The 57,199-nt window shown below is 62.0% G+C and carries 50 protein-coding genes and 1 tRNA gene (1 of these 51 cut by a window edge); 9 read left to right on the plus strand and 42 right to left on the minus strand.

All coding sequences use genetic code 11. The features are described from left to right. Nucleotides 1–305: 305 nt before the first annotated feature. Complete coding sequence (locus LNV09_RS11240; protein WP_263557189.1) at nt 306–896, plus strand: nucleotidyl cyclase domain-containing protein; 591 nt, start codon at nt 306–308, stop codon at nt 894–896. Nucleotides 897–1,048: 152 nt separating this feature from the next. On the opposite strand, the gene LNV09_RS11245 is transcribed toward LNV09_RS11240, so the two are convergent. The 3 genes from LNV09_RS11245 to LNV09_RS11255 all read right to left on the minus strand — a co-directional run bounded on the left by LNV09_RS11245 (nt 1,049) and on the right by LNV09_RS11255 (nt 3,165). Then, entirely contained in the window at nt 1,049–1,534 is a 486-nt protein-coding gene (locus LNV09_RS11245; protein ID WP_263557190.1) for a VOC family protein, read from the minus strand. Nucleotides 1,535–2,241: 707 nt separating this feature from the next. Continuing rightward, complete coding sequence (locus LNV09_RS11250; RefSeq protein ID WP_263557191.1) at nt 2,242–2,859, minus strand: hypothetical protein; 618 nt, start codon at nt 2,857–2,859, stop codon at nt 2,242–2,244. Between the two features lie 6 nt (nt 2,860–2,865). Continuing rightward, entirely contained in the window at nt 2,866–3,165 is a 300-nt protein-coding gene (locus LNV09_RS11255) for a flagellar basal body protein (RefSeq protein WP_263557192.1), read from the minus strand. A 746-nt stretch (nt 3,166–3,911) separates the two neighbouring features. Here LNV09_RS11255 and LNV09_RS11260 point away from each other — a divergent pair. Continuing rightward, nucleotides 3,912–5,162 (plus strand): D-alanyl-D-alanine carboxypeptidase family protein, encoded by a 1,251-nt coding sequence (locus LNV09_RS11260; RefSeq protein ID WP_263557193.1) that lies wholly within the window; start codon nt 3,912–3,914, stop codon nt 5,160–5,162. Between the two features lie 269 nt (nt 5,163–5,431). Continuing rightward, entirely contained in the window at nt 5,432–5,872 is a 441-nt protein-coding gene (locus tag LNV09_RS11265) for a hypothetical protein (RefSeq protein ID WP_263557194.1), read from the plus strand. A gap of 301 nt (nt 5,873–6,173) precedes the next feature. Here LNV09_RS11265 and LNV09_RS11270 read toward each other — a convergent pair whose 3' ends face one another. From LNV09_RS11270 to LNV09_RS11305, 8 genes are all read right to left on the minus strand, one after another. Next, complete coding sequence (locus LNV09_RS11270; protein WP_263557535.1) at nt 6,174–8,546, minus strand: DNA polymerase II; 2,373 nt, start codon at nt 8,544–8,546, stop codon at nt 6,174–6,176. A 475-nt stretch (nt 8,547–9,021) separates the two neighbouring features. Continuing rightward, nucleotides 9,022–10,302, minus strand: a complete 1,281-nt coding sequence (locus tag LNV09_RS11275; protein ID WP_263557195.1) for an RNA polymerase sigma factor — start codon at nt 10,300–10,302, stop codon at nt 9,022–9,024. A gap of 7 nt (nt 10,303–10,309) precedes the next feature. Then, a complete protein-coding gene (locus tag LNV09_RS11280) occupies nt 10,310–10,798 on the minus strand; it encodes a VOC family protein (RefSeq protein WP_263557196.1) in 489 nt (162 codons plus the stop codon). Between the two features lie 13 nt (nt 10,799–10,811). Continuing rightward, nucleotides 10,812–11,216, minus strand: a complete 405-nt coding sequence (locus LNV09_RS11285) for a VOC family protein (protein WP_263557197.1) — start codon at nt 11,214–11,216, stop codon at nt 10,812–10,814. An 89-nt stretch (nt 11,217–11,305) separates the two neighbouring features. Beyond that, nucleotides 11,306–11,848, minus strand: a complete 543-nt coding sequence (locus LNV09_RS11290) for an SRPBCC family protein (protein WP_411969267.1) — start codon at nt 11,846–11,848, stop codon at nt 11,306–11,308. Between the two features lie 12 nt (nt 11,849–11,860). After that, a complete protein-coding gene (locus LNV09_RS11295; RefSeq protein WP_263557199.1) occupies nt 11,861–12,262 on the minus strand; it encodes a YciI family protein in 402 nt (133 codons plus the stop codon). A gap of 103 nt (nt 12,263–12,365) precedes the next feature. Then, the gene (locus tag LNV09_RS11300) at nt 12,366–12,713 is read right to left on the minus strand and encodes a YciI family protein (RefSeq protein WP_263557200.1); all 348 of its coding nucleotides are present in this window, start codon (nt 12,711–12,713) and stop codon (nt 12,366–12,368) included. A 220-nt stretch (nt 12,714–12,933) separates the two neighbouring features. After that, on the minus strand, nt 12,934–13,302 hold the full coding sequence (locus LNV09_RS11305; RefSeq protein WP_263557201.1) for a DUF1428 domain-containing protein: 369 nt from the start codon (nt 13,300–13,302) through the stop codon (nt 12,934–12,936). A 563-nt stretch (nt 13,303–13,865) separates the two neighbouring features. Here LNV09_RS11305 and LNV09_RS11310 point away from each other — a divergent pair. After that, the gene (locus tag LNV09_RS11310; RefSeq protein WP_263557202.1) at nt 13,866–15,218 is read left to right on the plus strand and encodes a S41 family peptidase; all 1,353 of its coding nucleotides are present in this window, start codon (nt 13,866–13,868) and stop codon (nt 15,216–15,218) included. Nucleotides 15,219–15,256: 38 nt separating this feature from the next. On the opposite strand, the gene LNV09_RS11315 is transcribed toward LNV09_RS11310, so the two are convergent. The 16 genes from LNV09_RS11315 to LNV09_RS11390 form a co-directional block, all read right to left on the minus strand. Next, complete coding sequence (locus tag LNV09_RS11315) at nt 15,257–15,481, minus strand: hypothetical protein (RefSeq protein ID WP_263557203.1); 225 nt, start codon at nt 15,479–15,481, stop codon at nt 15,257–15,259. 235 nt (nt 15,482–15,716) lie between these two features. After that, nucleotides 15,717–16,112: a hypothetical protein gene (locus tag LNV09_RS11320; protein ID WP_263557204.1), complete on the minus strand. Its 396-nt coding sequence runs from the start codon at nt 16,110–16,112 to the stop codon at nt 15,717–15,719. A gap of 266 nt (nt 16,113–16,378) precedes the next feature. Further along, nucleotides 16,379–16,455 (minus strand) — tRNA-Pro (locus tag LNV09_RS11325). A gap of 13 nt (nt 16,456–16,468) precedes the next feature. After that, nucleotides 16,469–16,915, minus strand: a complete 447-nt coding sequence (locus tag LNV09_RS11330) for a MerR family transcriptional regulator (protein WP_263557205.1) — start codon at nt 16,913–16,915, stop codon at nt 16,469–16,471. Between the two features lie 34 nt (nt 16,916–16,949). Continuing rightward, nucleotides 16,950–17,282 (minus strand): integration host factor subunit alpha, encoded by a 333-nt coding sequence (locus LNV09_RS11335; RefSeq protein WP_263533543.1) that lies wholly within the window; start codon nt 17,280–17,282, stop codon nt 16,950–16,952. Between the two features lie 61 nt (nt 17,283–17,343). After that, the gene (pheT, locus tag LNV09_RS11340; protein ID WP_263557206.1) at nt 17,344–19,788 is read right to left on the minus strand and encodes a phenylalanine--tRNA ligase subunit beta; all 2,445 of its coding nucleotides are present in this window, start codon (nt 19,786–19,788) and stop codon (nt 17,344–17,346) included. 26 nt (nt 19,789–19,814) lie between these two features. Beyond that, the gene (pheS, locus tag LNV09_RS11345) at nt 19,815–20,852 is read right to left on the minus strand and encodes a phenylalanine--tRNA ligase subunit alpha (RefSeq protein WP_263557207.1); all 1,038 of its coding nucleotides are present in this window, start codon (nt 20,850–20,852) and stop codon (nt 19,815–19,817) included. A gap of 225 nt (nt 20,853–21,077) precedes the next feature. Next, nucleotides 21,078–21,434 carry a 50S ribosomal protein L20 gene (rplT, locus tag LNV09_RS11350; RefSeq protein ID WP_263533139.1) on the minus strand — a complete coding sequence of 119 codons (357 nt, stop codon included), beginning with the start codon at nt 21,432–21,434 and terminating at the stop codon, nt 21,078–21,080. A 23-nt stretch (nt 21,435–21,457) separates the two neighbouring features. Further along, complete coding sequence (gene rpmI / locus LNV09_RS11355) at nt 21,458–21,661, minus strand: 50S ribosomal protein L35 (protein WP_263533140.1); 204 nt, start codon at nt 21,659–21,661, stop codon at nt 21,458–21,460. Between the two features lie 252 nt (nt 21,662–21,913). Continuing rightward, nucleotides 21,914–22,459 carry a translation initiation factor IF-3 gene (gene infC / locus LNV09_RS11360; protein WP_263533544.1) on the minus strand — a complete coding sequence of 182 codons (546 nt, stop codon included), beginning with the start codon at nt 22,457–22,459 and terminating at the stop codon, nt 21,914–21,916. A gap of 71 nt (nt 22,460–22,530) precedes the next feature. Further along, nucleotides 22,531–24,450, minus strand: coding sequence for a threonine--tRNA ligase (gene thrS, locus LNV09_RS11365; RefSeq protein ID WP_263557208.1), 1,920 nt, complete (start codon nt 24,448–24,450; stop codon nt 22,531–22,533). Nucleotides 24,451–24,695: 245 nt separating this feature from the next. Beyond that, a complete protein-coding gene (locus LNV09_RS11370; protein ID WP_263557209.1) occupies nt 24,696–25,778 on the minus strand; it encodes a patatin-like phospholipase family protein in 1,083 nt (360 codons plus the stop codon). Between the two features lie 13 nt (nt 25,779–25,791). Further along, entirely contained in the window at nt 25,792–28,002 is a 2,211-nt protein-coding gene (locus LNV09_RS11375) for a TonB-dependent receptor plug domain-containing protein (RefSeq protein ID WP_263557210.1), read from the minus strand. 98 nt (nt 28,003–28,100) lie between these two features. Continuing rightward, nucleotides 28,101–30,476, minus strand: a complete 2,376-nt coding sequence (locus tag LNV09_RS11380) for a Tex family protein (RefSeq protein ID WP_263557211.1) — start codon at nt 30,474–30,476, stop codon at nt 28,101–28,103. A 107-nt stretch (nt 30,477–30,583) separates the two neighbouring features. Then, entirely contained in the window at nt 30,584–31,789 is a 1,206-nt protein-coding gene (locus tag LNV09_RS11385; RefSeq protein ID WP_263557212.1) for a DUF5666 domain-containing protein, read from the minus strand. Continuing rightward, entirely contained in the window at nt 31,773–32,597 is an 825-nt protein-coding gene (locus tag LNV09_RS11390; RefSeq protein ID WP_263557213.1) for a DUF6502 family protein, read from the minus strand. Before LNV09_RS11390 ends, LNV09_RS11385 begins: the two co-directional genes overlap by 17 nt. Before the next feature lie 80 nt (nt 32,598–32,677). On the opposite strand from LNV09_RS11390, the gene LNV09_RS11395 reads away from it, so the two are divergent. From LNV09_RS11395 to LNV09_RS11405, 3 genes are all read left to right on the plus strand, one after another. Beyond that, nucleotides 32,678–33,118 carry a (2Fe-2S)-binding protein gene (locus tag LNV09_RS11395; protein ID WP_263557214.1) on the plus strand — a complete coding sequence of 147 codons (441 nt, stop codon included), beginning with the start codon at nt 32,678–32,680 and terminating at the stop codon, nt 33,116–33,118. A gap of 12 nt (nt 33,119–33,130) precedes the next feature. Then, the gene (locus LNV09_RS11400; RefSeq protein ID WP_263557215.1) at nt 33,131–35,377 is read left to right on the plus strand and encodes a xanthine dehydrogenase family protein molybdopterin-binding subunit; all 2,247 of its coding nucleotides are present in this window, start codon (nt 33,131–33,133) and stop codon (nt 35,375–35,377) included. Nucleotides 35,378–35,569: 192 nt separating this feature from the next. Then, nucleotides 35,570–36,376: a MipA/OmpV family protein gene (locus LNV09_RS11405; protein ID WP_263557216.1), complete on the plus strand. Its 807-nt coding sequence runs from the start codon at nt 35,570–35,572 to the stop codon at nt 36,374–36,376. Nucleotides 36,377–36,391: 15 nt separating this feature from the next. Here the strand turns inward: LNV09_RS11405 and LNV09_RS11410 are convergent, their stop codons facing one another. The 7 genes from LNV09_RS11410 to LNV09_RS11440 all read right to left on the minus strand — a co-directional run bounded on the left by LNV09_RS11410 (nt 36,392) and on the right by LNV09_RS11440 (nt 44,762). Next, entirely contained in the window at nt 36,392–37,690 is a 1,299-nt protein-coding gene (locus tag LNV09_RS11410) for a BaiN/RdsA family NAD(P)/FAD-dependent oxidoreductase (protein WP_263557217.1), read from the minus strand. Between the two features lie 42 nt (nt 37,691–37,732). Beyond that, nucleotides 37,733–40,786, minus strand: a complete 3,054-nt coding sequence (locus tag LNV09_RS11415) for an ATP-binding protein (RefSeq protein WP_263557218.1) — start codon at nt 40,784–40,786, stop codon at nt 37,733–37,735. After that, nucleotides 40,765–41,262 (minus strand): response regulator, encoded by a 498-nt coding sequence (locus LNV09_RS11420; protein ID WP_263557219.1) that lies wholly within the window; start codon nt 41,260–41,262, stop codon nt 40,765–40,767. Before LNV09_RS11420 ends, LNV09_RS11415 begins: the two co-directional genes overlap by 22 nt. 178 nt (nt 41,263–41,440) lie before the next feature. Beyond that, on the minus strand, nt 41,441–42,337 hold the full coding sequence (locus tag LNV09_RS11425; protein ID WP_263557220.1) for an SDR family oxidoreductase: 897 nt from the start codon (nt 42,335–42,337) through the stop codon (nt 41,441–41,443). Between the two features lie 15 nt (nt 42,338–42,352). Beyond that, on the minus strand, nt 42,353–43,276 hold the full coding sequence (locus LNV09_RS11430; RefSeq protein WP_263557221.1) for a glutathione S-transferase family protein: 924 nt from the start codon (nt 43,274–43,276) through the stop codon (nt 42,353–42,355). Further along, complete coding sequence (locus tag LNV09_RS11435) at nt 43,273–43,743, minus strand: GNAT family N-acetyltransferase (protein ID WP_263557222.1); 471 nt, start codon at nt 43,741–43,743, stop codon at nt 43,273–43,275. Before LNV09_RS11435 ends, LNV09_RS11430 begins: the two co-directional genes overlap by 4 nt. After that, entirely contained in the window at nt 43,743–44,762 is a 1,020-nt protein-coding gene (locus LNV09_RS11440) for an NADP-dependent oxidoreductase (protein WP_263557223.1), read from the minus strand. The genes LNV09_RS11435 and LNV09_RS11440 overlap by 1 nt, the downstream gene beginning before the upstream one ends. A 218-nt stretch (nt 44,763–44,980) precedes the next feature. Here LNV09_RS11440 and LNV09_RS24745 point away from each other — a divergent pair, with 218 nt between their 5' ends. Continuing rightward, the gene (locus LNV09_RS24745) at nt 44,981–46,543 is read left to right on the plus strand and encodes a methyl-accepting chemotaxis protein (RefSeq protein ID WP_318023289.1); all 1,563 of its coding nucleotides are present in this window, start codon (nt 44,981–44,983) and stop codon (nt 46,541–46,543) included. Between the two features lie 78 nt (nt 46,544–46,621). Continuing rightward, a complete protein-coding gene (locus LNV09_RS24750; RefSeq protein WP_318023290.1) occupies nt 46,622–48,175 on the plus strand; it encodes a methyl-accepting chemotaxis protein in 1,554 nt (517 codons plus the stop codon). Nucleotides 48,176–48,211: 36 nt separating this feature from the next. Here LNV09_RS24750 and LNV09_RS11465 read toward each other — a convergent pair whose 3' ends face one another. From LNV09_RS11465 to LNV09_RS11500, 8 genes are all read right to left on the minus strand, one after another. Continuing rightward, a complete protein-coding gene (locus LNV09_RS11465; RefSeq protein WP_263557224.1) occupies nt 48,212–48,676 on the minus strand; it encodes a PaaI family thioesterase in 465 nt (154 codons plus the stop codon). A 67-nt stretch (nt 48,677–48,743) separates the two neighbouring features. After that, the gene (locus LNV09_RS11470) at nt 48,744–49,004 is read right to left on the minus strand and encodes a hypothetical protein (protein WP_263557225.1); all 261 of its coding nucleotides are present in this window, start codon (nt 49,002–49,004) and stop codon (nt 48,744–48,746) included. A gap of 11 nt (nt 49,005–49,015) precedes the next feature. Then, nucleotides 49,016–50,809 carry an acyl-CoA dehydrogenase family protein gene (locus LNV09_RS11475; RefSeq protein WP_263557226.1) on the minus strand — a complete coding sequence of 598 codons (1,794 nt, stop codon included), beginning with the start codon at nt 50,807–50,809 and terminating at the stop codon, nt 49,016–49,018. A 26-nt stretch (nt 50,810–50,835) separates the two neighbouring features. Beyond that, nucleotides 50,836–52,011, minus strand: a complete 1,176-nt coding sequence (locus tag LNV09_RS11480) for an acetyl-CoA C-acyltransferase (protein WP_263557227.1) — start codon at nt 52,009–52,011, stop codon at nt 50,836–50,838. A gap of 19 nt (nt 52,012–52,030) precedes the next feature. Further along, the gene (locus tag LNV09_RS11485) at nt 52,031–54,136 is read right to left on the minus strand and encodes a 3-hydroxyacyl-CoA dehydrogenase NAD-binding domain-containing protein (RefSeq protein WP_263557228.1); all 2,106 of its coding nucleotides are present in this window, start codon (nt 54,134–54,136) and stop codon (nt 52,031–52,033) included. 152 nt (nt 54,137–54,288) lie between these two features. Beyond that, nucleotides 54,289–55,785, minus strand: a complete 1,497-nt coding sequence (gene ntrC / locus LNV09_RS11490; protein WP_263557229.1) for a nitrogen regulation protein NR(I) — start codon at nt 55,783–55,785, stop codon at nt 54,289–54,291. Between the two features lie 44 nt (nt 55,786–55,829). Then, nucleotides 55,830–56,936 (minus strand): nitrogen regulation protein NR(II), encoded by a 1,107-nt coding sequence (gene glnL, locus LNV09_RS11495; RefSeq protein ID WP_263557230.1) that lies wholly within the window; start codon nt 56,934–56,936, stop codon nt 55,830–55,832. Nucleotides 56,937–56,975: 39 nt separating this feature from the next. Continuing rightward, nucleotides 56,976–57,199, minus strand: partial view of a hypothetical protein gene (locus LNV09_RS11500; protein ID WP_263557231.1) — the end only. Its footprint extends 286 nt past the window's final position; 224 of the gene's 510 nt are visible here — the last part of the coding sequence; the start codon falls outside the window, past its right edge; the stop codon is at nt 56,976–56,978.

The following is a 57,199-nucleotide window of genomic DNA, read 5'->3' on the forward strand; positions in this document are numbered from 1 at the left end:
AGTGGTTAGTGTGTTGCACCGACCAGTTGAATCCGCCGCCCAAAGCTGACCTTCAGCGCAATCTTCGGCTGCCGACCCGCTGGCCTCCCGCAGACCACCGACTCAACCCTGTACGAAAGCGTGGGCCAGAGCATTTTGCAGCGTCCACTTCGCCGCAACGAGGCTATGCTTGACCGACGCGCGTGCGAACCACCTTGGAAAATGACTGGGCCAGATCAGCTGGACTTGAGTAGATTTAGGGCCGGTCCAAACGTTAAGCTTGGCGCCCCAGTTGCGCCATTACTGGGCGCAACTTTTAGGTAAATATGGAAATGAACGATCACGTACATTCTGCCCATGCCGAGAACAATTCAAGTATGAATTTGCTTGATCGAAAGAGTTTTGACCTTGTCGCCGAAATGGCCGAAACGAGGGCAAAACAATTGGCGGAACCCTTGTCATTTTTTGAAATCTACATCTACAGCGCGACTTCAATCGGCAATTCCTTTGGGTGGGATCGTTTTGAAGATTTGGTCATTGAATGCGCGACAGTAGTCTCGAAAAGTGTGCTCGTTCCAGGAGCCAAACATACCCGTTGCGGACCTGTAGCATTTATGACTTTGTTGCCTGGTGTCCATATTGACGAAGCAGTTCGCATCGCTTTGCTGGTTCGAGATGGGCTTGTGCGAACCTTTGATGCAACTCCAGATCGGGCTGGATTGACCGTCAACATCGGTGTCGCGTGCAGCCCATCTAGCTCAGACTGGACTATTTGGGAATTAATCAACCTAGCATCTGACAGAGTTCAGGGTGCGCACAACAATGGGGAGAACTCGGTACTTGCATGTGACAACGAACCTTTTGGCAGCGCGCGGTATGCCGACTGGCCTCATGTTCCTTACATTGGAGGGCGCTGAGATCATTGAGACGGCTAAGGTGGAGACAGAGGCACAGTTTCAGCAAGTGTTGACCCTGATCGGGAGGCCGGCATGCAGCGACTGCAACCCTTCTACCGGTGCGGCCAGACCCTCGCTGTCGCTTGCATCACGGTCGCTGATTTGCTCAGCGCCTAGTCCGGCGAGCCACCAGTCCGTGGGCGCCGGTGCGCGCCCCTCTCAAGTGCAAGGCGCGCCCGACGTTTCTCCTTCTCGACGAAATGCAGCGCTTCAAGTTTCAAACCGTCGGGATCCTGGAAATAGACGGCATAGTAGCCCTCCCCATAATCAGGATAGACCGCCGGGGAATCGACGATCTCCGCTTTCATCTCCAAGAGAAAGTCATAGAGCTCATCAACCTGCGCGCGGGCAGCTAACTCGAAGGCGTAATGGTGATAGCCGATATTGCCGGTCCGATGCTTGTGGTGCAGACCCGCTGCATCAGCTTGTGTGATCCAGAACATGGTGTCGCCATTATTCCAACCGACGACCTCGCCGAATTCCCATTCCCGCTCGAAGCCCATGAAGCCGAGCAGCTTGTCGTAGAAACATCTGGACCGGGCGAGGTCGCTGACCCGGATGGCGAGATGATCGATGGCGACGACACTGACCATACTCATCCCCACTGCCTGTTGAACTCTTCGCCCGTTTGGAGGGCAATGCGTTGATGAGCCATGCTGCGGTCCTTGATAGAGGTGGTCAGCAGCTGGTGATTTTGCTGGGGGAGTTGTGGGTGGTTTGCTGCCAGCCGCCACGACGCGACGGATTGGCGAACGTTGAACGGAAACTTCAAATCAAGGCCCCGACCCGTTCTGGCGATCGGGTAGCCCGGGATCAGCAGGGGTGTGCAGTGCTTGCAGCATTCGCCACGTAGCCGACCACGTCAACGCCAGAAACCCAGCGTCGGCGGTGACGAAGTCCATCGCAACAAAGAAGACTGTCTTGAATGAAACCATGGAACATGGTGGCTCTGGCGCAGAACGGCGTCTGTGCGTCACCGTACCGGTAGCGCGGGCAGCCTGTCCTTCGTCGGTTGGCACGGACACAGCATTGAGAATATTTGGCCGCCGCAGCCGAATTGCCGATGACCAGCAATGCCACCAGAGAGCCACGATGCCTACGGGACTCAACCCCGATGTGCATGCTTAAGCCGTCAATCGGCGCCCTCGTAATTTGGGACGCACGGCCCTACAGACGCACCACATCTCGGGTTAGCGGGCTAGCCAGTTGACCGGAAACCGTCATTGGCGACCGACGGCTCCTGGCCGATCTGCTACAGCCGCAAGTCGGCCAGTCCGCTCCATCGGCAACTCAGGTCCCCAGTAGCCTAGCCCTTGGACACCGCCGGCGCTGCGGCACGCAGCAGCTTCGGTATCTCGCCCTCACACATCGTTTGGCTCTTGGCGTATTCCTCCGGACTGTCGAAGAGCACTTGGCGGTACTCAAGCCGCTTCCATTCCAGCTTCGCGAACCGCATCACAAAGGCCGAACTCAGCGGCCCAAAGCCGTGATATTTGAGATGTCGGAACTCGTGCGCCATCTCGCGGTAGATCCTGACGTGGGTCCACTCGTGCCCGCGGACCAGCGCCTCGGCACACGAGCCGGGAGGCAAGTTGCTCGCAATACGCAGGACCGGCTTGACAAACTTCAAGATTACTTGAAGGCCTGAGCAAGTCGCCTGCGGCACGACGGAAATCTCCGTCTGAACGATCACGTGACCCAGATGGACGCCCCTTTCGGATGCCCCAACGGCATTGCCGAGCTGCGTGATCTCCGCCGTCGATTTCGAGGTGTCGACTTCCGGGTCAGCAAAGTATTCCGCCGAGAAGCGCACCGGGACGTCGCAAGGCCGAAGCGGTGGCTCGGGCGGCGATACCGTCGGATCAGCGGCGTGCGCAAGTCCGTAAAAACAGGTCAATGCGAGCAGCGCCGGCCGTAGCTGCATGGCGCGTCAACCGGAGATGTTCAGTAGCGAGCACATCATCTTGTCTTGCGTCCTGAAGACCGTCAGGATGGCAAGAAACGAATTCTTCGCTGGTACCTCTGCTACGACATCTGTCTCAGGTGCATCGCCCGGCACGGCCGCCCGCGATGGTGTGGTGGTCACACCGGCTGCGCCTGGCTCCGACGCCTGCTGCACCTGCTGGCGCCGAAAATTGGGCGCGTTGAGGTTCGCGATATTGTGAGCCGTCGCGCCGAGGCTGGTCTGGGCGGCGTTCATGCCTGAGAGGCTGATGGAGGAGGTCGACATGGCGGTGCGCGTGTGAGAGCCATGGTACCGGGGCGGCCCGCCTTGACGCATGCGGGCTGCATGACAAAGTCGAGAGGACTGCGGCGCAAGTCACGCCGTGCCCGACGGCGCCACCTGAATCACCCCGGTTTCGAGGAGGCCAATTGGGTAAGTCTCAAGCTACGGCGCCGTTGACCAAAATGGTCGGCAAACCGAACGTCAGCTATGCGGCGCTTGTTTCAACTGTCGTCCTAGCGCAGGCCGGGGCATTTCGGGGGCATTGACTCCGTGGCAACTCAGTGCACAAAGCGGAAGCTCGTCCACATTCAGCGTTAGGCTGATCGGGGTCGCTGCAGTCTAGTGCCTGAGCTGCATCAAGCGCCAACACCAGTCATTGAACCCCACCCGGTGCTGACTGCCAGCTTCTTCCTCGGAATCGGTCGCTCAATGCCGGAGCGGCCTGCGCACAGGCCCGAACGACAGCTTCTGAGCTGTCGCGACAGACTCACTTCGCTGCAAGGCAGCCGGCCCAATGCGGCCATAGGCGATGGCCACATCGTTTCCCTGAATCGGTGAACCCGTGTCAAGCGGCTCGGGCGCCATTCCGCTTTCATAACGAACAGCCTTGCCCCTGTAGCATGGAGGGCCCCACAATCGGCAGAGTTACTCAATTGGCACAATGCCCGATCTAGCTTCTTTGCGTCCCGGGCCTGTTGCCGGCCCTTTTCTTTCTCCCAGCTGTCGCCCTTTTGAAAAAGCACCTCTCGATGAATTCCCGCTTCCACCCTGCCTTCCAGCTTTCCGTCATGCTTGCCAGCGCTTTCTTGGTCGCAGCGCCCACGACGGCCCTCAGCGCCCAGCACGCCAAGCCGCGCGCCGCCGCGCACAAACAAAAGGCCGCTGCCCCCGCTGAACCGGCGATGACCACCGACGCCAACGGGCAGTCGGTGCCGGTCCTTGCCAACAAGGCCTGGGTCCTGATGGATTTCAATACCGGGCAGCTCCTGGCCTCGTCGAACCCGGACGAGCCGCTGCCGCCGGCGTCGTTGACCAAGATGATGACCAGCTACCTGGTCGAGCAGGCGCTCAAGAACGGCAAGGTCAAACCCAACGATCCGGTCACCATGAGCCTCAGCGCCTGGTGCCGCGGCGGCAAGGAGGGTGACAGCTGCATGTTCGTGCCACTCAACGCGCAGGCGTCCCTGATGGACATGCTGCGCGGCGTGGTCATCGCCAGCGGCAATGATGCGTCCAAGGCCTTGGCAGAGCACATTGGCGGTTCGGAGGCCGGCTTCGCGGCGATGATGAACACCGAGGCGCAGAAGCTGGGCATGACCAAGACCCATTTCGCGAACGCGGCCGGCCTGCCCGACCCCAACAACAAGGCATCGGCCCGCGACTTGGCGGTGCTGGCGGCCGCCATCATCCGCAACAGCGCCGAGTACTACCCCATCTACGCCGAGCGGGAGTTCACCTACAACGGCATCAAGCAAGGCAACCGCAATGCGCTGCTGTACACCGACCCCACGGTCGACGGACTCAAGACCGGGCACACCGACGAAGCGGGCTACTGCCTGACCGCATCGGCCAAGCGCAACGGCATGCGCCTGATCTCGGTCATCCTGAATGCCGACAGCAAGCAGGCCCGCGCCGACCAGACGCGCGTGCTGTTCAACTGGGGCTACGCGAACTTCGAGGAAGCCTCCCCCGCGCAGGTTGGCGCGACGCTGACCAGCGCGAAGGTCACCTACGGCGTGGCGCCCACGGTCAGTGCAGGCATTGCACAGCCATGGACGCTGGTCGTGCCCAAGGGCCAGGCGGCCGCTGTCCAGACGGCAGTCACGCTGAATCCTGCACTCGAGGCGCCGATCGCCAAGGGCGCCGTGATCGGCAAGGTCGTCGCCACGGCCAACGGAAAGCAACTCGGCGAGGCCCCCGTGGTTGCGCTCGCAGACGTGGAGCGCGCGGGCTTCTTCGCGCGCCTGCGCCAGCGCGTCTCCGGCTGGTTCTCGAAGTAAAGCACCTGGTGAGCGTGGACGTCGAGCTGTCGCTGTCAAGCTCGACGGCGCGAACAGGCTGATAGGAGCCGTTCGAATCGGAGAGGTCATCGGATGGCTGCAATCTCCAAGAATCAGCATTGAAGGATGTCCGCAGCCATTGCCGGCGACCACCCCGACCCTGGCCCTTCGCGACGATTCGCCGGGCCTCCAGGCAAAATCTAGATGATCGGGGCGAGCCCGGCAGCAGGCCTGCCGGGAAGCCCACCTTGAAGAATGGAGCAGCATCAATGGCACTGACGAAGAAAGGCGAGTTCTGGTACGGGACGACGTCCGGCGACACCCAAGCCGAGCTGCGCAGCTACAGCCTTGCGAATCGCCATGAGGCCGTCCGGTTTGCCGCGTCCAAATGCGATTGCGGGTGCCGGACCTTCGCGCTGCAGACCGATGAAGAAGCCGGCGTGGCAATCCGCACCTGCACCGACTGCGGGCAGGAACACCTGATGGGTGACAGCGCGGACCACGTTGAAGAAGCAGCGCCCGAGGCGCACGAATGCGTGTGCGAGAACGAGGTGTTCGAGCTGATGTCCGGCGTCTGCGTGTACGAGGGCACACATGACGTGCGCTGGTACTACATCGCTTGCCACTGCGTGGAATGCAATCTGGTCGGGGTCTTCGCAGACTGGAAGTGTGAAGCTGGGGATGCGGCGGCCTTCCTCGCCAAGGTATGAGCGGCCGTACTCTGCAGAGATCAGGCTCTCAGGCTCGGGGTCACGCAAGGCTTAAAGTCAGGGCTCAAGTCTCAGGCCCTAGCTTGAACAATACCTGACCCTCTCGCGCCGGAGAAAGAAGCCGCCAATCATGGGGCGGAACATTTGACCGTAGACCGCCAAGCTAAAGGGCATTGCATATATTGGCTGAATTCAACGAATCGTCCAGCAAGTTGCGCACCTAAATTAGTCGTTATGACTGCCAGTGCATTCCCGAGCTTCGTATCAGCAAATTGCTAGCACTTTTCATATCAGGGGGCAGTCAGAAGAGATTCTGCTGCCGGCTTGTGATGGCGGCAAAGTTCTCGCCAAGCGGCGTCAGCATTGCATCGGCAATCGGTTGTAGCTGTTTGCTGATGTAGTGCTCATAGTCGATGCGGGATTGGCGCACTTCCAGCGGTTCCGGACCGCTCTGGGTCATCACGTACTCGATCCAGCCGCCATGCTGGTATTGCTTTCGCCGGTTGACACGTTCGTTGTACTCATCAGCCATTCGCGCGGCGCGAACCTGAGGCGGCGTGTTTGCGTGGTACTCGTCGAGACGATGGCGCAAACGCTTTCGATACACCAGCAGCCCGTCCTTCTTGCCGGCAAGTGTTTCGTTGACGTAGTCCACGATGAATCCGGTGTGAGGCTCGCCGTGGAATATGCGGGACAGCAGTCCTTCCTGGAACTGACGGGCGAGCAATGTCCAGTCGCTTCTGACCGTCTCCAATCCGCGATAGACCATTTCCTCCCTGCCATTGACGTCGACGCTCAGACCTGCATAGCGCTTCTTGCTGCCGATTTCGGTGCCCCGAATCGTCGGCATGAAAAACTTCTTGTAGTGGGTGTCGAACTCGATCTCCAAAAAACTCTCAAGGCCTTGCTCTGCCAGCAGGCGCTCTTTCCACCAGGCATTGATCCCGGAACTCAGTTCGGCCGCGACGGAAAGCGCTTCTTGGGGGATGTGTTGGCGTCCGAGCCAAATGAAAATAGAGTCGGTGTCGCCGTAAATGACGCCGTAGCCCCGCTGCTCGACGAAGTCGCGGGTGAGGCGCATCAATTCATGGCCGCGCAAGGTGACCGCGGAGACGAGTGCGGGGTTGAAAAAGCGGCAATCGACGGCCCCGAGTACGCCGGCAAAGGAATTCATCACCAATTTCAGTGCCTGTGACAGAGGCTCATTGCCCGCCCGCTTGGCGTCGTCGCGGGCACTGGAAAGGGTGTTCACGATCTCGGGAAGGCAGTGCTTGTCCCGGGAGAATAATGTGCCTTGAGGTCCGCGGACCAGGCCCTGCCGCTCAGGGGTGTTTTGCCCTTCGATGAATCCGACCGGATCTACGAGGTAAGTTCTGATGATGCTTGGATAGAGACTCTTGTAGTCCAGCACGATCACGGAGTCATAGAAGCCCGGCTTGGAGTCCATCACATAGCCGCCGGGGTATGCCTTGCTGGTGATTTCGCCTACGTTGGGGGCGACATAGCCGAGTCGGTGCATGCGTGGCAGGTAGTGGTGGCTGAACGCGGCGATTGATCCGCCCCAGTGGTCGGCCGCCAGGCCGGTCGTATGCGCGCGCTCCATCACGAAGGCCAGCAGTTTCACCTTTTCGAAGATGCGCAGCACCAGTTCGCAGTCGCGGATGTTGTAGATCGCCAGCGCCGGTTTGTCTTCCTGAAACCTGCGCTCGATTTCAGCCATCTTGTCGTAGGCGTCGCCGATGGCTTTGCCTTCACCAAGCAACTGTTGCGACACGGACTCCAAGCTGAACGAGGCGAAGCTTCGCCCGGCTGCTCTCAGGGCTTCAATGCCGTCGATGACAAGCCGACCGACGATCGGTGCAAACAAATACCCCTGCTTGCCGGGGTGTTTGCGCCATTCGATCCCCTGCCGATCGCGACCTATCAGCAAAGGCACCCCGCAAGCATCGGCATTCTTTTGCAGGACGCGCAAGTCGAACTGGATGACGCTCCAGCCGATGATCACGTCTGGGTCGTACTTCTCGAACCAGTCGTTCAGCCGCTTGATCATGTCATGGCGGCTGGGGCAATAAACCAGCGAGAAGTCCGCAGGGATGACGGGTTGATCTGGCGCGTGGCCCAGCATGAAAACGACCCGGTCATCGGCGCAATCCAGAGCGATCGAATACAACTCCTCGTGCTCGCTGGTTTCGATGTCCAAGGAGACCATCTTCAGCACTGGCCGGTAGTCCGCCGAGGGCTTTAGCCTGCAGTCAAAAATGATCCCTCCTTCTTTTGCTCCCCCCTCGATCAGCACGCCCGCCGTGATGAATCGCTCCATAAGGTAGCGCTCGTGTGGTCGCACATCGGCCTCGAAGAGGGGAATTTTCTGCGGCGCGAGTGCCCGAGCCAACTTTGTCAGTTGTCGGTGCTGCTTTGCATACACGCCGACGACGGGATCTTGCTGAAAAGTTTTGAGTTCCAGCGCCCGGATCTCGATGCCTGGGAGTCGTAAAGCGTGGGTCTCCACCGCTTGCCGATCGGCCGCCCTGGCGAACGCAGTGGATACATGCCCGGTCAGCAGAATCTTTCGCGGGCCGGTTTCGGTGGCAACCCAGTACTCGAGCTCGGTGCCACAAGGAAGATCCCTAGACCGCCGCGTCAGAATGAATCCCTGGAGGTCGTCAGGGTGCACGACAGTCTGAGGAATCGAAGGTTTTGCTGAGGTCGGATTGGGCACTCCCAATTTTCGCAGATGATCCCATGCGTCACATTGGAGCTGCTCGCCGAAGTCAGCTTCGTGCCCTCATGTAAATCTACACATAAGGGCACCCTGCTGGCGCCCACTCTGCGCACTCGAATGGCAGGAACTGGCCGGGAGCGTGAGGCTGCATCATCGCCAGTAAGCCGCCGTTGACCAAAACGGTCGGCTAACCGACGTCAGCTATGCGGCGCTTGTTCGAACTGTCGGCCTGCCGCAGGCAGGGACATTGCGAGGGCACTGACCTCATGGCAACCCAGTGCCCAAAGCCGACGTCGCCGAAATGACCACGACCTGCTGCTTTGCTCTTCAGCTGACTTTCATTCCTCACTCACGGTAGGACCCTTGCGGTCCAACAGCCGCAACCAAGGCGGACGGCGGCTCTTTCGCGGGCAGGTGTTGACATGGGTCAGCTCGCCAGGCGCGCCGCACGCTCCTGCAGCAGGCCGCGCTGGGCCTCGTTCTCGGTCATCGCGGCCGCTCGTAAATAGGCCTGACGTGCTTCGCTTGAACGGCCCAGGCGTTCCAGCACATCGGCCTGTGCGCCAGCCAGGAAGGGGTAGCGGCGCAGCTGCGGCTCGCCATCCAGCGCCTGCAGCAGTGGCCAGGCGACCGCAGGGCCGCGCGCGAAGCTGATGGCCACGGCGCGGTTCAGCGCCACCACGGGCGAGGGATTGAGCGCCAGCAGTCGGTCGTAACCCGCGACGATGGCGCGCCAGTCGGTGTCCTCGGCGCGCGCCGCACGCGCATGGCAGGCGGCGATCGCAGCCTGTAGCGCGTAAGGCCCTGGCTCACGCCCTGGCTCGCCCAGCGCCTCGGCATGCGCCAGCGCCTCCAGGCCGCGCTGAATCAGCAGGCGGTCCCAGCGGCGCCGGTCCTGGTCGGGCAGCAGCACCGGGCGGCCCCGCGCATCCAGCCGGGCGGGCAGGCGCGAAGCCTGGATCTCCAGCAACGCAGCGAGGCCATGGACTTCAGGTTCAAGGGGCAGCAGGTGCTGCAGCTGGCGCGCCAGGCGCAGCGCCTCGTCGCACAGCGCCGGGCGCAGCAGCTGGGCGCCGCTGCCGGCGCTGTGGCCCTCGTTGAAGATCAGGTAGACGACGGCCAACACCGCACCTAGCCGCGCGGCTCGCTCGTCGGGCGCCGGCAGCTCGAAAGCCTGGCAGTGCAGGGCCTTCTTGGCCCGCACGATGCGCTGCGCCACGGTGGCCTCGGCCACCAGGAAGGCGCGTGCAATTTCGGCCGTCTCCAGACCGCCGAGCAGCCGCAAGGTCAGCGCCACCTGGGCCTCGCGCGGCAACACCGGATGGCAGGCGATGAAAATCAGGCGCAGCAGTTCATCGCCGATCGCGGCCTGGTCGCGCGCCGCGTCGAGTCGATCGACGAAGTCGGGCTCGATATGGGCCAGGCTTGCCGCGCCGTCGGCCGCCAGCGCTTCGTGCTCGCGCCGCAGCATGGCGCGGCGGCGCAAGCGGTCCAGCGCCTTGTTGCGTGTGGCCGTCATCAGCCAGGCCGCCGGGTTGGCGGGAATGCCGTCGCGAGGCCACGCGTCCAGCGCAGCGAGCAGCGCGTCCTGGGCGCAGTCCTCGGCCTCGTCGAGGTCGCGCAGCAACTTGGCCCCCGCGCCGATGAGTCGGCTGCGCTCGATGCGCCAGATGCCGGCGGCGAGTTCGGCAAGGTCGGCATGGCTCACGCAGGCCTCATCCCGTGTAGGCGCGCTGCAGGCCCGCGAGGTCGATCTTCTCCATGTTCCAGATCGCCTGAAAGACACGCTGCACCCGAGCGGGGTCGGGGTCGCGGATCATGTCGAACCAGGCCGCCGGGATGATCTGCCACGACAAGCCCCAGGCGTCCTTGACCCAGCCGCACGATTGAGACTTGCCGCCACCGGTGGGCAGCTGCTCCCAAAGGTGGTCGATCTCGGCCTGGTCCTTGGCGGCGACGGTCAGCGAGAAGGCCTCGTTGAGCTTGAAGTGCGGACCGCCGTTGAAGGCCGTCATCTGCAGACCGAGCAGCTCGAAATTGAGCAGCATGACCGTGCCGGCGGCGCCTGGCGCGTTTTCGCCCCAGTGCTGCGTGAGGGTGACACGGCCCCGGTCGGCGCCGAACACGTTCAAGTAGTGAGCCACCGCGTCTTCGGCGCCGCTCTGGTACCAGATGAAGGGGGCAAGCTGTTGCTGGATCTTCATGGTGGAGGCCTGCTCAGCATTGCGGCGGCGTGCCGCTCATGTGAACCAACTCCCAGATGTGACCATCCAGATCTTCGAAACCGTGGGCATACATGAAGCCATGGTCCACCGGCGGGCGTGGCACGCTGCCGCCAGCGGCAGCGGCCTTGGCGACAAGCTGATCGACCTCCTCGCGGCTTTCGCAGGACAGGCACACCAGCACCTCGGTCGCGGTCTTGGCGTCGACCAACGGCTTGGCGGTGAAGCCCTTGGCGAACTCCTCGGTCAAGAGCATGGCATACAGGTTCTCGCCCAGCACGAGCCCGGCACCGGCTTCGCTGGTGAACTGCGGGTTGAAGTGGTAGCCCAGCGCTTCGAAGAAGGCCTTGCTGGCGGGCAGATTCTTGCAGGGCAGGTTGACGAAGATTTGCTTGTGCATATTGAAGATCCTTCAGTGGGTGGATTCGGTCAGTGGCTTCAGGCGCAGCGGCGCCGGCGATCAGGTAGTGCGCAGGAGGTCGAAAAAGGTCATGGCGCCTGTCCCTCGGCGATTTGGCGCAGATTCTGCAGCCCGTCCTCGAAATCGCGTCCGACCATCTTGTCCATGTTGAAAAACATGCCCATCAGCTTACTCATGAAGTTGGCGGGTCCGTGCATCTGCCAGCTCACTTCGGTCGCGCCGTCAGGCATGGCTTGCAACGCAAATTCGGCCTGGTTGTGGGCCTCGAAGGGTTTCACGAAGTCCAGCCTCATCTGCACGGCGCGACCGACCTGCTGGCCCGTGATCTCAAGGCTTCCGGTACCCACCTTGTCGCTTGCCCACGCATAGCGGGAGCCAATGCCGCTGGACGTGCCGGTGTACTGGCCCTTGATCAAAGGGTCCTTGCGCTCATAGGGGTTCCAGCGGTTGAAGCCGCGCAGTTCGCTGACCAGCGGCCAGAGCCGCTCGGCAGGTGCTGCGATGCGCAGGCGGCGCTCGACACGGAATTCGTCAGGGCGCGTCGATGCGTAGGCCAGCAGGGCGAGCACAGCAAGCGCAAGGGCTGAAAAGAAGTAGCTCAAGATACTCATAGTCGCTCCTGCTCAATCCGCCAAGGCCATGTCGCCGCCGGGCGCGAAGTCGGCCTCCTCGTAGAGCTGGCGCACCTCGATCTCGCAGACCTGGCCCGGGAAGGGGCTCGGGAAGCGCGCCGCCCACGCTTGGGCCTCTTCAACCGAGCGCACCTGGATCAGCGTGTATCCGGCAATCAACTCCTTGGTCTCGGCGAAGGGGCCGTCTACTATCTCGCGGCGGCCGTCCGGGTGGTAGCTTTGACGCCAGCCCTGACGGCTGGGGCGCAGGCCGGCGGCGTCCAGCAGAACTCCGGCGCGCGCCAACTCTTCGTGGAAGGCTCCCATCTCCTCGAACAGAGGCTTCAGTTCGGGGCCGGGCGGCTCGCCGCGCGAGCTGCTGACGGTGGCGCGGACCTGGATCATGAATCGCATGGTGGATCTCCTGGGTGAAATGAGGCAGTCCGGATTCGGCCTGCCTTCATCCCCTCGACGATCCGGTGCGGTGCGAATCGACAGCATCCGGGTCATTACCTACTCAGGTATAGCAGGGTCCGACGCCGCGGATTTCCACCGTCGCCCATTCTGCCGCCGGACAGCGCTCAGCCCAGCCTCTTGCCACGGCGGCGTCTTCGGTGTCGAGCAGAAAGTAGCCACCCACCATCTCCTTGGCCTCGGCGAAGGGGCCGTCCCAGACTTGAGTGCCGCCGTCACGCTTGCTCACACGCTTTGCCGCCGTGCCCAGCGAGTTAACGCCGAGCAGCAAGCCGGCAGCCTGCAGCTCAGCGGAAAAATCCACCATGCGTTGGTAGACCGCTTCCCCGGCCACAGGGCCACGTTCAGCGCGCTGGCCCAGAGGTTCGACGATGAGCAGCATGTGGGGCATGGCGTGTTGAGTCCTTTTGCGGCACCGCGGCAGTGTGGCGGCGGGCTGGATTGATCGGAGCTGACTGTCTCACAGTCAGGCGTCGCAGTGTCAATCAAGGCCAGGCAGAAAGCAATCACCAGCCGGCCTGACTCGTCCATTTCGCGATGCTGATCCTCAGGCTCGCCCAGAGATGCCAGCCGCGAAGCGTGAAACATCTTGGGGGCGCCCCCCCCTCCTCTCAAGCCTTCACTTCAACCACCTGCTCAAAGCCGCCGAAGATCATGCGTTTGCCGTCGAAGGGCATGGGCGGATTGCCGGGTGTGGACGGATCCATGCGCGGATCTTCCATCATCTTCTTCATGCCTGCGTCGCGCGTGGCTTTGTCCGGCCATTCGACCCACGAAAAGGCCACCGTCTCATCGGCCGTGGCCTGGACTGCGCGGCGGAAGTCGGTGACCTTGCCGTCGGGGACATCGTCACCCCAAGCTTCGATCACACGGATTGCGCCCAGCTCGATGAACATCGAGTCGAAATGGCGCGCGTGGTCGATGAACTTCTGCTTGTTGGCGGCGGGGACCGCGATCACGAAACCATCGATGTATGACATGTCTGCACTCCTGTTAAGTCGAACCGTGGGCGCGCCCGCCTGAAGGGCTCCGCGTATCCTATCGACGAACGACGCGAAGCCAAATCGACATAGCGTGCCTGGCAAGAGGGCGTGCGCCCTGTGACCACGCTGGTGCAGCCACGCTGGTGCAGCTCCGCTGCAGAATGCCCGACAAGTCGGCCGCTGCAGCGCCCTCAGCAGCCAGGCTATTGCTGAAGTTCGTCGAACTTCGGCTTATGGCACTGAACTGACCAACTCGGGCACGTTCGCCGTTTACGCCAGCGGCGCCCTGATGCTATTTCGCAGCCTGTGAAAGCTCTCGCTGGGTCAGCCTGCATCTAGCGCCCGGTTGGTCGCACACCCCGAATTCGTCGATCGGCAGCTTAGGAAGGTAAAGCAGAGATGCGTCCAACGAAACGCTCAGTTGCCGGCAACCCATTTCGGTACACGGTCCATCAAACTGAGCCGCAGATCGTCGCAAACATTTTGAAAGATGAGGGCTCTACTGCAATCATGTCTGGTATTGGCTTGCTGGCATTGACCTACCAATATGGAGATCTAAGGTGCGATTTTCCCCTATTGTTTTCATACTTTTTGCTCTGGGTTCCAACGCAAGAGCAGGCGCAACTGATTCCCTACAGTTGACAGGCCAACTGGCCGATCTGGCTGCTATGCGTACCGGCTATGTACAGAGAAGCCCGGCTTTCACTCCAGAAAATCGCCAACGTGCGCTGGACTACATTGCAGACCTTGAAAATAGCCAGCGCCTGTTAACACCAGAGCAATTTCTTTTGGCCTGTCTGACCGTCTCCGCCTTTGCGCAGAACGGCCATGACGGCGTCGATACATTGCCAGGCAGCTGGTTCCCTGGCCAGCGTCTGCCTATGCGCTTGTTATGGCTGGATGATGGCATTGTGGTCGCGCGAGTAGCGGCAACCCATGCGGATCTGGCTGGCGCTGTTGTCGAGCGCATCGAAGGCGTCACACCAACTGACCTGATGCATAGCCTGCGCGCGATTGGAGGAGGAGTGGACAATTTCAATGTCTGGAACCTCAACTGGGTGATCGAAAGCGCAGGCATGTTGCATGCCATGGGTCTGGCCGCCGCGCCGGACAAACTCAAGCTCGCGTTAAAGCGCGCTGACGGCACCCGCGTTGAGCGAGAAATCGCCTATGTGCCGAGTGATCGGGTTCCAAGTGGTGTGCTGCCGGGCCGGCTGTGGTCGCAGGCACCGCTACCAGTAGAAGTGGCACAAAATTGGAGCGTCCCAGTCCATCCTGAGCCGCTCGCATTGCAAGATCCAGAGAACATGTATCGCAGCATAGAACTACGGGACATCGACTCACTTTACGTGCAGATCCGCATCAACATTGATTTCGCCGGCCAGGAGATCGGCCCGTTTTCTCAACAATTGGAGCAGCAGCTTAGGCAGGCTGCGCCGCGCAATTTGATCTTGGACCTTCGCCAAAATACGGGTGGCGACAATGAAAAAACACGCGAGCTGATGCGGACCATTGCAAGGTCGATCAAAGGACACATCTATATGCTGGTCGGCGGCCAAACCTTCTCGGCTGGCATTGCCAATGCGGCTGCGCTCAAGCACGACGCAGGCGCGCGTGTCGTTATCGTCGGCACGCCAGTTGGCGACCGCCTGCAGTGGTGGTCCGAAGGACATCAACGCATCGAAATGCCCCATTCGCGGTATGCATTCCGTCTGAACGGTGGCTACTGGGACCTGGTGCAGGGCTGCGCAGACAAACCCCTATGCTATGGCGATAAATACGATGTGCAGGTCACATCTTTGTCCCCTCAGATTGCCGCGCCTATACGTGTAGCTGACTGGCTGGCTGGGCGTGACTCGGGCTTTGAGGCGGTCTTGAGCGATTTGCAAGTACGCGGCAGGAAAGACAGGTAGAAGCACAAGTTGCTGCGCAACGCGGGCCTATGTACAGGCTAACCTCGCAACAGCACTCGCAGACGGGCAACGGTAAGCTCCACCGGCGCATCGCGCGAGACCTCCAGGCCCAACTCACGTGCGATCTGGTTCACCTTGGCCGGGAGCAGCGGGATGCCGCCAGCATCAATGGCCGCAATCAGAGCGCGGGCGCGCTCATGCTCGGGGCGGACGGGCCGCTGGGCGAGCAGGCGGCGCAGGGGTGAAGGCCTTGTGGGCGACATTTGCGCTGTGATGATAAGCCCATCCCCGATGGCCACCCTAGACCATTGCACCTTCGCCCACCGAACAAGCCAATTTCAGCGACCGATCAATAGCAATTTGACCCTCGATCCGCTGATTTTCTTGATTCAACAATGCCAGATGAGCGAAGTGGCCACCACTCAAAAGCAAAAAGTCCGCGACAGGCGAACCCAGCGCGGACTCTCATTCATGGGCATCACTCGGCCCGAGGTACCCTTAGGACGTTTTGACAGCTGCGGGCGTGACCGTCTTGCTGCCGTGGGCTGCATGGTGCTTAGCCGGCTTCAAATCGGCCTTGGCGTGATGCTCTTGCTTCACTGCTGGCTTGGCCGCTTCAGGTGTAGTGGTAGCAGGCTTAGCCTCGCCCTTGCTCGCAACTGGTGCGGTTGCAGGTGTTGCGTTAGTTGCAGGCACCGATTTACTAGCAACGGGGGCAACTACCGCAGCGGTCTGCTTAACCTCTGTCTTGGCTGCCGGAGCAGTTGTCGTTGCCGCCACTGCCTTGGTCACCGCAGGCGCCGCCTTCACCTCAGCAGCGGCAGGTTGAGCCATTGCGGCGCCAACGGTCATTGCAAACAGAGCAGGAATCAAAGCCAATTTCAGTGCATTCATCAGGTCACTCCAGGGTTGCAAAAGGTACTCGCACAACGAGGCCTGATGAGTTGGGGTTGACCACAAGGGATGGGTGTTGCAAAGGGTTACAGGTGCATCTTGGGGATCATGCTGCGCACCAGCATTGGCAGAGCTTGCGTGCAGCAATCCGCAGTAAATGACCCTTAGCCAATTCTGAATTGCCAGCAAATTGCCAGATGGAGAGCTTTCAGTCCCCTGAAAGCCGAAAGGGCTAGCCCATTTCTGAGCTAACCCTTAGATTCATTTGGTCGGAACGGCAGGATTCGAACCTGCGACCCCTTGTCCCCCAGACAAGTGCGCTACCAGGCTGCGCTACGCCCCGACTAAGCCTCACATTATAGGGCAAATTTAGGGCTGAAATCAAGGATCAGCAGATCTCGTATCGAAAGCAACTCCGCCCTGACCTGCTCGGTCGACAGTTCTGTTTGCTCGCGCGTTGATGGAGTCGGAATTTCAGATCCGTCCAGACGATCCTCAGCGGCGTCAAATGCACCTGAAAATTCGACATCGGCGGCAAGCGGCGCTGAGTTGCCGTCGATCAACTGATTGCGGGCCCCGCTGATGGTGAAACCTTGGTCATAGAGCAAGCCCCTGATGCGCCGAATCAGCAGAACTTCGTGGTGCTGGTAATAGCGCCGATTGCCGCGCCGCTTCATCGGCTTCAGTTGGCTGAACTCCTGCTCCCAATAGCGCAGCACATAGGGCTTGACGCCGCATAGATCGCTGACCTCACCGATGGTGAAGTAGCGCTTTGCCGGTATCGCTGGGAGCGAGTTTTCCATTGAAATCAAGGGCTTCAGGTCGGGAGGTCAGACTCTACTCGAAGTCATCCTCGGCGCACACTTCGCCTTGCACCAAAGCCTTGAGTTTGTTGCTGGCGTGAAAAGTCACCACATCGCGGGCATTGATTGGGATAGCTTCGCCGGTGCGGGGATTGCGCCCCGGCCGGGGCGCCTTGCGTCGAATCGTGAAGTTACCAAAGCCACTCAGCTTAACCTCGTCGCCGGCAACCAAGCTGCTGTGGATGATGTCGAAGAAGGCCTCGACCATGTCCTTGGACTCGCGTTTATTCAAGCCCAATTTGTCGAACAAGAGATCGGCCAATTCCGCCTTGGTCAAGGTCGGTGTATCCAAGCTTGCCAGCAACATCAAGGGCGCCGGCCCGCGACCGTCCTGGCTGCCTGAATCTTCTGCGCTCATCGCCCTGCCCTCAGCCGCGCAAACGCGCACCCAGGCGCCGACTCAAGGCCTCAATCACCGCCGCCACCGTTTGCTCGATGCGCTCCTCGGTCAAGGTGGTCTCGTCGTCCAGCAACTCCAGCCGCACGGCCAGACTGCGCTCACCATCCTTCATGTCGGCGTTGGCCTGCGTCGGCTTGAAGACGTCGAACAATCTGGCGGAACGAATCAATCCGTCATGGGCACCGGCAATGGCTGCCATCAGGCCGTCGTGGCTGACCTTGTCATCCACAATAACGGCCAGATCGCGCAGCACAGCTTGTTGACGCGGGATCGCCTGGGCGGCCGGCAGCTCGCGCTGCAAGGTTGCCGCCAGATCCAGCTCGAACAGAATCGGCGCGCCACTACCCTGCGGCAAGTCATAAGACTGGCGCCATTTGGGGTGCAACTCGCCGATCACGCCGATGTCCTGACCGTCCAGTTCGATGCGCGCACTGCGGCCCGGATGCAATGCCGCATGTTCGGCCGGCACAAAACGCAACTGGCGCGGAGCAAACAACGCCTCCAGATCGCCTTTGACATCGAAGAAGTCGACATTGCGGTCGCGCTGACTCCATTGCTGCTGTTCAGCCGGGCCGTAGGCCAGACCCGACAGGCGCATCGGCTGAGCCACACCGGCGATGCTGGCGTCGCTCTCGAGCACCGTCGCGTCACGCAAAAACACGCGGCCAATCTCGAACAAGCGCACGCGCGTGGCCCGGCGCGCTAGGTTGTAGCGCAAGGTATTGATGAGGCTGCCCAGCAAGCTGGTTCGCATCACCGCCAGCGGAGCGGCGATCGGGTTCAAGACCTGAATCGGCTGCTCATTGCCGGCTAACTCGCGCTCCCAGCGGGCTTCGACGAAGCTGAAATTGATGGTCTCGAAATAGTCGCGTGCGGCCACCGCGTGGCGCAAGGCATGCACCGAGCGGCGCGCCTCCGAGGCCACCTTGCCCACCACCGGCGCCAGCGGCGGCGTCGAGGGCAGGTTCGGATAACCAATGACGCGAATGACTTCTTCGATCAGATCTTCTTCGATCTGCATATCGAAACGCCAGCTCGGCGGCGTCACGGTCAGCACGCCGGGTGCTTGCTCGAAAGGCAGGCCCAGGCGCGTGAACACGCGGGCGCAGTCTTCCTGCGTCACCGGCATGCCGATGATCTTGGACGCTCGCGCCACGCGCAGGCTGACCGGCGTGCGCGCGGGCAGTTGCGTGGTTTGATCGTCCAGCGGGCCGCAGCGCGTGTCCGCACCGCCGCAAATATCGAGAATCAACTGCGTGATGCGCTCGACATGCTGGGCCGTCAAGGCCGGGTCGACACCGCGCTCGAAACGATGGCCAGCATCGGTAGAGAAGTTGAACTTGCGCGAACGCCCCATCACTGCCTTGGGCCACCAGAATGCAGCCTCGACATAGATATTGATGGTGTCGTCCGAGACTGCGGTGGCGTCGCCGCCCATGATGCCGGCGAGCGATTCAACGCCTTGCGAATCGGCCACCACGCCCACCGTCTCGTCCAGCGCGACGGTGTTGCCGTTCAAGAGCTTGAGGCTCTCGCCCGACTTGGCCCAGCGCACAACCAACTCGTCATGGATTTTGTCCAGATCGAAGATATGGGAGGGCCTGCCAAACTCGAACATCACATAATTGGAGATGTCGACCAAAGGAGAGACCGAACGCTGGCCGCAACGCGCCAGACGGTCCACCATCCAGGCGGGCGTCTGCACTTTGGTGTTGACGCCGCGGATGATGCGGCCGGAGAAGCGACCGCACAAATCGGCCGCTTCGATGCGGACCGGCAGCTTGTCATCGATCTGCGGCGTAACCGGCGCAATAACGGGCAACTGCAGCGGTGCACCGGTCAAGGCGGAGACTTCACGCGCGATGCCGTACACGCTCAGGGCATGGGCCAGGTTCGGCGTCAGCTTAAGCGTGAACAGCGTGTCGTCCAGATTCAGGTGAGCGCGGATATCTTGGCCAATTTGCGCGTCGGCCGCCAACTCGAGCAGACCTCCATGCTCTTCGCTGAGCTTGAGCTCGCGCGCCGAGCAGAGCATGCCGAAGCTTTCAACACCGCGCAGCTTGCCGACATTGATCTTGAAGGGCTTGCCATCTTCGCCAGGAGGAAGCTCAGCCCCGACGGTCGCCAAAGGCACCTTGATGCCGACGCGTGCGTTCGGCGCGCCGCAGACGATTTGCAGCGGCTCCCCATTGTTGAAGGAGCCGCCGGCATTGACACTGCAGATGCGCAGCTTGTCGGCGTTAGGATGCTGTTCGGCCGTCAGAATTTCGGCCACCACAATGCCGTGAAAAGGCGGCGCGACCGGGCGAAGCTCTTCAACTTCCAGGCCCGACATGGTCAGCAGTTCGGCCAGTTCTTGGGTATTCAGCGCAGGGTTACAAAAGGCCCGCAGCCAGGATTCAGGGAATTGCATGGGATATCTCTCGAGCTACGGGGGGGTCACTTGAACTGGGACAGAAAGCGCAGATCGCCATCAAAGAACTGGCGCAGATCACCCACGCCATAGCGCAACATGGCCAGACGGTCGATGCCGGAACCGAAAGCGAAACCGATATAACGCTCAGGGTCCAGACCCATATTGCGAATCACCTGCGGATGCACCTGGCCGGAGCCCGATACCTCGAGCCAGCGGCCTTTCAGCGGGCCAGAAGCGAACATCATGTCGATCTCGGCGCTCGGCTCGGTGAAAGGGAAATAGCTGGGGCGGAAACGGATGTCCATTTCCGTGGTCTCGAAGAACTGCTGCAAGAAGTTCACATAGACCGACTTCAAATCCTTGAAGCTGATGTTCTCGCCCACCCACAGGCCTTCGACTTGGTGGAACATCGGCGAATGCGTGGCGTCGCTGTCGACCCGGTAAGTGCGGCCCGGCGCAATCACGCGGATCTCAGGCATGGGCTGGCCGGCATCGATCAGGGCCCGGTGGCGCTTGACATGCTGGACCGCGTAGCGAATCTGCATCGGGCTGGTGTGGGTGCGCAAGACATGACCTCCTTCGACGTAGAAGGTGTCGTGCATCGAGCGCGCCGGGTGATCTTCGGGCGTGTTCAGCGCGGTGAAGTTGAACCAGTCGTTCTCGATCTCGGGGCCATCGGCCACGTCGAAACCCATCGAACCGAAGATGCCTTCGATGCGCTCCATCGCACGCGTGATCGGGTGCAGGCCGCCGGTGCCGCGCTGGCGCCCGGGCAAGCTGACATCCAAGGCCTCGGCCTTGAGCTGTAGGGCCAACTCGGCGTCGGCCAAGGCTTGGCGGCGCGCCGTCAGGGCCGCCTCTATGCCAGACTTCAAGACATTGATTTCGGCGCCGCGGGTCTTCTTCTCTTCTACGGCCAGGGCAGCCATGCCCTTGAGCAACTCGGTCACGCGACCGGTTTTACCGAGGAAGCGTGCCTTGGCATTTTCCAAGTCGGCGGGCGTGGTCGCGGCGGCGAATTCGCCTTGCGCCGTTTGCAGCAATTGATCGAGGTCGTTCATCGCGGAGCCGTTTTCATCAAGCAAGTCTTGAGGCAAGAATTAGAGGGGAATAGGACTTACGCAAAATTGATACAAACGAGCAAATCATTTCGCCGTAACTGCCTTGCGTAAATCCTAGGCAATAAAAAAAGGCCGATCACCAGGGTGTCGGCCTTTGGGTGCTGACCCCGAACCAGCGAGCCAGTTCAGGGCTGCCAACTACCGCCTTGCGGCGGCAGATGGACATTAAGCGAGAGCGGCCTTGACCTTGGCGAAGATGCTGGCAAAACCAGCAGGATCACGCACAGCCAGATCGGCCAGGACCTTGCGGTCGATGTCGATCTGAGCCTTCTTCAGGCCAGCCACAAACTTGCTGTATGTCAGGCCCAACTCACGGGAAGCCGCATTGATACGGGCAATCCAGAGTGCGCGGAACACACGCTTCTTGGCACGACGGTCACGGTAGGCGTATTGGCCTGCCTTCATCACTGCCTGTTTGGCAATGCGGAAGACATTCTTACGACGACCACGGTAGCCCTTGGCTAAAGCCAGGACCTTCTTGTGACGGGCACGTGCGGTAACACCACGTTTAACGCGAGGCATAGTATTTCTCCTTCAGAAGTCGATCAGAGGCCAGCGCCGGGCAACATTTGAGCCATATGGCCCATGTTGGTCTCGTGCACGCCGGTCGTGCCACGCAAGTGGCGCTTGTTCTTCGTGGACTTCTTCGTGAGGATGTGGCGCTTGAACGCCTGGCCGCGCTTAACGGTGCCACCCGGACGAACGCGAAAACGTTTCTTCGCGCTGCTCTTGGTCTTCATTTTGGGCATGATTGCTCCTTCTTGTGAACGCTTCCAGGGGCGTCTGCATTACTCATGCAGAACTTGGGGGCCTCTGGAGGCTAATAAGCCCGCTAACGACCAAATCAGCGGGCTGAATTGAAAACTACTGCGGAGGCCATCTGCGTTGTTGCGCGGTGCTCGCTTCCTCAACATACCCAAAGTATGTTTCGGTCGCTGCGCGCCGTGCGCCTAGCAGCTGGCCTTCCTCGCTACGTTTTCAGTAGCGTCAATTTCGCGGTCTTAGCGCTTTTTTGGCGCCAGGACCATGATCATTTGCCGGCCTTCCAGCTTGGGCATGTTCTCAACCACGGCCACATCGGACAACTCGTCGCGGATTCGTTCCAGCAGACGCATACCAATGTCTTGGTGGGTGATTTCACGACCACGGTAACGCAAGGTCACCTTGCCTTTGTCACCATCTTCGGCAATGAAGCGGCGCAGATTGCGCATCTTGATCAGGTAGTCACCCTCGTCCGTACCCGGACGGAATTTGACTTCCTTGATTTCGATGACCTTCTGCTTGGACTTCGCCTCGGCAGCGCGCTTTTGCTCGATGTACTTGAACTTGCCGTAGTCCATCAAACGGCAGACCGGAGGGACGGCCGTGGCGGAGATTTCGACAACGTCCACATCCAACTCGCCCGCCATGCGGAGCGCTTCGTGGATGCTCACAATTCCGAGCGGCTCGTTTTCTTGGCCGTTCAAACGGACTTCAGGAGCCAAGATTTCGCGATTCAGCCGATGCTTGCGCTCAGGAATGGCTCGACGGTCAGCAAATGTAGCGATGGTGCATACCTTTCAGCGAGCCCCAAGGCGAGGAGCCCAAACAAAACAAAAGCGCGCCCTGTGCAGCGATCTCAAGCCTTTTGGGTGATGTCGGCGGAAATCTTCGCAATGAAGTCTTCCAAGGCCATCACACCCAGATCTTGGTTGCCACGGGCGCGCACCGCAACGGCTCCATTTGCCTTCTCCTTGTCGCCTACGACCAGGATATATGGAACCTTTTGCAAAGAATGCTCACGGATTTTATACGTGATTTTCTCGTTTCGCAAATCTGCGTGGACCCTAAGCCCTTGTTTCTGCAGAGATTTCACGATTTCGGCGACGTAATCGGCCTGCGCGTCGGTGATATTGGCGATCACCACCTGCGTCGGCGCCAGCCAAACCGGCAAAGCGCCGGCATGCTGTTCGATCAAAATTCCGATGAATCGCTCCAAGCTGCCGACGATGGCACGGTGCAACATCACCGGCGTTTTGCGCTGACTGTCTTCGCCGACAAACTCTGCGCTCAAGCGCTCTGGCATATTCGAGTCGATCTGAATCGTGCCGCATTGCCACTGGCGACCCAGTGCATCTTTCAAGGCATATTCAATCTTGGGCGCGTAAAAAGCACCCTCGCCCACTGCGATCTCGAACTCGCAACCCGAGCGGCGCAGGCTTTCCATCAAGACCTGCTCGGTCCTGTCCCAATATTCGTCGGTACCGATGCGGGCCTCGGGGCGCGTCGCCACCTTGTAGACGATGTCGGTGAAGCCAAAGTCGGCATAAACCTTCTTCAGCAGGGTCGTAAACGCCTCGCACTCGGCCAGGATCTGGTCTTCGGTGCAGAAGATATGGCCGTCGTCTTGCGTGAAGCCGCGCACCCGCATGATGCCGTGCAGGCCGCCTGTAGGCTCATTGCGGTGGCATTGGCCAAACTCACCGAAGCGCAATGGCAGATCCCGGTAGCTCTTGATACCCTGGTTGAAAATCAGGATATGGCCGGGGCAATTCATCGGCTTGAGCGCGTAGTCACGCTTTTCCGACTCGGTCGTGAACATATTGTCCCGGTACTTGTCCCAGTGACCCGACTTTTCCCACAGGCTACGGTCAATGATTTGCGGACCCTTGACCTCCAGATAGCCGTTCTCACGATAGACCCGACGCATGTATTGCTCGACCTCTTGCCAGACCGCCCAGCCCTTGGGGTGCCAGAACACGGTGCCGGGAGAATGCTCGTCGATATGGAACAGATCCAGCTCACGCCCCAACTTGCGATGGTCGCGCTTCTCGGCCTCTTCCAGGCGGATCAGATACTTCTGCAGATCATCCTTGCTGGCCCAGGCCGTGCCGTAGATGCGCTGCAATTGCTCGTTACGGTGGTCGCCGCGCCAATAGGCACCGGCTACCTTCATCAACTTGAAATGCTTCAACTTGCCCGTCGACGGCACGTGCGGGCCGCGGCACAGGTCAGTGAACTTGCCTTCGGCATACAGGGATACATCCTGATCGGCCGGGATGCTCTCGATGATTTCGGCCTTGTAGGCTTCGCCCAGGTTCTTGAAATAGCTGACCGCCTCGTCGCGCGGCAAGACGCTGCGCGTGATGCGCTCGTCCTTCTTGGCCAACTCGCTCATCTTCGACTCGATCGCCGCCAGGTCCTCCGGCGTGAACGGGCGCTTGTAGGCAAAGTCGTAGAAGAAGCCGTTCTCGATCACCGGACCGATGGTGACCTGTGCCTCGGGGAACAATTCCTTGACCGCATAGGCCAGCAAGTGGGCGGTCGAGTGACGAATCACCTCGAGGCCGTCGGCATCCTTGTCGGTGATGATGGCCAACTGTGTGTCGACCTCTAACAAAAAGCTGGTGTCGACCAGCTTGGCATCCGCACCTGCGCCGACACGGCCGGCCAGCGCCGCCTTGGCCAGACCAGCGCCGATCGAGGCGGCCACTTCGGCCACGGTGACGGCTTGCGGGAACTCACGCTTGGAGCCGTCGGGCAATTGAATAGCGATCATGAAGAAACTCCTGAAGAAGGCGGCGGGGCTATGTTTGAGGTCGAAAAAAAACGCGGGCTGTGCCGCGCTTTGATCGATGGCTGCCTGAGCAGCACTTGGAAGAGAAAGTTAAGTCGTGACGAGGCGCGGCCGACTAAACCCAGGTCGGGGTGTGGTCGTAGTTCGCGGTGTCATAACCATGATGCCTTTCTCGCCCTTGTTCGTTGCTGATGGCCCAATTGTAGCCATGGATCAAGTCACTGCCCTTACAGCGGCAGCGCCGCGATGCTGGCTTGCTCGCAAGCGGCGGCAAATTCATCACGCAAACGCTGGCTCTCGGCGACGGCACGCAACCATTCGGCCGCACGCGCCTGCACATTGTCACCATGATGCTGGAAGTCGGCTCGGTCTGGCAGTTTGCCGCGCGGCAGCGTCCTAACCCAATCCGGATGCGGTACCAGCAGGACCACGTTGTCCAGAAAGGCACTGGAACGATGGCGGCGCTTCAACGCTTTATCCAGCCAACCCGGAATCACCTGGCGTTGAAAATGCGGATAGAGCACTACTCCATCGCCCAGCATCGATGCATAGTTCAGATGCAAGTGATAGTCCGTGATGCCGCCATCCCAATAGGCCCCGCGCGGCGCACCAGGAATGTCATGCACCGCCTGCAGCCAAAACGGGATCGAGCAACTGGCCAGCAAGGCGGCCTGAAAGTTCTGCGGCGTCAGCGCCACCTGGCGACTGCGGTAGTCATGCAGCGGCATCGGCAGCTCAGCGCCCGGCGGCGAAAACACGACCCGCTCCAGGCTGCCGCCCATCAAGCGGCGACCGAGCAGGTTCGCCATGAAGGCGCCCGTGTAGCCCAAGGGTGTGCGCAGCCTGCCTTCGCGTGCCAATAGGTAGCGGCCGCGCGAAGTGAAAACATGCGGCCGGTAGCGCGGGTGGCTCAGCGCCAGCGCCTCGCGTCCACCGAAGACCTCATCCAGCTTGGCCGCAAAGCCACGCGTCACCTCGGCGGCCGTCGGCATCTTGCCGGCCGGGCTGTCGTAATGCTGATGGATGTAATCGTGGGAAAGTCGCTCGAACTCGGCCGCGGTCTGCTGCGCGTTACGCCCCAAACAAGCGGTCACCATGCGCCAAGCGCCAATCGAGGCACCGAGCAAATGCACTTCTTGGCTGCTGCGCGCCAACCAGTCCCCGAAGATGAACTGATCCAGGGGCCCCAGAATCAGTCCCTTGGGGCCTCCTGCCGCCGCCGGTACCACGCGCACATCGTCGGGGCGCAGGCCACGCTCGGCCAAGCGAGCTAGGGCCCTCGGTCCGGCAAAAATTTGTAAGGCCTGCATTGCCATCAATGATTCAGAGCTTGATCTCCAGCGCCGCGCCAAAATTGGTGCGAGCCACCCGATCTGTCGTGCTGCCGTAACCGGAACCCAAGCTGATCGTCTGCTGCGTATCCAGCGGAGCCAAATTATTGGCCGACAAGCGCAGCGACAGCGTTTTGCTGAACGCCCATTGCGCAAACACATCCAGCGCTCGCGTGCGCGTCTGCTCAAGAGATTGCGAAATCGTCTGCTGTGTGGTGTAGCCCGGCGTCACGGAAAAACTGGCGCCGGTCGTCAGCGGCAGGCTGCTCAAGCGGTAGTCAAAGCCGAGATTGCCGGACCAAGGCTGCTGCCCATCCAAGCGGTTGTTCGGGCCTGGAACGGCATCGACATTCGAGTGATAAAAGCTCAGCGAGCCGCGCAGATTCAAAGCCAGTTTGGGGTCGAACAACGAAGGCAGCAACTCCCCGGCACGCCCTTTAACTTCCAATTCCAGGCCACTGGTCTGCGCCTTGGAGTAGTTGACAGGCTGTGTCACCCATCGCTGCACCGGCGACCATTCCACCGTTTGCAAGTTGGTCGTGCTGCGGATCAAATCATTGATGCTGCGATGAAACAGGCCAACGCTGAACATGCCGCCGCCGGTGAAATACTTCTCGAACGCGATGTCCAGGCCGGTGGCCAACTCAGGCTTGAGCTCGGGGTTGCCGACGCGGTCGGGCGACAACTCGGTATTGGGCTTGCTCGTGTCCGGGAACTGACCACTCAAAGACGGCCGGGCCAGCAGCGCGTTCAAATCCGGCGCCTTGTAGCTGCGTGTCAGGCTGGCGCGAATCAGATCGCGGCCCTTGGGGTCTAACTTGTAATTCAAATGCCACAGCGGCGTCACCACTTGGCTGGTGTTGCGCACCGTCTCCGCGTTGCCCCGGCTTTCTGTCGCAATGCGCTCGGCGCGCAGGCCAAGATAGGTCGACCATTGCTTGGACAGCTCCCACTCATCCTGCACAAACAGCGCCTGGCGCTGGATATCGGCCGAGAAAGGCTGGCCATCGTACTGCGGCAGTTGCACCACACCGTTCTCGGTGACCGTGCGCAGCTCGTCACGCTTGCGCCATTCCAAATCCCAACCCACGGTCAAGCTGTGATCCTCTCCCAGCAATTGGCCAAACTTGCCGGCCTGAGTCAGGCTGCGATCATGGTTATTGCCGACCGTCTGCCGCTGCACCGCACCGCTGCGAAAAGTCTCGCTATTGAAGGTACCTTTAGAGTCCTGCACGCCGGCCTTCAACTCCAGTCGCTGAGCGTCATTGAAGCGATTGACCCATTGAACATTGCCGCGCAGGTTCTGCCAGGTGCCGTGGCTGGCGCTGTCGTCGTCGAGGCTGGGCTTGCCCGAGAGCACCGTGTTGACGTAGTCGGTCTTGTTGTTCCAGAAACCCTTTTGCGCGAAGGTCTGAAAGGACGCGCTCTCGTCGTCGCTGATCTTCCAATTGACGCGCGGCGCAATATTAAAGCCATGGCCCCAGTTCGGCTGCTCGGCATGTTGGATAACCTGCGAGTCCTTCAACTCTATGCCCTGCGCAAAACGCTCGGTCGTGAAGCTGTTCTGATTGCGCCACTCAAAGGCCGAAATCGGCAGCGAAAGCGCCAAGGGGCCCAGCGTTTCGCCCAAGGTGAAATTGGCATTTGGCGTCGGTCGCTCAATGCTATAGCCTACCCCCAGCCGCAGATCGCGCTGCGACACCCGCGGCGCGTCTTTCAAAATGATGTTGATCGCGCCGGCCACCGCCTGCGCACTCTGGTCGGCGGTCGGGCCCTTGGTGACCTCGATGCGCTCGACCTGCGAGGGGCTGAGCTGATCCAAGGCAAAACCGGGCGGAGCCGGATCACCATTGATCAGAATCAGCGTGTAGCCCGCACCCAGGCCGCGCATGCGCGGTGAGCCGTCTTGCACCGACACGCCGGGCAGGCGCTTGAGCACATCGGACACATTGGTGTCACCGTACTTGTCCATCTCCTCGCGGCCATAGATCTGCTTGGCCACTTGCGATTTGCGGCGCAGGTCGGTGTCGGATTGCTGGCGCGAGCTGAGCTCCACCCGCTCCAAGCGGCTGCCCTGCTGCGGCCGCGCTGGGGTGTCGCCTATGCCAACCGGCATATCCTGCGCCAAAACCAGCCTCGGGCAAATCAACAAAGCCAGCGCAGCGCAAGCTGCGGGCACGGCACGCAATGAGAAGGATGTCAAACGGAACTCCGGAGAATGCACAACAGGTGCGGCACCATAGCTTGCCTTGACTGCGATTGCAGCAGGCAAGCGATCAAGCACCGAATCAGTGGGGCGATTTACGAAGCGCCGCCCTTCAGCTTGGCCAAATTGGCAAAGGCAGCCGCCATCGCACCGCCCGCCGGAGCCGCAGCGGGTGCGGACGCCCGGCCCCCTCCTCCACCACCGCCACCACCGCCGCCGCTGCGCTCATTGCGTCCGGCTGGCCGGTAGCTGTTGTCGGGCTTTGCCCCGCCACGCTGCACCGGCGCATCCAGCTTCATCGTCAGCGAGATGCGTTTGCGGGCGATGTCCACCTCTTGCACGCGCACCTTGACGATGTCGCCGGTCTTGACCACCTCGCGAGCGTCGGTGACGAATTTGTTGGACAACTGGCTGACATGCACCAGCCCGTCCTGATGCACGCCCAGGTCGATGAAGGCGCCGAACTGGGCGACGTTGGAGACCGTGCCTTCCAAAATCATGCCTTCAACCAGATCCTTGATGTCGTCGACACCCTCATTGAAACGCGCCACCTTGAAGTCGGGCCGTGGGTCACGGCCGGGCTTTTCCAGCTCGGCAAGAATGTCCTTAACCGTGATCGCGCCGAACTTCTCGTCGGCAAAGGCCTCCGGCTTCAATGTGCGGATGACGTCGCTCTTACCCATCACTTCAGCGGCAGGCCGGCCGACGGTCTTCAGAATACGCTCGACCAGCCCGTAGGTTTCCGGGTGCACGCCGGAGAAGTCGAGCGGGTTCTCGCCCGCGCGGATACGCAAGAAACCAGCCGACTGCTCGAAGGTCTTGGGCCCGAGGCCCGCCACATCGAGCAATTGCTTGCGGTTCTTGAACGCGCCATTGGCATCGCGCCAGCGCACGATGGACGAGGCGACATTGGCCGAGAGACCCGACACGCGCGACAGCAGCGGCGCCGAGGCGGTGTTCAGGTCCACGCCGACCGAGTTCACGCAGTCTTCCACCACCGTGTCCAGCATCTTGGCCAACTCGCTTTGGTTGACGTCATGCTGGTACTGGCCGACACCAATGCTCTTGGGATCGATCTTGACCAACTCGGCCAGCGGGTCCTGCAATCGACGGGCGATCGAGACCGCACCGCGCAGCGTCACGTCCATATCCGGCAGCTCTTTGGACGCGAACTCGGAGGCCGAATAGATCGACGCACCGGCTTCGCTGACAACCATTTTTTCGATCACCACATCCGGTGCCAGCTGCTGCAGGCGCTTGATCAGGTCGCCGGCCAGCTTGTCGGTCTCGCGGCTGGCCGTACCGTTGCCGATCGCGATCAAATTGACGCCATGCGTCGCGCACAGACGCCCCAGCGCATGGATGGAACCGTCCCAGTCCTTGCGCGGCTCATGCGGGTAGACCACCGCCGTGTCCAGCACGCGGCCGGTGTCGCTGACCACTGCGACCTTGACGCCGGTGCGGATGCCGGGGTCCAAGCCCATCACCACGCGCTTGCCGGCCGGTGCGGCCAAGAGCAGGTCGCGCAGGTTCTCGGCAAACACCTTGATGGCGACGTTCTCGGCCGACTCGCGCAGGCGCGCAAACAGGTCGCGCTCCAAGCTCATCGACAACTTGACCTTCCAGGTCCAGGCCACGGTCTTGCGAATCAGCGCGTCGCCAGGGCGCGTGCCCATGGTCCAGCCCAGGTGGCGGGCAATGCGGCCTTCGGCCAAGCCTGGCTTGCCGGCCACAACTTCTTCGTCCAGCGCCAGCTTGGCGTCCAGAAACTCCAGCGCGCGGCCCCGAAAGACCGCCAGCGCCCGGTGCGACGGCACGGTGCGGATAGCCTCGTCGTAATCAAAATAGTCGCGGAACTTGGAGATATCCGGGTTGTTCTCGTCTTTGCCTTCCATCAGCTTGGAACGGAACAGCCCTTCCGCCCACAGCCATTCGCGCAGCTTGCCGATCAAGACCGCATCTTCGGCCCAGCGCTCGCTGAGCAGATCGCGCACGCCGTCCAGCACCGCGAAGGCATCGGCGAAGCCCGCATCTGCATTGATGAAGGCGCCCGCCTCGACTTGCGGATCCAGATTCGGGTCGGCAAACAGCTTGTCGGCCAAGGGCTCCAGGCCGGCTTCGCGGGCAATCATGCCCTTAGTGCGGCGCTTTTGCTTGTAGGGCAGGTAATGGTCTTCGAGCTCTTGCTTGGTCGGCGCGGCTTCGATCTTGGCGCGCAGCTCCGGTGTCAGCTTGCCCTGCTCCTCAATGCTCTTGAGCACGGCGGCGCGGCGATCTTCCAGCTCACGCAGATAGGCCAAGCGGGCCTCCAGATCGCGCAGCTGGCTGTCATCCAGGCCGTCGGTCACTTCCTTGCGGTAACGGGCGATAAAGGGCACGGTGGCGCCGCCATCGAGCAGCTCCACGGCTGCATTGACTTGGGCCGGCCGAACTTTCAGTTCAGCGGCAATTTGAAGCAGGATCTTGTCCAAAACGTCGAATGTTGCTCAAAAACACAGAGCTGCGCAGTTTGCCACAGGCCTGATTTTGGCCTTGAAGCGACGCTGCGCCCCCCGCCCCGCCCCCTGTGCGAGGCGGCTCACTTCTCGACGCTGAGCCGGCTGGCTTCAAGGGCGGCTTGACCGGGCACCCAACGGGCCAGACCGGCCAGTTGCCGGCCCACGCGCAAGTCTTTGGCCGAGCTGCTCACAAAGCGCGTGGTGCTGCTCCAGTGCAGCAGCATTCCGCCCACGTTGATGGTCTGGCGCAACACGTCAAGCGCGTCGATGCGGCCGCTGAACTCCAGCGGCTCGGCCGCTTGCGCATGCACCTCGCGCGCCACCAGCAGCCCGCCACTCATCTTGCCCGACACCGAGGCTTCGGCACCCACGGCGAGGTTTGCCAGCCCCTCGAACACCGCCTGCGAGGCGTCGACCGCCACGCCGTCGAGCGCAAAGCGCTGCGCACTGCTGAATTGCGTGACACGGCCCTCCAACTCCACCCGTGAGCCTTCGGGTGGGCGCACCGCATCCTCGCGCAGCACCAGTAGCGCCAAACTGCCGTCGGCACGCGCAGCCCCCACCACCAGCCGCACCACGGCGCCAAGCTCAAGCCCCGCAGGCAGCATGGCCGCATCTGCGGCGTAGGCTTGCAAACTGCCGACCTGCACGGTGCCGGCAGCGCGGTCGATGCCGGAAAGCAGGCCGCGCAGCATGTCGGTGTCGCCCGGACGGGCCAGCGCCACGCGCGAGGCCACGACCTGGGAGCGGGCCAAATCGAGCTGCCCCCAGACCCGCAAATTGCGGCCGGTGCCACCCGCGCCGATGCCGCTGAGGCCCGGTACCGAAGGCGGCAGCTTGACCCGCTGGCCCAGAATGATGGCGGTCTGGGCATCGAGCCAGGTGGCCTCGCCGCGCAATTGGGTGTCGACCTCCAGCGACTTCGCCAGCGCCAAGTTCCGGCCGGCCACGGTGATGATCTGCCCCGCCCGCACCCGCGCCGTCATGCCAGGCTCGATCTCGTTCTCGCGCAGGCTCTGCCCGTCACCGTCCGTCAGCAGCGCGCCGCCGGTGGCCAGTTGCACGCCGCCTACGTTGATCGGCCCCACCGCATTGATCGCCGCACTCAAAAAGCTGCTCCTCACGATGCCGGTGCCGCCCGCGCCTATGCCCAGAGGATGACTATTGGGCTGCTCGCTCAAGGCTTCGCCGCTATCGCCCCCGCCGCAGGCCGATAGCGCGGCGCCACCGGCAATTGCCAACAACAATTGGCGCCGGGATGGGTTCAACTCAGGGCTTGGCTTCATGGTCATTCTCTGGTTCGCTGAAACTAAAAAGACCTAGGCGAGCGCGGTGCGTCCCGCTGCGGCCTGCGGCTTGATCCTCGGCCACGCGGCGCTCCAACTCGGGCACGACCTCGGCCAACACGCGTTGCCATTGCTGTGCCGCAATCTCCCGAATCGCGGCCGCCGTGGGCTCGCTGAGTTCATCGGCAAAAATGGCCTGCTCGAAATGCCGCCGGTCGCGGTGGATGACGTTGGCACTGGCCGCGGCGAGATGGTCGCCGACATTGGCGCCGAGAAAACCGAACATCTGGGCGTCGTCCTTCTCGGGTACATAACGGTCGGGCTCCAGGTATACGGTCTGGCCGTCCTCGCTCAGGCGCGCCATCCCCAGGCGCAGCATCTCGTCAAGCAAGCTGCGTGGGTGCACGTGGCGGGTGATGGACCCCGCCAGCGTTTCGAAACTTGGCGCTTTGCCGGTGCGCGGCAGAGCGCGCGGCTGGCCGGACTCGTCACGCAGCTTCTTGGCCGTGCTCCAGCGCAGATAGAGCTGGTTGACGGCCGAGGGCTTGGCCGCCGCGCTCGCATCCGGCGCCGCACTCAGCCTCGCCACCTCGCGCCGGCTCAGACCCGTCGCCGTCGCGACCTGACTCACGTCGCGCGCCCCGACGCCGCCGGCGGCGCGCTTGGCCTCGCGAGCGGCGTCCACAAAAGCCTGCTTGAGCGCCTCCTCGGCCCGGTCATAGGCCAGCCCCTGCGCCACGCAAAGGCGCGTGAGCGGCAGCAACACAGCCTCGAGGGCCCGCAGTAACAACTCATTGCGTTTTTCCATTTGACAGATCAATTCTAAGCGCGCAAAGTGAAATGCGCAATTTGTGCATTTCATCAAACGGTCAGCCAAAGGAGCTTCTCATGCCCAGCTACACCCTCAACGTCAATGGCGTGGAACGCCCGGTCAACGTCAGCGCTGCCGACATGCCCCTGCTGTGGGTGCTGCGCGATGTGCTCAACCTCACCGGCACCAAATACGGCTGCGGCATCGAGGTCTGCGGCGCCTGCACCGTGATGGTCAACGGCGAGCCGCAGAAGTCCTGCGATATGGACGTCTCCTCGGCAGTTGGCAAACGCATCGTCACCATCGAGGGCCTTTCGCCCGATCGCAGCCACCCGGCGCAAAAGGCCTGGATCGCCCACCAAGTGCCGCAGTGCGGCTACTGCCAGTCAGGCATGTTGATGGCCACCGCTTGCGCGATGCAGGCCGGGCATCACGGCAGCTCGATCGCTTCGGAACTCAACAATGTCTGCGTCTGCGGCACCTACCAGCGCATCAAGAGCGCGGTGACCGCGCTTTAACCGGGACTCAATATGAACGCCCAACTTCAACGCCGCGAGTTCCTCGCCTCCACCGTCGCCAGCTCGGTGGCCTTTACCCTGGGTTTCCAGCTCGATGGCCGCGAGGCTCGAGCCGCAACGGCAAGCACCCCAACTGCCACCCAAGTCAACACCTGGCTGAGCATCGCCGCCGACGACAGCATCACCCTCACTGTCGGCGCCTCCGACATGGGCCAGGGCTCGGTGCAGGGGCTGGCGCAGATCCTGGCCGAGGACCTGATGGTCAACCCGACGCGCGTGCGCATCGCGCAGGGCGGGCCCACCATGGTCAACCCCGCGCCGGTGGGTGCGGCCATCAACACGGTCGGCTCCGGCGTCACGCGCAACAACTTCTGGCGCCTGCGCGATGCCGGCGCCATCGCCCGCGAGACGCTGGTGCAGGCGGCCATGAACACCCACGGGGACGCCAACCGCAGCAACTACTCGGTATTGGACGGTGTCGTCAGCCACAGCGGCGGCGCGCGCTACAGCTACGGCCAGCTGGCTCCGGCCGCCGCCCTGCTGACCCCGCCCGCCAGCGCGCCGCTGGTGCCCGGCGCGCAGCTGCGCTGGATCGGTCAGGCCATGGAGCGGCAAGACATTCCCAGCAAGGTGGACGGCAGCGCCCGCTACGGCCTGGATGTACGCCTGCCCGGCCAAGTGTTCGCGGCGGTCAAGCATTGCCCGAGCTTTGGCGGCAAGCTGGCCGCAACACCGACCAAACCCGCGGCGGCCATCGCGGTGGTGCCGCTGGCGGTGGCCGCCGGCACGGCGCGCGGCGCCGACCTTGCCGGCAATATCAACGCGGTGGCGGTCGTGGCCAGCACCAGCTGGGATGCGATGCGCTTGGCCCGTAACCTGAGCGTCAAATGGACGCTGCCCGCCAACGCCGCCGCGCTCAACAGCACCCAAATTCTGGCCGACGCCAAGGCCTTGCTGAAAAGCGCACCCGCCTATGTCGCCGGAGCCGCCAACCCGCCGGGCACCTGCTATACGGTCGAGGCCAGCACCGCCAACCCCGATGCGGCGCTGACCCGTACCGGCGTCAAGCGCCTGGACGCGACCTACACCCTGCCCTACGTGGCGCATGCCTGCATGGAGGTGCTGAACTGCACGGTGGACTATGTCGCCGGCCAGCGCTGCGATGTCTACGCCCCCACCCAGTCCGCCCGCAATGCGCTGGCCATCACCATGCAGCTGACCGGTCTGCCCGAGAGCGCCGTGCACATCCACACCACCTTGCTGGGCGGCGGGCTGGGGCGCAAGGCCGAGGTGGACTTCATCGCCCAGGCCGTGCAACTCGGCATGGCCCTGGGTCGGCCGGTGCAGCTCTTCTACCCGCGTGAAGAAGACTTCGGTCACGACCAATACCGCCCCATGGCCGCCGTGCAGGTGCGCGCCGCCCTCGACCCGGGCAATGCGGTGGCGAGCTGGATCTACCGCAATGTCTCGCCCTCTATCCTCGGCCAACGCGGCAGCGTGCTGGGCCCCAAGGGCGACAGCCAGGGCTATGAAGCCTCGCAAGGCTTGCCCTACGCCTTTGGTGCGCGGCGGGTCGAGTGGGTCAGTCACCCGGCGCCTATCCCGGTCGGTTTTTGGCGCTCGGTGGGCGCATCGATCAACACCTTTGCGGTGGAGTCGGCCATCAACGAGCTGGCGCAACTGGCCGGTCAGGACGCGCTGCAGTTCCGCCGCGCCCGTCTGACCGACCCGCGCTGGATTGCGGTGCTGGAAGCGGTGGCCGGCGCCAGCGGCTGGAACAGCGCGCCGAAAGCGGGTACCGCCCGCGGCGTAGCCATTGGCACAGCCTTCAATACCATCGTGGCGATGGTGGTCGAGATCACCGGCAGCAACCTTAGCAACTTCAAGCTGAGCCGCGTCTGGCTGGCCTGCGACTGCTACCTGACCGTCAACCCGCGCAACGTCGAAGCCCAGCTGATCGGCGGCGTGGTGCACGCGATCAATGCGACGCTCTACGGCCAGCAGACCTTTGTAAACGGCGCGGCGCAGCGCAAGAACTTCAACACCAACCCGATGATCCGGCTGCAGCAGATGCCCACCGTCTCGGTCACCTTGATCCCGAGTCCGACGACGCTGGACCGCGCCCAAGCCATCGGCGGCGTGGGCGAGCTTGGCGTGCCGAGCTTTGCGCCGGCCTTGGCCGGCGCTCTGCTCAAACTCACCGGCCAGGCGGTGCGGAGCTTGCCCTTGTTGCCGAATGCGACGATGGGCGAAGCTTGAAGCTTGAGGGGCCGGGGAGGCGATGGGGCGCGCCCGGCGCAAACCCGTCAACTCGGCCCCGCCGAATACCCTGACCTTTGGTGGGTGTCATGTGTAGCTGGCATAGTTCGGCCCTGCCGCGCAGACCGATTTGCGTGCCTTGATCCCGAATTCCTTGCCGAATTCCTCGCCAATACACAGAGAAAATTTTCAATGACACCTAGCGCCCGCTCCCTGCTGAATATCGCCTTGCTCAGTGGCTTGGCCCTCGCCGGCCAAAGTGCCTCCGCCCAAGCCTTTGACGCCGCGCGCATTTACGGTGCCATACCCGACCGTGACGGCGGCGCGCTGGGCCTGGGCGTATTTGGCGGCCAAAAGTACCTGGGCGCGAAAGAAACCCGCGTCTTGCCCATACCGGTGATCGACTACCAATGGAGCAACGGTTTCTTCGCGGGCACCGGCAACGGACTGGGCATCAATTTCTCCAAACAACCCAATATCAGCTATGGCCTGCGGGTCACGGCCGACTTCGGCCGCGATGAAGATCTGTCGGACACGTTGAACGGCATGGGCGACATCAAGATTCGCCCCGAATTCGGCGGCTTCGTCAACTACAACCTGACTCAAAGCTTTGTGCTGACCTCGTCGCTGCGCTATGGCGCGGGCAATGACAGAAAAGATATGCAGTTGGATCTGGGTGCGGTCTACTCCACCATGCTGGCACCGCAATGGCGCATGGGCGTCGGTGCGGCGCTGACCTTGGTCAATGCGGACTATATGCAAACGAACTTTGGCGTTACGGCCGCGCAGTCTGCGCGCAGCGGACATGCCGTCTACACCCCAGGCGCCGGCCTGCGTGATGTGCGAGCCAACCTCTCGTTGACCTACGCCATTGACCAACGCATGGCCATCACCGGCGCCTTGTCGGCGCGCGCGCTGCAAAGCGATGCCAAGGACAGCCCAATTACCCGCAAGGCCAACAGCATTGGCGGCGGCGTGGTCGGCACTTACTTGTTCTGACCGCTGAATTAAGCGTCAAACAGCGCTGCGGCTCTTCAACCAAGCCGCAGCACCGTCACCGGCCACTCGCCCGCTGGCCATGCTGGCGCTGAGCAGATAGCCGCCGGTGGGCGCTTCCCAGTCCAGCATCTCGCCGGCGCAAAACACGCCCGGCAGTTTCTCCAGCATCAGCTCGGGCGTCAGCGCCTCCAGACGCACGCCGCCGGCCGTGCTGATCGCCTCGGCCACCGGCCGCGCCGCCACCAAGCGCAGTGGCAACCGTTTCAAGGTAGCGGCCAAGGTGGCCGGGTCCCCGTACTGTTCCTTGTTCAAAACCTCGCGCAGCAGGCCGGCCTTCAAGCCCTCGATGCCGAGCCGGCTCTTCAGATGCGTAGAAAGCGAGCGCGGACCGCGCGGGCGCGCCACCTCTGCCGCCACGAAGTCAACCGTGCGATCCGGCAAAAGATCGAGGTGAATCAAGGCCTGGCCAAATTCGGCGATTTCCTCGCGCAGCAAGGCGCTGGCGGCATAGACCAAAGAGCCTTCGATGCCGTCCTCGGTGATGACGAACTCACCTTGACGCGCGAACTGGCGTCCGCTTTGGCCCTCGAAATGCAGCGCCACCGGCTTGACCGGCAGGCCGGCAAAGCGCGCGGTAAAGAGTTCACTCCAGCCGACCGGTGGCACAGCTTGCTCCAGGGTCGGGTCTTGCCTAGGGCCCAATTCAAAGCCGCAGTTGGCCGCACGCAGCGGCGCGATCTCAACACCCTGCTGCGCCAGCAATGGGGCCCAAGCGCCATTGGAGCCGAGCTGCGGCCAAGACGCGCCACCCAGCGCCAACACCACGACATCGGCCTGGGCCGTCAGTTGGCCTGATTCCCCAGCAAAACGAAGACCGCCATCTTCGGCCCATCCCAACCAACGCTTGCGCATATGAAAGCGCACGCCGGCCTCGCGCAAACGGCTCAACCAAGCGCGCAACAAAGGCGCGGCCTTCATCGAACTCGGAAAGACCCGGCCCGAGGACCCGACAAAGGTCTCGACGCCCAGCTCTGCGGCCCAGGCGCGCAGGCTCGGCCCATCCAAACGGTCAAGCCAAGCAGCGACCTCAGCGCTGCGTTCCGCAAAGCGCGAGTCAAAAAGCGGCCGCTCTTCGGAATGAGTCAAATTGAGTCCACCCTTGCCCGCCAGCAGAAATTTGCGCCCGACCGAGGCCATCGCGTCATACAGATCGACTTCGACACCGGCCGCCCGCAGCCGTTCGGCCGCCATCAGGCCAGCCGGCCCGCCTCCGATGACGATGGCTGTTTTGGACAAGGAGCTGGGCTGGGACATAGAACACGCTTTCGACTGGAATTGAGGCGGGAGTGTGACAGATCAGTCCAACGGCAGAAACACCGCGAACCTGCTCCCCACCCCGACCTCACTCTCTACCGCTATGCGACCGCGATGCTTGTCGACAATCTTGTTGACGATACCCAGGCCAAGGCCGCTGCCCTCGCCGACCGGTTTGGTAGTGAAGAAGGGATCAAAAATTCGGCCACGGATCGCTTGCGGGATGCCGCAGCCGTTATCGCCGACCGACACCACCAGGCTCTGAGCCTCCCGCCCAATCGAGATCGTCAACACACCCTGATGCTGCATCGCCTGCAGCGCGTTGTGGATCAAATTAGTCCAGACCTGATTGAGCTCATCGGGCAGGCAGGGCAAGAGCGGCAGGTCCGGCTCGTAACGACGAATCAGCTCGCATCCTTGCTTGAGCTGGTTTTGATAGATTGTCAGCACCGTCTCTACGCTCTCGACCAGGTCGGTCGGGCGCAACTCGCCACTGTTGTCAACACGCGAATAACTCTTCAGTGCAAAAACAATCTTGGCGACCCGCTCGACCGCTATGTTGATATTGGCGGCACTACGCACCACCGTCGAGACGCCCTGCACCGCCTGGAGAATTCGCTCGCGTAGCGGGTGGCGTAGCAGCGGCAGCAGCGCCTCGGGCAGCGTCGTCAAGCCCAGTTGCGCCAGCAATATGGCCAGCGCACGGGGGTCGTCCATGCCAGCGCGACCCACGCCGGTCTGCGCAGTGGCGGCCTGCTCCAAGGCGAGCATCAAACCCTTCACCACCACCCGTTCCTCGCGCGAACTCCAGACCATGCCGGCGCGGCTGGCTTGTTCGATCAAGTCGACCAACAGCGCTTGACTGGGCGCATCCAGCAACTGCAACAGCGGCGGCAGACCGGCCAGCGTGTCGGCCAGCGACTCGACCATGGTGGCACCGCTGGATTTGATGGCGCCAATCGGCGTGTTGATCTCATGCGCAACATTGGCCACCAACTGGCCCAGCGACGCCATCTTCTCGGACTGGATCAGCTGCGCCTGCGCCTCGGCATTGGCCAGCGCGATGGCGCCGTAGGCGCACAGCGTTCGGAAGATCGCAACCTCGCGCTCGCCATAGGCTTGCGGGCGCGGCGACTGTATCGACATCAGACCCAATAGACGTTCACCGACCAGCAAGGGCGCGAACATCATGCTGTGGCATTCAACCGTCCCTGGAAGGGTGACCGATTGCCCCGGTTTGGACTCGACCACCACCTCGCGGCGCTCCGCGATACAGCGCCGCCCAGGCCCGCCCGGCCTTAGTTTATGACTGACGGGGGGAAGTGGCTCACCTCCCTCCATGCCGAACAGCATCGTGACGGTCTCGCCATCCACGCCCAGCCGGTAGATCAGGAATGAAAAGGCGTCCAGCAAAGTATGGACATGCTTATCCAAGGCCGCAAAGATGGCGCCGGCGTCGAGGTTGCCGGTGATGTCGCGACCGATCGCGCCGAGTTGCTCCAGGGTGCTGTTGGCCCGCTCCAAGCTCGCTGCCCGCTCGGCATGGGCAAGAGCCAGCAAACGGTGCTGCTCGCCCTCGGCCTGCGCCCGCTCGGTCTGGTGCGCCACTTGCATCGCGATGGCGCGCTTACTGGCATTTTGGCTGTGGGTCTTTTCAAGCGCCTGGGCGGCTTGCAAGCTGATGTCATAGGCCCGTACATGATCGCCGGCCTTCGCGTATTCGCTCGCAAGGCTAGCCAGTAAGTCGGCGGGCACCAGATAGCCTTCTACTTCAGCGGCAATATCCAGCGCCATGTGCAAATAGTGCAAGGCCGGGCTGAGCGCCGTCACAGCTTGCTGCAGCAATTGCCGGTGAGCGCTCAAGATTTCGGCCATGACCTGCAAGGCAGCAATACGCAAGGTCGTACCAACGCGCCGCCCTTCCAAGGCCAGCGTCGCCGCCTTTATGGCCTGAGCTGGGTTCCCACCGGCCAGCAGCGCGCGCGCCTGCCCGACTCGCGCCTGACAAAGCAGGTCGGGCGAATCCAATGCAATGGCCTTTTGCTCCACCCTTCGCAGCGCCTCCAGCGCAAGTTCGAATCGCCCACAGGCCAAGTCAAGCTCGGCCAAGTTCCGCAAAGCCATTGCATAGATTTTTGACTCTGCCTGCCCGGCCAGCATTTGCAAGCCCTCATTCAGCAATTCGCGGGCAGCCTCGTGACGTTTCAGGCGCTGAAAAATTTCGCCCGTCTGCATCAAGGCAAGCCCTGTTGCCGACCTCAAACCGCATCGCCGCGCCAGACTCAGTCCACGTTGGCTCCAGTCCAGCGCCGCCTCGAAGTCATTGAGTTCCTTGAAGCCGATACTGATGTTGGCTGCAGTACGGACAGCTCGCAAGGTTTGCCCGCCAGTCAAGGCTTGCGAATGGGCGTCAATGAATTTCAAAATTGCCTGCCCGGGGTCACCGAGCATGCCGGCCAGCAGGCCCTCCATTTCCTTGGCTGAAGCTCCGGCGAGCGCAGGGTAATCGGGCGCTCCAATTTGCCAGCGTTGATCCCAACGCTGCTTTCCCGCCACCACGTCCCGGAAGATCAGAGACTGCATCAACATCAGTTCGGCAAACTCAAGCCGCAACGGGTCAAATCTGACCGCTGCGGCGGCCACCGCCTGATACTCGGCATCACGACTTGCCTCGTCACCCTGCGCGCCGGCAATCAGCGCACGCAATGAATGCGCGTCGGCGCGCCCGATCGCATCGGCGCTGGCCTCGAACTCGGCCAAGGCCTGCTGCGCCGCGCGAGCAGCGTCCTCCATCTCGGTTTGCTGACAACTGATCTCGCCGCGAATCAACAGCAGGCGCGCGTTAGCGCTGCGCGACACAAGGTCGGGCCAAACGCCACCGGCGAGCAGTTCCTGCGCCTCGCCGGACAGCGCCAAGGCGCGAACCGAGTCGCGCTCGCGCAAATGCCAAGCCAGTGCGATCAGCGCCGGCAGGCGCTCGGCACCGCAGGCCGCCCGCAGCGCGGCCTCCAGCAGCGCAACGGTTTCATCGGTCGCAAAGAACTCCAGCATGGGCGCCGAGCCGGCCATCTCAATCAGTCCTTGCGCTCGGGGCATTCGCAAGCCACCAGCCGCTCGCTCAAGGCCTGCGTCTCGGCGCGCAGTTGCGCAATTTCCTCGACCGTCTGCCGGGCCTGGTCATAGGCGCCAGCGGCGCTGTTGACGGCCATGACAAGATCGGCGTTATTAAAGGGCTTTTCCAGAAAGCGATAGAGCCGCGCCTCGTTGATCGCACGCCTGACGCCGTTCAAATCACTCTGCCCGGTCAACATGATCTTGACCGTATCCGGCGAGCGCTCATGCAAACGCACCAGCAACTCGTCGCCTTTCATGCCCGGCATGATGTAGTCGGCGATCACGACGGCCAGCGCTTGACCGTCCTTTTGCAGATCGTCGGCAATTTCCAGCGCCTCTTCGCCGCTTTCGGCGATCTCGATCGTGGCGCTAGCTCCCGCATGCTGGCTCAGCAAAGAACGCAGCGCGGTCAACATGGTGCTGTCATCGTCGACACACAATATGGTCGTCTTACCCATCACGATTCCCCTGAAGATTCAAAGAATTATGCGGTTCAGCGCTGATGCGCAAAGCGGTGGCGCAGCGCCTGTCGAGGGGGGGGGGCTTGAGCACGGACGGGAGATCAGCCCAAGGGCTTGTGCTTACGCTGCCATTCACTTTCAATCCAGGTCGATTGAGCCCCGCCTGGCTGTGAACTCAAACAGCGCGCAGCGCGGCTCGTAGCTTGACGCCTAACTCCGGCCGGTCCTGAAACGGATCGGTCGGGTTACGCCGCTGCAGCACATCGTCCATGCGCGTTTGCACGCTGCTCAGCGCCTGCGGGTGGCTGAAGACATAGAACTGCTGCGCGGCCATCGCCGCAAACACCATCGCTGCCACTTCGGCCGCTGTCACCTTGCCCGAGTTGACTGCCTTGTCGCTCATCGCCTGCCCGATCAGCTGGCTCTGCGTGGGCCGGCTGCCTTTCAATTCCGCCGGGCGGTTGCGATGGCTTTGCGCAATGCCGGTGGGCACGAAAAAGGGGCACAGCAGTGAGCAGTGAATCTGCTCGGTGACCAAGGCCAAGTCTTGATAGAGCGTCTCGCTCAGGCTCACCACCGCGTGTTTGGAGACGTTGTAAACGCCCATATTGGGCGCATTGACGACGCCGGCCATCGAAGCGGTATTGACGATATGGGCCTCAAAGTTCGGATCGGCGGCCGCTGCCGCCAACATCATCGGCGTGAACAGACGAATGCCGTGGACCACGCCCATCACGTTGACGCCCAACACCCAGTCCCAGTCGGCTTGGCTGTTCTCCCAGATCAGCCCGCCAGAGCCCACGCCGGCATTATTGAAAACAAAATGGGGCGCGCCGAAGCGCAACTGGACGGCAGCCGCGAGCGCCTCCATCTCGGCCGCCTTGGCCACATCGACCCGCTGTGCCAGCAGCGGAAGACCATCGAATTCGGCCGCAGCGCGCTCCAGCGCGTCGGCCTGTACATCGCAAAGCACCAGGTTCATGCCGCGCGCGGCGGCGATGCGGGCGACCTCAAGGCCGAAGCCAGAACCCGCACCGGTGATCACGGCAGTCTTGCCGGCGTAGTGTTTCATCGCTTGAACTCGTCCTTAAGTCTTGCGCAGGGCATAGCCGATGCGCGGGAAATGCACATGTACCAGGCCGGCTCGCTCATCCACACGGCGCACGCTGATACGGCCTTGACTCAGGCCCACCAACTCGCCGCAGACGGGATCACGGGCGTAGTCGCTGGCGCTGACCAGCACCTTGTCGCCGGGCTCGAAGCCCAGCCCGGCCTGCACGCTGACCGGCTCTTGCGGGCCAAGCTTGCGAGCGACCTCGATGGCGGCCAGGCTGTCCGATTTACTGCGCTGACCATGGCCAAAGGCGGCCATTCGCTCGAACCAGGCCTTCAAGCGCTGGAGGGGCGCAAGAATGCCCGCCACTGGCGGCGCCAGGCGAACAAACCAAACGCTTTGCGCAACAGCAAAGTCGGCCAACGTCGCTGCGGTGCCGAGCAAAAAGGGTCGGCCGTCGCTCAGCATGGCCTCCAGCCAGGCCCCGTAACTCTGTAGCTCAGCGGCGGCGTCCAGGCTGCTCGGCCGCACGTTGCCGGCGGTCATGGCCGCACGGTCGGCCGCGAAGGCCGCCATGAATTCGGGCGGCGCGCCGGCAAAGATCGCTGCCGCTCCGGCCGGCTGCAAGGTGTAGGACACTGCGGCCAAGAACAATGACTTATCGGCCCATTGCGCCAACAGCCGCTCGGCACCGGCGCTCTGCGGCGGGAACAAGCTGGGCGTCGCCTGGCGCGCCTCGATCAGCTCGCACATCAAGGCCGTATCGCAATAAATATCGCCGGCAATCTGCAAAAACGGTGTGCGCCTATAGCCGCCGGTCAGCGCCAGCACATCGGGTTTGGGGCAGATCACCGGCACCGTGACGCTCTGCCAAGCCAATCCTTTGTACCCCAGGATCAGGCGCATCTTCTGGGAGAACGGTGAGCCGGCATAGTGATGAAGAATCAGCTCCGTCATGGCGATGGCGGCCTTTGCATATCGATGTGGACGATGCCGTCTTCGTCGTAGGGCGCCGAGACGCTGACAAATCCCAGGCTCGAATAGAAGTCCAACAGATAGCTTTGCGCGCTGATGGCCACGGTCTGTCCGGGCCACAGCCTGGCGCATTCAAGCAGCGCACGCTGCATCAGCGCGCGGCCCGCACCGCTGCCGCGCGCGGCCGGCGCCGTGACGACGCGGCCGATCTCCGGCAGCAGATGCGCTGGGCCTTTCGCCAGCGGTGGCAATAAGCGGGCGCAGGCCAGCAACTCGCCGCTGCTCTCCTCATGCCCCAGCAGATGCCAAGCCAGCAGGTCCACGCCGTCGGGGTCGAGATAGACGCAGGCCTGCTCAAGCACAAACACGCGCGCGCGCAGCGCCAAGGCTTGGTAAAGCGCCAGCGGGCTCAAGTCGGCCAGCGGCGCGACGCTCCAGCGCAAAGCCATCAGACCAGCTTGACCAGCTGTTTGCCGAAATTCTTGCCCTTGAGCAGGCCCAGAAAGGCCTCGGGCGCAGCAGCCAGCCCCAAGGCCACCGATTCGCGGAACTTCAGTTTGCCCATGGCGACCATGCCGCCCAACTCCTTCAACGCTTCGGGCCAGACCTCCATATGCTCGCTGACGATAAAGCCCTCGATCTTCATGCGGTTGACCAGGATCAGTTGCGGCGCGCTCATCGGAATCGGCTCACCGTTGTAGCCGGAAATCATGCCGCACATGGCGACACGGCTGAAGGCATTGGCGCGCAGCATGACCGCATCCAGAATCATGCCGCCGACATTCTCGAAATAGCCGTCAATACCGTCCGGGCATGCCGACTTCAGTGCCGCCGACAGCGACTTCACGTCCCGGTGTTCTTTGTAATCGATGCAGGCATCAAAACCCAACTCCTCGACCACATAACGGCATTTATCGGCGCCACCGGCCAGGCCCACAGCACGCGCGCCGCGCGCCTTGGCCAACTGCCCCACGACCGAGCCCACCGCGCCGCTGGCGGCGCTGACCACCACCGTCTCGCCCGCTTTGGGGTTGATGATTTTCACCAGACCGTACCAAGCGGTGACGCCGGGCATGCCGACCGCACCCAGATAGGCCGACAGCGGGATATGCGTGGCGTCCACTTTTTGTATCACGCCGCGCTGGCTCGCATCGACGACGAAATACTCTTGCCAGCCGCCCATGCCGACCACCTTATCGCCGGCCGCAAATGCTGCATTCTTGGAGGTCACCACCTCGCCAACCGTGCCGCCCAGCATCACCTCATTGAGGCCTTGAGGCTGCGCGTAGCTCTTGCCCTCATTCATGCGGCCGCGCATATAGGGGTCTAGGCTCAGGAAATGGTTGCGGATCAAGACCTGACCCTCGGCCAAGTCAGGAATTGCGGCTTCGACCAGCTTGAAGTTATCTAAGCTCGGCTCGCCTTGCGGGCGGGAGATAAGTTGGATTTGCGCATTGACATGACTCATGGGGTACTCCTCAATTGGGGTCTGGCTTTAAAAGCAAAGATTGAATCATGCGGCAGCAGCTGGCTGCGTCCCTTGGGCGACATAAAAAAACCCGCAACTGGCATTTGACCCCGGCTGCTCAAGTTCTACAAACTCAGGCCGATAGCCTCCCATGCGCAGCCGGGGCCCGAGCGGATGCTCTGTAGCCTTTTCACCCAGCGGGTCTTCAGGAGCAAACCATGAATCTGTCGAATTTCAAGATCGGCACCAAGCTGATCGCTGGCTTTTTGATGGTTTCAGCCGTCGGTGCGCTGATAGGCCTGCTCGGCTTGTCCAAAATGGGGCAGATGAATCAGGCCGCCAGCGAGATGTACGAAAAGGAATTCATGGCCGTGTCCTTCATCAAGGAAGCCAATACCGACCTGATTTATGTTGAACGCGACCTGCGCAATGCGCTGCTCGCCACCAGCCCCGACTGGCGCAACAAATCGCGTGAATCCGTACGAAAGTACATCGCCACGGCCAAAAGCAATATCAAGCAGGCAGACCCCTTGTTCTGGACCGAAAAAGGCCGGGCCGAGATGGGCAAACTCAACAGCATGTGGGGCGCTTTTGAATCGGCCGTCGGCACCATGGACGGCAAAGTGGCGGACGAAAGCCCGGCCGGCCATGCAGCGGCGGTCGAGTTCATGTTCGGCACCTTGGCGCCATTGAGCACCCAGGTAGACGAGCAACTGAACGTGCTGGTGGACAACAAGGAAGCCAATGCCAAGCGCATCGATGCAAGCAATGACGCCCGCTATACAAGCAGCCGCAATCTGACCCTGGGCTTGATCTTGCTGGGCGTCGCTGCCAGCGTCGGCCTGGGCTTGATCATCAGTCGCAATGTAGTGGGCGCGCTGCAGCGCTCGCTGGCGGCGGCAGAGCGCATGAGTGACTTCGATTTGAGCGAAGCCTTACAAGCCACGGGCAAGGACGAAAGCGCTGAGCTGCTGCGTGCCCAAGAGGCGATGCGTCAAAAGCTGCAAGACATCGTGGCCCAGGTGCGCGACAACGCCGAAAGCGTGGCCACCGGCAGCGGCCAGATTGCGCAAGGCAATGCCGACTTGAGCCAGCGCACCGAAGAGCAAGCCAGCGCCCTGGAAGAAACGGCGGCCACCATGGACGAACTCAGCTCCACCGTGCGCAACAATGCCGACAACGCCAAACAAGCCAATCAGTTGGCGCTGGGCGCATCGACGGTGGCCAGCCAAGGTGGCGCGGTAGTGGGCCAAGTGGTTGAGACGATGAAGGGCATCAACGACAGTTCGCGCAAGATCTCAGACATCATCAGCGTGATCGACGGCATCGCCTTCCAGACCAATATCCTGGCGCTGAACGCCGCCGTCGAGGCGGCCCGTGCCGGCGAGCAAGGGCGTGGCTTTGCTGTCGTGGCCAGCGAGGTGCGCTCGCTGGCGCAGCGCAGCGCCGAAGCGGCCAAGGAAATCAAGACCTTGATCAACGCCAGCGTCGAGCGGGTCGAACAGGGCACGGTGCTGGTCGACAAGGCCGGTGTGACGATGAGCGAGATCGTCACTGCGATTCGCCGCGTCACTGACATCGTCGGCGAGATCAGCAGCGCCAGCACCGAGCAAAGTGCCGGTATCGCCCAGGTCGGAGAGGCGATCACGCAGATGGACAAGGTCACCCAGCAAAACGCTGCGCTGGTGGAACAAAGCGCCGCCGCAGCGGAAAGTCTGCGCCAACAGGCCGGCCAACTGGTGCAGGCCGTGGCAGTGTTCAAGCTCAGCCACAGAGTTTGAATGGGCACAGCAGAGTTTTCAAAACACCTGCAAAATCAACAAGCGCTACGCACAACCCCTCACCCCGGGAGAGTCCCAATGCAGCTGACTGACTACAAGATCAACACCAAATTGATCGCCGCGTTCATCGCTGTTGCCTTGATCGGGGCAGCCTTAGGCAGCTTTGCCATCTTCAATATGAAGCGCATCAATGATGCCGATACGAGTTTGTACGAGAAGGAGCTGGTGGGTCTATCCTTGGTCAAGGAAGCCAATGCGCAGCGCTTGCAAGCCTTGGTCGCAGTGCGCGATACCTTGCTGGCCACCGACGCTCAAGAGCGTGAGCAAGCTTTGGCCTTGATGGCCGAATCGCGCAAGAAATACAGCGATTTGCTCGAGCAAGCCAGCAAACTTGCCAGCAGCGACAAAGCTCGCTCAGCCTTGTCCAACTTGCGCGTTTTGGCGGACAAAGATCAGCAGATTGCACAGGACTTGGTCAAACGAATCCAAACCACGGACTTGAGCGGGTCAAACGAAAGCATCAAATTCATCAAGTCCGACGTCACGCCGCACGGCATCCAAGTTGATCAGGCGCTCAAGGCGCTGTCACAGTTGAAGGAAGCCGAGGCCAAAGCAGTCTCCGATACCAACAGCGAGCTTTACGAAAACAGTCGCAACATCACGATCGCCTTGATCGTGCTCGGCGTCGCGGCCGGCATCGCCTTGGGCACTGGCATCAGCCGCCATGTCACGGCGCCGCTGGCGCATGCTGCCGCCGGCGCTCGCGCGATGAGCGAAGGCGATATGACGCAAGACTTGAGCGTGGTCGGCAAGGACGAAACTTCGCAACTGCTGCAGGCCCTTGATGAAATGCGTCGGCGCCTGCAAGGCATCGTCAGCAGCGTGCGTGAGAACTCCGAAAGCGTCGCCACCGGCAGCGGCGAAATCGCGCAAGGTAACGCCGACCTCAGTCAGCGCACCGAGGAACAGGCCAGTGCGCTGGAGCAAACTGCCGCCACCATGGACGAACTCAGCTCCACCGTGCGCAACAACGCCGACAACGCCAAACAGGCCAATCAACTGGCCCTCAGCGCCTCAACGGTTGCACAGCAAGGTGGCGCGGTGGTGGGTGAGGTGGTGGAGACCATGAAGGGCATCAACGACAGCTCGAAAAAGATCTCCGACATCATCAGCGTGATCGACGGCATTGCCTTCCAGACCAATATCCTGGCGCTGAACGCGGCGGTGGAAGCGGCGCGGGCCGGCGAGCAAGGGCGCGGTTTTGCGGTGGTGGCCAGCGAGGTGCGCTCGCTCGCCCAGCGCAGCGCCGAGGCCGCCAAGGAGATCAAGACGCTGATCAATGCCAGCGTCGAGCGGGTCGAGCAAGGCACGACCTTGGTCGACAAAGCCGGCGTGACCATGACCGAAATCGTCAGCTCGATTCGGCGCGTGGCCGACATCGTCGGCGAAATCAGCGCCGCCAGCTCGGAGCAAAGCTCAGGCATCGCGCAGGTCGGCGAGGCGATCACGCAGATGGACAAGGTCACCCAGCAAAACGCAGCGCTGGTCGAAGAGAGCGCGGCCGCCGCAGAAAGCCTGCGCCAGCAGGCCGATCAGCTGGTGCAGGTGGTGGCGGTATTCAAACTGCGTTGAGGCTCGCAGCTCAAGGGCAAGCCCAGCGGGGGCCGGCTAGTCGGCTCGCTGCAAGCTCTTGATGACCCGCCCGCGCCCCGGCAGCGCCTTCAGGTACTTGAAGGTAGCCGTCGCGTGCGCGCAGAGCTTGCCGTCTTCGCCGTAGATACTGCCCTCGCAAAAAGCCATGGTCACCGTGCTGTGCAACAGCTTACCCACCGCACGCAACTCGCCTTCGCCGGGCCGCATGAAGGAGGTCTTCATCTCGATGGTGACCACACCCGGCCCCATGCCTGCGGCTGTCATATGAGTGCTGCGCGCGGCATGCGCCATCGCCACGTCCAGCATGGTCATCAAGACGCCGCCATGCGCAACCTCCCAGGAATTCAGATGCCCTTGCTTCAAGTCGACCCGCAGCTCGGCCTGACCATGGCCCATGCTGTGCAGCTCCAAACCCAGTTGCTCAACAAAGGGGATGTGAACCGGGAATTTCAGGCTTGGGGATGGTTTCGAATGTGGCATAGGCGAACATAGCTCCATAGATGACAGCGACCCCGCAAGGATAGCCGCCCTGCGTGACTTGATGGCTCTACTTCCAGCGCGAGCGCAGCCAGATCATCAGCACACCGGCCGCCACAGCCAGCGCACCCTTGCCCAGCAACAGGTAAGCCAATACTTCAGCGTCCGTCATGCCTTCTCCCTTGCCACCCAAACTGTGCGGGCCGAATTGCAACAGCGCCAAACCCAGGACAAAAACCAACAGCCCTGCGTAAATAAAGATCCAGACCAAACGCTCGACCCAGAGCAAGGTCTTTGGATTGACCCTCTTGTCACCCGCTTCTTCACCCATCGTTTGATCCCTCAAAACCATGCCTCGGGCATGTCCTTGCACAAGGCCTCTCGCCGGCTGACCACGCCCAGCCAGGCCTCTATTTTGGGCAATTCATAGGCAAAGAAATAGCGGCAGGCCGCCTGCTTGCCCTGGGTGAACTCGCTTGCTTTTCCCTGCCCCGCTTTCAAGACCACATCCAGCCATATCCAGGCCAACACAAGATGGCCAAAAGCCTGCAGGTAGGGCGTGGCATTGGCCAGCGCTTCTTCCGGCTTGCCGCTGCTCCAGGCATTCTTGGTCGCACGGCCCACATTGGCCAAGGCCGCCGCCAAGGCATTGCCGAGCTCCGCCAGCTCGGGCTGTTGAAGCGCGGTTTCAACCGTGAAGTTGATCCGCGCTGCCAGCGCCAACAAGGCTTCGCCGCCGTTCATCACGACCTTGCGTCCTAAGAGGTCAAGCCCATGGATGCCATGCGTGCCCTCGTGAATCATATTGAGCCGGTTGTCGCGCCAATATTGCTCGACCGGGAAATCGCGCGTGTAGCCGTAGCCGCCCAAGACCTGTATCGCCAGCGAGTTGGCCTCCAGACACCATTCACTGGGCCAACTCTTGACGATGGGGATCAAGACCTCCAGCACCAGCTTGGCCTCTTTGGCCGCGTCGGCCGCGCCGCTGTGCTGCTCGTCGACCAAGCGCGCGCACAGCAGCGCCAGCGCCAGCCCACCCTCGACATAGCTCTTTTGCGCCAGCAACATGCGCTTAACGTCGGCATGTTCGATGATGGGACGCTGCGGCTGCGTGGCATCCTTGCCAGCAGGGCCGATTGCCCTGCCCTGCGAGCGCTGGCGCGCGTAGGCCAAGCTGGCTTCATAGCCCGCGTAACCCAACATCACCGCCCCCAGGCCGACGCCGATACGGGCTTCGTTCATCATGTGGAACATGCACTTGAGGCCTTCGCCAGGCTGGCCGACCAGATAGCCGACGGCGCCTGCCCCACCCTCGCCAAAGTTCAGCAAACAGTTGCTGGTGCCACGAAAGCCGAGCTTGTGGTTCAGGCCAGCCAGCCGCACATCATTGCGCTCGCCCGTCAACTGGCCATCAGCACCCACCATCTTCTTGGGCACGATGAACAAAGAAATTCCACGCGCGCCGGCGACGAGCTTGCCGTCCTGGCCGGGAATCTTGGCCAACACCAGGTGAATGATGTTCTCGCTCAGCTCGTGCTCGCCGGCCGAGATCCACATCTTGTTGCCCTTGAGCCTAAAGCGCTGTCCGAGCGGATCATCGGCAAATTCCAGCTCGGCCCGGGTCCTGATGTCAGACAGGGACGAGCCGGCCTGCGGTTCGCTCAAACACATGGTGCCGAACCAGCGCCCTTCGAACTCGGCCGCCGCAAACACCTCGCGCTGTTTGGCCGTGCCATGCGCCATCAAGAGATTGGCATTGCCGGCGGTCAGCATTGCGTAGGCGCCAACGGCCACATTGGCCTTGCTGAAAAAGGCATTCGCTGCCATCTCGATCACGCAGGGCAGCTGCATGCCGCCGATCGCGTAGTCTTGCGCGGCCGCCAACATGCCCGAGGCCACATAAGCATCGGTCGCGGCTTTGGTGGCGGCTGGCAAGTGCACGCGCTCGCCATCGAAGCGCGGCTCTTCGGTATCGGTCAGCCGGGCGATCGGTGCGAACTTTTCTCGGGCGATTTTTTCGCAGGTGTCGAGCACCGCAGCAAAAGTCTCAGCGCTGTGCTCGGCAAAGCGCGCGCGCAGGGTCAGGTCTTGCACCCCCAGCCAAACGTTCAGCAGAAAGTCCAGGGTTTGTCGCATGCCTTGTCCCTCATCAAAGAAGACGTTCAGAGCACTTCAAAGATGCCGGCCGCACCCATGCCGCCGCCAATGCACATCGTTACGCATACCTTCTTGGCGCCGCGCCTGCGACCTTCGATCAGCGCATGGCCGGTCAAGCGCTGGCCCGACACGCCATATGGGTGGCCGACCGCGATCGCGCCGCCGTTGACATTGAGCCTGTCCATCGGAATACCCAAAGTGTCGGCGCAATACAGTACTTGCACGGCAAAGGCTTCGTTCAACTCCCAGAGGTCAATGTCGGCGACCGTCAGTCCCAGTCGCTTCAGAACCTTGGGGATGGCGTAGACCGGGCCAATGCCCATCTCGTCCGGCTCGCAGCCGGCCACCGCAAAGCCGAGGAAGCGGCCCAGCGGCTTCAAGCCATGCGCCTCGGCATAGCGCTCGCTGGTCAGCACACAAGCACCGGCCCCGTCGGAAAACTGGCTGGCGTTGCCCGCAGTCACAAGGCCGCCGGGCACGGCTGAGCGAAGATCCTTGATGCCCTCGTACGTGGTGCCCTCGCGCAGGCCTTCATCGACGCTAACGGTAACTTCACGCGTGCTCAGGCCCAACACCTTGTCGACCACGCCCATGGTTACGGTCATGGGGGCGATCTCCTGCGTGAAGAGGCCGGCGGCTTGCGCTGCGCAAGCGCGTTGCTGGCTTTGTGCGCCGTATTGGTCCATGCGTTCGCGGGCAATCTTGTAGCGGGTGGCCACGTTCTCGGCCGTTTGCAACATCGTCCAATAAATTTCAGGCTTGTTCTTGGCCAGCCAAGGGTCGCTGATCATGTGGCGATTGGCTTCGTTTTGCACGCAGGAGATGCTCTCCACGCCGCCCGCCACAAACACCTCGGCTTCGCCGACGATGATGCGCTGCGCGGCAAGCGCAATAGCCTGCAGGCCGCTGGAGCAAAAGCGGTTGATGGTGAAGCCACCGACCGTGATGGGCAGACCGGCGCGCAGCGCGACTTGGCGGGCGATATTGTTGCCGGTCGCACCTTCAGGGAAGGCGCAACCCATCACCACGTCCTCGATGTCCGAAGCATCAATACCGGCGCGCTCAACGGCGGCTTTGACCGCGTGGCCGCCTAAAGTGGCGCCATGGCTCATATTGAAGGCGCCCTTCCAGCTCTTGGCCAAAGGGGTGCGGGCGGTGGAAACGATGACGGCATTAGTCATGATGTGCTTTCACTCTCAATTAGGAAAAGGTCTTGCCTGCGGCGACCAAGCGAGCCAGTAGCGGCGCCGGCTGCCAGAACTCGGCGTCATCAAGCGGATTCTTGGCAAAGCGCTTCATCGCCTGCACAACGTTGAACAGCCCCACCTGGTCGGCATAGCACATAGGCCCGCCGCGCCAGAGAGGGAAGCCATAGCCAGTCAGATAAACCATGTCCACATCCGAAGCGCGCTGGGCAATGCCCTCCTCCAGCAGATGGGCGGCCTCATTGACCAGCGAATAGACCAGGCGATGCACGATCTCGTCATCGCTGATTTGGCGCGGCGTGATGGCTAGTGCAGCCCGGTGCTTGTCCAGCATCTCGGCCACCACCGGCGAGGGGATAGCATCGCGCTTGCCCGCTTGATAGTCATACCAGCCGGCCTGCGTCTTTTGACCAAAGCGGCCCAACTCACACAGCAGGTCAGCGGACTTGGAGTAACGCAGATTCGGCTTCTCCTGGTAGCGGCGCTTGCGGATCGCCCAGCCGATGTCGTTGCCGGCCAAGTCGCCCATACGGAACGGCCCCATGGCGAAGCCGAACTTCTCGGCAGCGCGGTCGACCTGCGCCGGCGAGCAGCCCTCGTCGAGCAAGAATCCGGCCTGGCGGCTGTACTGCTCGATCATGCGGTTGCCGATGAAACCGTCGCATACGCCAGAAACGACCGCCGTCTTGCGAATCTTCTTGGCCAGCGCCATCACGGTCGCCAACACATCCTTGGCCGTCGCCGCGCCGCGCACCACTTCCAACAGCTTCATCACATTGGCCGGGCTGAAGAAATGCATGCCGACCACGTCTTGCGGACGCCTCGTGAAATTGGCAATCGCGTTCAGATCCAAGGTCGAGGTATTGCTGGCCAAAATCGCGCCAGGCTTCATCACCTCATCGAGCTGTTTGAAGACCGCCTGCTTGACGCCAATCTCTTCGAACACCGCCTCGATCACCAGATCGGCATCGCCAATATCCGCATAGTTGAGGGTAGTGCTTAGCAGCGACATTCGCGCGTCGAGCTTGTCTTGCTTAAGCTTGCCTTTTTTGAGCTGCGCCTCGTAGTTCTTGCGTATCGTTGCGACGCCGCGGTCCAAGGCTTCTTGCTTGGTCTCCAGCATCACCACGGGCAGCCCGGCATTGAGAAAATTCATGCTAATGCCGCCGCCCATGGTGCCGGCGCCGATGACAGCGATTTTCGCTATCTGGCGAACTGGAGTGTCAGCCGGCACATCGGCAATCTTGGTGGTGGCGCGTTCGGCAAAGAAGGCATGGCGCAAGGCGCCCGATTCCGGCGTGACCATCAGCGCGGCAAAACCGGCCCGCTCGGCCTTGATACCATCGTCAAACTTCATCGTTACCGAAGCCGCAACCGCTTCCAGACAGCGCAGCGGCGCCGGGAAGTTCTTGCTCATGCCGCCGACCATATTGCGGGCGAACTGGAAGAAAGCATCCGGGTTTGCGTTTTTCTCAATGAAACGCGCCTTCAGATCACGCACACGCGGCAAGGGGCGCACATCGGCCACTTCTTCGGCCAAGGCCAAAGCCGCCGTCATCAAGTCGCCTTCGGCCATGCGGTCAAACAACTTTTGCCCCGGCACCTGGGCAAGTAACTCGCTATTCACCGGCTCCCCGCTGACGATCATGTTCAGCGCCGGCTCGACACCCAAAGCGCGCGGCAAACGCTGCGTGCCACCGGCGCCCGGCAAGAGCCCCAGCTTGACCTCGGGCAGCGCGACCTTGGTGCCGGCGGCCGCAATACGGTAGTGGCAGCCCAGCGACAGCTCCAAGCCGCCACCCATGCAAACGCTGTGGATCGCAGCCACCACCGGCTTGGAGCAGGCCTCGACCAGGCTGATCAAGCTGAGCAAGTTCGGCTCGGCCAGCGCCTTGGGGCTGCCGAACTCCTTGATATCGGCACCGCCCGAAAAAGCCGCGCCGGCGCCGGTGATGACCACGGCCTTGATGGCCGCGTCATCCTCGGCCCGATTGATGCCGGCCGCCACCGCCTGGCGGGTCACAAGCCCCATGCCATTCACAGGCGGGTTGTTCAATGTGATCACGGCGACTTGGCCGCGGACTTCATAAGTGGCTGTCATGCTGACTCCTTGTTGGAGAAGGAGCAGAGCCCGTGAATAAACAGGCCCCGCCTAAAATAGAACGATCGTTCGATTCTAGGCAGCAAAACAAGCAGGATGATGTCGCTGCAGTGACAAATGGTCTCGGGGTTTACAGGGATAGCCCCCCGGCCTTAGGGGTCCAGCCCTAACTCTTGAATCTTGCGGGTGATGGTGTTTCGCCCGATTCCCAGTTTCTGCGCCGCCTCGATGCGCCGCCCGCGGGTCAAGTCCAAAGCGGCCAAGATCAGGCTGGCCTCGAAGCGGCGCGTCAGGCTGTCCCACACATCGGTTTCGCCCGCCGCCAGCAAGCGCCGAGCTTCACGGGACACCTCAGCCACCCAGGCATCGGGGCCGGCGCCAAAGCTGGGCATAGCGGGCGCCGCTGCGGGCAGCGCCTGGGCTGCCTTGGACGCCAGTGGCAACGGTGCAGGCTCAGCGGCGGTCGCATCCAGCGGCTCGATGCTCAGACCCAAGCCCGGCTGCAAGAGCTCCTGCGGCAAGTCCTTGGGCTCCACCACTTGGCTGGGCGCCATCACGCTGAGCCAGTGGCAGATGTTCTCCAACTGCCGCACATTGCCGGGGAACTCGAATTCCAGCAGCAAGGCCAGCGCCGCGTCGGTCAAACGCTTGGGCTCCACACCCAACTCCGCCGCGCTGCGCTGCAAGAAGAATTTGGCCAATACAGCAATGTCTTCGCGCCGCTCGCGCAGCGGCGGCAGGCGCAAGCGGATCACATTCAGGCGGTGAAACAAGTCCTCGCGGAACGCCCCTTGGCGCACCCGCGCCTCCAAGTTCTGATGCGTGGCCGCGATCACCCGCACATTGCTGCGCAGCGGGCTGTGGCCACCGACTCGGTAGAACTGTCCGTCGGACAGGACCCGCAGCAAACGGGTCTGCAACTCCAGCGGCATATCGCCGATTTCATCCAGAAACAGCGTGCCACCGTCGGCCTGCTCAAAGCGGCCGCGCCTCGTCGCCTGCGCGCCGGTGAAGGCCCCGCGCTCATGGCCAAAGAGTTCGGACTCCAACAAATCCTTGGGGATGGCCGCCGTATTGATGGCCACAAATGGGCCCTCGGAGCGCGGGCTGTGTTTGTGCAAGGCGCGCGCCACCAGCTCCTTGCCCGAGCCGGACTCGCCGGTGATCAAGACCGTCACATGGCTTTGGCTCAGCCGCCCGATGGCGCGGAACACATCCTGCATCGCCGGCGCTTGGCCGAGCATTTCGGGCACCTCGGCGGCGGCGGCCTCGTCGACCGTCTCGCGCATGCTCTCGGTTTGCGCACGGCGGATCAACTCAACCGCAGCGGCCAAGTCGAAGGGCTTGGGCAAATACTCAAAGGCGCCGCCTTGAAAGGCCGAGACAGCGCTGTCCAAGTCCGAATAGGCGGTCATGATGATGACGGGCAGATGCGGCAAGCGCGCCTTGACCTTGGCCAGCAGATCAAGACCTGAGCCACCCGGCATACGGATGTCGGACACCAGCACTTGCGGGCTGTCCTCGTCCAAGGCGGCCAGCAAATCGCGTGCATTGCTGAAGCAGCGCACCGGCAAGCCCTCGCGCGTCAGCGCTTTTTCCAACACGAAACGAATGGAATGGTCGTCGTCAACAACCCAAATAGATTTCATGCAGAAGCTCTCTGTGGTGAATCAGCACCGTCTGAGCCAGCCAATCAGGGTAATGGCAGGGTCAAACGGAAATCGGTTCGGCCCGGCTCGCTTTCACAATCAAGCATGCCTTGATGCTGCTGAGCGATGGTTTGCGCCAGCGTCAGGCCAAGTCCCGAGCCGCCGTCTCGCCCCGACACCAAGGGGTAAAAGATGCGATCTCGGATCTCGACCGGCACGCCAGGGCCGTTATCTTCCACATGCAATTCCAATGCCAGGCGCCAACGCTGCTTGCCAATCGTGACCTGGCGCGCCACCCGCGTGCGCAGTGTGATGCAGGCCGGCTCACGTGGGTCGGCCTCGACGATACGCGGCTGCAGGGCCTGTGCAGCGTTTTGCACGATGTTCAAGACCGCTTGAATCAGCTGTTCGCGGTCACCGCGAAAGTCCGGCAGCGAGATGTCATAGTCGCGCTTGATGGTCAGGCCGCGCGGATGTTCGACCAAGGTCAGTTGGCGCACCCGCTCACAGATTTCATGGATATTCACATCGCCCACCACCGGCGCATGCCGATGCGGCGCCAGCAGGCGATCGACCAGCGATTGCAGGCGATCGACCTCGTGGATGATGACCTCGGTGTATTCGGCCAACTCCGGACCCATCGCCGTGGGCGCCAATTCCAGCGCCAATAACTGCGCCGCGCCACGGATACCGCCGAGCGGATTTTTGATCTCATGCGCCAAGTTGCGCGTCAGCTCCTTGGTCGCCTGGACCTGATCGAGCGTGCGCTCCTCGCGGTCCTGGCGAGTTTGCTGGGCGTTCTCGATCAACTCGATCAGCACCTGGTCTTCGCAGTTATCCATCTGCGAGACGATCACATGCACCGGCAGTGGCAGCTCTTGCGGCAGGTTGCTGCGCCGCAGCAACGCGTCAAATCGGCTGCTGGAGTAGGCGTTGCGGGCCACGCCGGTGACGGTGTCGCTGAGCCGGCCGGCGTCGACAAACCAGTCATACAAATTGCTGCGCTCCACCGCCCGGCGCGACAAGCGCATGACGTTCTCGAACGCGGCGTTGGCGAACAGACACTCACCATCGGAGCGCACCACGGCCACCATGGTGGCCAACATATCGAAGGCTTCAAAACCCGAGGGCTCACGGCGCAAGGGATTCATCGCCGGCCCTCCCACTGAAATCCCTGCTGAGTTAATAGGCTAGGGTAGCTTGCTGATCTCGCGCTTGAGTGCTTGCACATCGACCTCTTGGCGGCTGATGCTGGCCTTGAGTTCGGCCATGCGGTCCAGGTATTTTTGATAATTTTTCTCATCTCCACGCCGCTCGGCATTGCCGCCGGCGTAGTCGCGCTGCAAAGCGTCGAGCCGCTCTTGCGCCTCACGCAACTCGGCCTCCAGGACGCGGCGGCGCTCGCCGTCACGCG

This window comes from Paucibacter sp. B2R-40 (assembly GCF_025717555.1).
Lineage (GTDB): Bacteria > Pseudomonadota > Gammaproteobacteria > Burkholderiales > Burkholderiaceae_C > Paucibacter_A.

Excerpts from the sequence above, each read along its gene's own strand:
- LNV09_RS11240 (WP_263557189.1), top strand. The coding sequence starts at position 306 with ATGGAAATGAACGATCACGTACATTCTGCCCATGCCGAGAACAATTCA.
- LNV09_RS11245 (WP_263557190.1), bottom strand. The coding sequence starts at position 1,534 with ATGAGTATGGTCAGTGTCGTCGCCATCGATCATCTCGCCATCCGGGTC.
- LNV09_RS11250 (WP_263557191.1), bottom strand. The coding sequence starts at position 2,859 with ATGCAGCTACGGCCGGCGCTGCTCGCATTGACCTGTTTTTACGGACTT.
- LNV09_RS11255 (WP_263557192.1), bottom strand. The coding sequence starts at position 3,165 with ATGTCGACCTCCTCCATCAGCCTCTCAGGCATGAACGCCGCCCAGACC.
- LNV09_RS11260 (WP_263557193.1), top strand. The coding sequence starts at position 3,912 with ATGAATTCCCGCTTCCACCCTGCCTTCCAGCTTTCCGTCATGCTTGCC.
- LNV09_RS11265 (WP_263557194.1), top strand. The coding sequence starts at position 5,432 with ATGGCACTGACGAAGAAAGGCGAGTTCTGGTACGGGACGACGTCCGGC.
- LNV09_RS11280 (WP_263557196.1), bottom strand. The coding sequence starts at position 10,798 with ATGAAGATCCAGCAACAGCTTGCCCCCTTCATCTGGTACCAGAGCGGC.
- LNV09_RS11285 (WP_263557197.1), bottom strand. The coding sequence starts at position 11,216 with ATGCACAAGCAAATCTTCGTCAACCTGCCCTGCAAGAATCTGCCCGCC.
- LNV09_RS11290 (WP_411969267.1), bottom strand. The coding sequence starts at position 11,848 with ATGAGTATCTTGAGCTACTTCTTTTCAGCCCTTGCGCTTGCTGTGCTC.
- LNV09_RS11295 (WP_263557199.1), bottom strand. The coding sequence starts at position 12,262 with ATGCGATTCATGATCCAGGTCCGCGCCACCGTCAGCAGCTCGCGCGGC.
- LNV09_RS11300 (WP_263557200.1), bottom strand. The coding sequence starts at position 12,713 with ATGCCCCACATGCTGCTCATCGTCGAACCTCTGGGCCAGCGCGCTGAA.
- LNV09_RS11305 (WP_263557201.1), bottom strand. The coding sequence starts at position 13,302 with ATGTCATACATCGATGGTTTCGTGATCGCGGTCCCCGCCGCCAACAAG.
- LNV09_RS11315 (WP_263557203.1), bottom strand. The coding sequence starts at position 15,481 with ATGTCGCCCACAAGGCCTTCACCCCTGCGCCGCCTGCTCGCCCAGCGG.
- LNV09_RS11320 (WP_263557204.1), bottom strand. The coding sequence starts at position 16,112 with ATGAATGCACTGAAATTGGCTTTGATTCCTGCTCTGTTTGCAATGACC.
- LNV09_RS11330 (WP_263557205.1), bottom strand. The coding sequence starts at position 16,915 with ATGGAAAACTCGCTCCCAGCGATACCGGCAAAGCGCTACTTCACCATC.
- LNV09_RS11335 (WP_263533543.1), bottom strand. The coding sequence starts at position 17,282 with ATGTTGCTGGCAAGCTTGGATACACCGACCTTGACCAAGGCGGAATTG.
- pheT (WP_263557206.1), bottom strand. The coding sequence starts at position 19,788 with ATGCAATTCCCTGAATCCTGGCTGCGGGCCTTTTGTAACCCTGCGCTG.
- pheS (WP_263557207.1), bottom strand. The coding sequence starts at position 20,852 with ATGAACGACCTCGATCAATTGCTGCAAACGGCGCAAGGCGAATTCGCC.
- rplT (WP_263533139.1), bottom strand. The coding sequence starts at position 21,434 with ATGCCTCGCGTTAAACGTGGTGTTACCGCACGTGCCCGTCACAAGAAG.
- rpmI (WP_263533140.1), bottom strand. The coding sequence starts at position 21,661 with ATGCCCAAAATGAAGACCAAGAGCAGCGCGAAGAAACGTTTTCGCGTT.
- thrS (WP_263557208.1), bottom strand. The coding sequence starts at position 24,450 with ATGATCGCTATTCAATTGCCCGACGGCTCCAAGCGTGAGTTCCCGCAA.
- LNV09_RS11370 (WP_263557209.1), bottom strand. The coding sequence starts at position 25,778 with ATGCAGGCCTTACAAATTTTTGCCGGACCGAGGGCCCTAGCTCGCTTG.
- LNV09_RS11385 (WP_263557212.1), bottom strand. The coding sequence starts at position 31,789 with ATGAAGCCAAGCCCTGAGTTGAACCCATCCCGGCGCCAATTGTTGTTG.
- LNV09_RS11390 (WP_263557213.1), bottom strand. The coding sequence starts at position 32,597 with ATGGAAAAACGCAATGAGTTGTTACTGCGGGCCCTCGAGGCTGTGTTG.
- LNV09_RS11395 (WP_263557214.1), top strand. The coding sequence starts at position 32,678 with ATGCCCAGCTACACCCTCAACGTCAATGGCGTGGAACGCCCGGTCAAC.
- LNV09_RS11400 (WP_263557215.1), top strand. The coding sequence starts at position 33,131 with ATGAACGCCCAACTTCAACGCCGCGAGTTCCTCGCCTCCACCGTCGCC.
- LNV09_RS11405 (WP_263557216.1), top strand. The coding sequence starts at position 35,570 with ATGACACCTAGCGCCCGCTCCCTGCTGAATATCGCCTTGCTCAGTGGC.
- LNV09_RS11410 (WP_263557217.1), bottom strand. The coding sequence starts at position 37,690 with ATGTCCCAGCCCAGCTCCTTGTCCAAAACAGCCATCGTCATCGGAGGC.
- LNV09_RS11415 (WP_263557218.1), bottom strand. The coding sequence starts at position 40,786 with ATGCCCCGAGCGCAAGGACTGATTGAGATGGCCGGCTCGGCGCCCATG.
- LNV09_RS11420 (WP_263557219.1), bottom strand. The coding sequence starts at position 41,262 with ATGGGTAAGACGACCATATTGTGTGTCGACGATGACAGCACCATGTTG.
- LNV09_RS11425 (WP_263557220.1), bottom strand. The coding sequence starts at position 42,337 with ATGAAACACTACGCCGGCAAGACTGCCGTGATCACCGGTGCGGGTTCT.
- LNV09_RS11430 (WP_263557221.1), bottom strand. The coding sequence starts at position 43,276 with ATGACGGAGCTGATTCTTCATCACTATGCCGGCTCACCGTTCTCCCAG.
- LNV09_RS11435 (WP_263557222.1), bottom strand. The coding sequence starts at position 43,743 with ATGGCTTTGCGCTGGAGCGTCGCGCCGCTGGCCGACTTGAGCCCGCTG.
- LNV09_RS11440 (WP_263557223.1), bottom strand. The coding sequence starts at position 44,762 with ATGAGTCATGTCAATGCGCAAATCCAACTTATCTCCCGCCCGCAAGGC.
- LNV09_RS24745 (WP_318023289.1), top strand. The coding sequence starts at position 44,981 with ATGAATCTGTCGAATTTCAAGATCGGCACCAAGCTGATCGCTGGCTTT.
- LNV09_RS24750 (WP_318023290.1), top strand. The coding sequence starts at position 46,622 with ATGCAGCTGACTGACTACAAGATCAACACCAAATTGATCGCCGCGTTC.
- LNV09_RS11465 (WP_263557224.1), bottom strand. The coding sequence starts at position 48,676 with ATGCCACATTCGAAACCATCCCCAAGCCTGAAATTCCCGGTTCACATC.
- LNV09_RS11470 (WP_263557225.1), bottom strand. The coding sequence starts at position 49,004 with ATGGGTGAAGAAGCGGGTGACAAGAGGGTCAATCCAAAGACCTTGCTC.
- LNV09_RS11475 (WP_263557226.1), bottom strand. The coding sequence starts at position 50,809 with ATGCGACAAACCCTGGACTTTCTGCTGAACGTTTGGCTGGGGGTGCAA.
- LNV09_RS11480 (WP_263557227.1), bottom strand. The coding sequence starts at position 52,011 with ATGACTAATGCCGTCATCGTTTCCACCGCCCGCACCCCTTTGGCCAAG.
- LNV09_RS11485 (WP_263557228.1), bottom strand. The coding sequence starts at position 54,136 with ATGACAGCCACTTATGAAGTCCGCGGCCAAGTCGCCGTGATCACATTG.
- ntrC (WP_263557229.1), bottom strand. The coding sequence starts at position 55,785 with ATGAAATCTATTTGGGTTGTTGACGACGACCATTCCATTCGTTTCGTG.
- glnL (WP_263557230.1), bottom strand. The coding sequence starts at position 56,936 with ATGAATCCCTTGCGCCGTGAGCCCTCGGGTTTTGAAGCCTTCGATATG.